Here is a 56,155-nt window from a genome sequence, read left to right as displayed (position 1 = left end):
GACCGCCACGCGAGGGTTGCCGCCGAGGGGCAAAATGCCGTTATTCTCAAGCAGCGTCAGCGAACGGGTCGCCACTTCCCTTGCAACCTGACGCGTTGCCTCGTTTTGCAAATCGATGCCCTGTTCATCGGCATACGGTTTTTCAAACAAGCCAAGACGGAATTTTTCGGTCAGGACGCGTGCCACTATTTCATCGACTTTCGCCATGGAAATCAGTCCGCGCTCAACGGCGTGTGCCAGATGACGCGCGCAGTCATCTTTTGGTAGTTCGACATCCAACCCGGCATTGAAGGCCAGCGCTGCAGATTCGGCGGCATCGTGCGAGATGCCATGATGCTGGTGCAGCAGGCTCACGCCGCCGTAGTCCGCAACGATGATCCCATCGAACCCCCACTGTTCACGCAGCACGGTTGTCATCAGGAAGTGGTCGCTGTGTCCGGGCTGGTTATCGATATCGTGATAGGCAGGCATCACCGAACCGGCATTGGCCAGCTTCACCGCCATCTCAAACGGCAGCAGGAAGGTGTCGTTCAGTTCGCTAAAGCCCAGATGCACCGGCGCGTGGTTGCGTGCCCCTTCGCTGAAGGAGTGGCCCACATAATGTTTGAGCGTTGCCAGAAGATCGCGCTTATCGCCCTGCAAACCCTTCACGTATGCTGTGGCCATCACCCCCACCAGCCACGGGTCTTCTCCGAAGGTCTCTTCGGTGCGTCCCCAGCGAACGTCGCGAGAGACATCCAGCACCGGGGCCAGCCCCTGCTGGCAGCCAACAGAGCGTGCTTCTTTGCCAATCTGTTCTGCCGCACGCTGCACCAGCTGCGGATCCCAGGTCGAACCGTAGTTCAGCGACGACGGGAACAGCGTGGCATCTTTGCACAACAGCCCCACCAGGCACTCTTCATGGAACAGCGCCGGAATACCGAGGCGCGTCTCTTCCATCATCATGCGCTGCAGGCGGTTAGCGGCACGCACGCCTGTTTTCGCATCAACAATATGGGTGCCCAGTGGACGCGTGATCTGTCCCACCCCCAGTTTCAGCCGTTCGCTAAGCGCAGCCTGTTCGCTCACGCCCGCGAATTCATCGCTCAGATCGCTGCGTTCGCGGTGGTTACCGTTTTCATCGAGGATCAACCAGTAGGCATGCATCTGGGCGAACTTCTCTTCCGGGGTCATGCGTGCCAGTAGGTCGGCGACGCGTTCATGCACGGGACGTCCCGCGTCCTTATAAATCGCAGTCATGTGTTACTCCTGTATTGCGGAATGGGTGGCCGGGGTGAGTTGTCCTGTCTCGTCTCGCACCTCGCGTTTGCTGGCCAGCTCGCGGGCGATGGAATTGACGAGCTTGCTGTTGAGTTTGTAAATGGTCAGCAGCGCGACCATACAGAGGAACAGCACGCAGGGGATGAGGGTGAAGAGCGCATTAATGGTAGAGAGCACGTGCGGTGCCTGGGTTGCCTGACCGGGCGCATAATCCACCATCCCGAGAACCCAACCGACCACCGCCCCGCCCAGCGCCAGACCAAATTTGATGGCAAACAGCGCGGTAGAAAAGACCAGACCATCCAGACGACGGCCGCTGCGATGCTCCTCATAATCGACCACATCAGAGAACATGGTCCACTGCAGCGGCGTGGTCAGGTTCTGAATAAAGCTAAAGATAATGTTGAGGCCAAAAATCAGCCAGATCTGCGAAGGCGGCAGGAAGAAAATCAGCGCGCCGAAAATCACGAAGGAAATAATGGTCCACTGATAGGCACGGACGCGGTCAAATTTCCCCAACAGACGTTCAGATAATAATGCCCCCGTTAAGGACGCCACCATCCCGGAAACAATAAAGGCAAATACCAGCTCCGGGCGCAGAAGCACATATTTCACGTAATACATGGTGGCAGAACCACGCGTCACCACTGCGGTTAACAGCAAAATATTAAACAAGAAAACAATTCGCCACTGGCTATTTCCGGCCAGCAGTTTTAAATCGCCGATCATCGAACCCGAGGTGTCATTGCGCGGGGAATAACGCTCGCGGGTCATCAGGAAACAGCAGAAGAAGAGAATAATACCCAGCAGGCCCATCATGCTCATGGCATAGAAATAGCCTTTTTGAACGTTGCCCTGGCCTAACAGCGAGACCAGCGGTAAGGCGATCACCGTCACAATCAACCCGCCGATGAACGACAGGCCGAAGCGCCAGGACTGCAGCGAGTGACGCTCACGCGGATCCAGCGTCAGCGCCCCGGGCATAGCGCAATACGGGACGTTAATCGCGGAATAAATAAGGCTTAAGATGGCGTAAGTGACGCAGGCATAGACGATTTTCGCCGTCGGCCCGACGTCCGGTACATAGAAGGTGATAAGGCAGCTTACGCCAAATGGGATGGCAAACCACAGCAGCCAGGGACGAAAGCGACCGTGCCGCGTCTGGGTGCGGTCGACCAGCGCGCCAATGCAGGGGTCGACAAAAGCATCCACCACGCGCACCACTAAAAACATGGTTCCCATGATGGCCGCCGGCAAACCGAAAACATCCGTATAGAAATAGGCGAGAAATAAGGTTGCCGTTTGCCAGACCAGCGCACTGGCCATATCACCTAAGCCATAACCTATTTTATCTTTGGTACGCAATACAGAGGAGATTGTCATTGTTATTTGCCTTTTTATCAGGTTAAAACGTATTTCAACCAGTTGCGCATCAGCGAGGGAAATGCGCGGTAAGGCTCAAGTATTAGCAACGCTTTGCGCGCTAACAATTGTCTAAATTAACAGACAAATTATGATATTTGGTTTTTTGCTTTATTTGTGATGGGGAGCAAATAAGGCATGAAATAAAAAAGGCGAGGAATATATCCTCGCCTTTTTCTGGTGCTGATGGCGTTACTTGTTGAGTTCGGCCAGGCTCAGCCAGGTTTGCACCACGGTGTCCGGGTTCAGGGACAGGCTGTCAATCCCCTCTTCCATCAGCCATGCGGCAAAGTCTTCATGGTCAGACGGACCCTGACCGCAAATCCCGACATATTTACCCTGTTTCTTCGCCGCGCGGATGGACATCGACAGCAGCGCTTTCACCGCCTCGTTACGCTCATCAAACAGTTCAGAGACCACGCCGGAGTCACGGTCAAGACCGAGCGTCAGCTGCGTCATGTCGTTCGAGCCGATAGAGAAGCCGTCAAAGTGCTCCAGGAACTGCTCAGCCAGCAGGGCGTTGGACGGAATTTCACACATCATGATAATCTTCAGCCCGTTTTCGCCGCGCTTCAGACCCTGACGTGCCAGCTCCTCCACCACCGCTTTCGCCTGATCCACGGTACGCACGAACGGGATCATGATCTCAACGTTGGTCAGTCCCATGTCGTTGCGAACGCGCTTCACGGCGTCACATTCCAGCGCGAAGCAGGCACGGAAGCTGTCAGAAACATAACGTCCGGCGCCACGGAAGCCGAGCATTGGGTTCTCTTCTTCTGGCTCGTAACGCTCACCCCCCACCAGATTCGCATATTCGTTTGACTTAAAGTCGGACAGACGCACGATCACGCGCTTCGGATAAAACGCCGCGCCCAGCGTGGCGATCCCCTCGGTCAGACGACCGACGTAGAACTCTTTTGGCGAGTCGTAACCTTTCATCATCTCGCGGATTTCGTTCTGCAGCTTCGCGTCCTGGTCGTCAAATTCCAGCAGCGCGCGCGGGTGAACGCCAATCATACGGTTGATGATAAATTCCAGACGCGCCAGGCCAACGCCTTCGTTCGGCAGGCAGGCAAAGTCAAACGCACGATCCGGGTTACCAACGTTCATCATGATCTTCAGCGGCAGATCCGGCATGGTATCGACGCTTGAACTCTTCACGCTGAAGTCGAGAATATCGGCATACACGTAACCGGTATCGCCTTCCGCACAGGAGACGGTCACTTTCTGATCGTCCTTCATGCGCTCGGTCGCGTCACCGCAACCGACAACGGCAGGGATCCCCAGCTCACGGGCGATGATTGCCGCGTGGCAGGTACGGCCACCGCGATTGGTGACGATGGCCGCCGCTTTCTTCATGATCGGTTCCCAGTCCGGGTCGGTCATGTCGGTCACCAGCACATCGCCTGGCTGAATGCGGTTCATCTCGCTGATGTCATGGATCACTTTGACAGGACCGGCACCGATGCGATGACCAATCGCGCGGCCTTCCGCCACGATTTTGCCCTGTGCGTGCAGGGTATAACGCTCCATCACCTGACCGCGGGAGCGGACAGTTTCCGGACGCGCCTGCACGATAAACAGCTTGCCGGTGTTGCCATCTTTGGCCCATTCGATATCCATCGGACGGCCATAGTGTTTTTCGATCTGTACCGCCTGTTTCGCCAGCTCCTGCACTTCTGCATCGGTCAGGGAGAAACGGTCACGCATTTCCTGCGGTACGTCTTCAATCTTAACCTGCTTGCCATGCTCCTGCGTCGGGGCATAGATCATGCGGATTTTTTTCGAGCCCATCGTGCGGCGAACGACCGCCGGACGGTTTGCGGCCAGCGTCGGCTTATGAACGTAGAATTCGTCAGGGTTCACTGCGCCCTGTACTACCATCTCACCCAGACCCCACGCCGAGGTGATGAACACCACCTGGTCGAAGCCGGATTCGGTGTCGATGGAGAACATCACGCCGGAAGAGCCCACGTCGGAGCGCACCATGCGCTGTACGCCAGCAGAAAGCGCCACGCCGCGATGGTCATAGCCCTGGTGCACGCGGTAAGAGATGGCGCGGTCATTGAACAGGGACGCGAAGACGTGCTTCACCGCCACCAGCACGGCGTCATAACCCTGGACGTTAAGGAAGGTTTCCTGCTGTCCGGCGAATGACGCATCGGGCATATCTTCCGCGGTGGCAGAAGAACGCACGGCAAACGACGCCTGGGCATCATCCGCTGAGAGCTGGTTGTAGGCTTCGTGAATGGCTTTTTCCAGTTCCGGCTGGAAAGGTGTGTCGATAATCCACTGGCGGATTTGGGCACCGGCTTTCGCAAGCTCGGTCACATCATCAATATCCGTTTTATCCAGCAGGTCATAAATGCGCTGGTTTACACCGCTCTGGTCTAAAAACAGGTTAAAGGCATCGGCGGTTGTGGCAAACCCGTTCGGTACGGAGACACCCATACCCGACAGATTTGTAATCATTTCACCCAGGGAGGCATTTTTGCCCCCAACTCTGTCTACATCATTCATGCCGAGTTGGTTATACCAAAGCACCAGCGGTGACGAGCCATTGTTGGACATCGAAACAATCCTTTTGTGATATTTGATCGGAGTAAGAAACACCTGACTACGTATTTATACTGGCATAATTATTTCCGCTAAAAAAACGGTGAATCGTGTAAGCAATTTAAATTTTCAACTTTTCGGATACTTTCCCACCATCCGCTAACCCGATGATTCCTATATATTCAGCCAAAAACCCTAAAAATAAAGTCGCTAATTGGAAAATGAAATCCACTTTTCAGGAAAATCAAAAACACCGTTTCATTTATAATTAGGATAAGTTCTTTGCTGTGTAATTTACTTTTTTAATTTATGCTTTCAGACAATTACGTACGATATTCAGGGTGGGTAAAATGGATAATGCTGTCGATCGCCACGTTTTTTATATTTCTGATGGTACGGCGATTACCGCCGAAGTGCTGGGACATGCGGTGATGTCGCAGTTCCCCGTTTCGATTAACAGCATCACGCTGCCGTTTGTGGAAAATGAGAGCCGTGCAAAGGCGGTGAAGGACCAGATTGACGCCATCTTCCAGCAGACGGGGGTCCGCCCGCTGGTCTTCTACTCCATCGTGATCCCTGAAATTCGCGCGATTATTTTGCAAAGTGAAGGGTTCTGTCAGGATATCGTCCAGGCGCTGGTGGCCCCGCTGCAGAGCGAACTGAAACTCGATCCGACGCCTATCGCCCACCGAACGCACGGGCTGAACCCCGGCAACCTCACCAAATACGATGCGCGTATCGCCGCCATTGATTACACCCTGGCGCACGACGACGGTATTTCGCTGCGTAACCTCGACCAGGCGCAGGTGATACTGCTGGGCGTCTCGCGTTGCGGGAAAACCCCGACCAGCCTTTACCTGGCGATGCAGTTCGGTATCCGCGCCGCCAACTACCCCTTTATTGCTGACGACATGGACAATCTGGTGCTGCCAGCCGCCCTTAAGCCGCTCCAGCACAAGCTGTTTGGCCTGACCATCAACCCGGAACGGCTGGCGGCAATACGTGAAGAACGGCGTGAGAACAGCCGCTACGCCTCAATGCGCCAGTGTCGAATGGAGGTTTCCGAGGTGGAAGCGCTGTACCGCAAAAACCAGATCCCGTGGCTAAACAGCACTAACTATTCGGTAGAAGAGATCGCCACCAAAATCCTCGATATCATGGGACTCAACCGCCGCATGTACTAACATGCTAGTACAATAACTCAGAATCGGGTATCATCACCACATCCTCGGCGCGCAGACGCGCCGAACTTGAATTCAGCAGGGATTGGTTTAAGGTGATGCCCATCACTTCCCGGTAGTCTGCCGATGAAGCAAAAATTTTTCTGAGACATTTCATGAATAAAACCGATGAACTCCGCACTGCGCGCATTGACAGCCTGGTCACACCGGCTGAACTGGCACAGCGGCATCCTGTTTCCGCGGGTGTAGCGGAACATGTCACGGCATCCCGCCGTCGCATTGAAAAAATCCTTAATGGCGAAGACAAACGTCTTCTGGTGGTGATTGGCCCTTGCTCCATCCACGATCTGGATGCCGCAATGGATTACGCAAAACGGCTTCAGGGACTGCGGGACAAGTACCAGCATCGCCTTGAAATTGTCATGCGCACCTACTTTGAAAAACCGCGCACCGTCGTGGGCTGGAAAGGGCTGATTTCCGACCCGGACCTGAACGGCAGCTACCGTGTTAATTATGGTATTGAGCTGGCGCGTAAACTGCTTTTGCAGGTCAATGAGCTGGGCGTACCGACGGCCACCGAGTTTCTCGATATGGTGACCGGACAGTTTATCGCCGATCTCATCAGCTGGGGCGCTATCGGTGCGCGCACCACGGAAAGCCAGATCCACCGTGAGATGGCCTCTGCCCTCTCCTGCCCGGTTGGATTTAAAAACGGTACCGATGGCAACACGCGAATTGCCGTTGACGCGATCCGTGCATCGCGTGCCAGCCATATGTTCCTGTCGCCGGATAAGCGCGGTCAGATGACCATTTATCAGACCAGCGGCAACCCATACGGGCATATCATCATGCGTGGCGGGAAAAAGCCTAATTACCACGCGCAAGATATTGCTGCGGCGTGTGAAACGCTGGCCGAGTTCGACCTGCCGGAACACCTGGTGGTGGATTTCAGCCACGGCAATTGCCAGAAACAGCATCGCCGCCAGTTGGATGTGTGTGATGAGATCTGCCAGCAGATCGTCAGCGGTTCAACCGCCATCGCGGGCATTATGGCCGAAAGTTTTATCCGGGAAGGCACGCAAAAAATCGTAGCCGGACAGCCAATGGTTTACGGCCAGTCGATCACCGACCCGTGCCTGAGCTGGGAAGACAGCGAACTGCTGCTGGAGAAACTGGCGGCAGCGGTCGATTCACGTTTTTAGTCCTCACCTTACCCTCTCCTGCGGGAGAGGGTCTACGTTCGCGCAAGGCCACATCCTCTTCTGTTTTGATCCCATCACAGTTTTTTCACAAAAACGCTTGCCGTGAATTTTCACTTTGTTGATAATGATTATCATTGTTACATTGATTGTTATTTATAAACATTATGTCACGTACGGATAACAACGCGGCAACGCCCGAAAACACACACACAGCACCTGCCCCAGCGCGCACCGATCGTCGGATCGACAGTAAAAGCCTGCTGGGGGACGAGGGACGCGTGATCATCGAGCATGACGGCCAGCTTTATCTGTTGCGCCAGACCCATGCCGGGAAGCTGATCCTCACCAAATAAATACCACAAAACCTTCGCCAGCCACCCAGGTGATCCCCAGGCAGCCAGCGCTTTCGATTCTTTATGGAGAGTTGCTATGCCACACCTGCATTCCGCATTTTTGCGCCCGTCCTGCCTTGCGCTATCCGTTGTCAGCACCCTGCCGGGCGTCGCGTTTGCGGCCACAGATGACATGACCGTTATCGCCACCGGCAACGCCCGCAGCGCCTTCGAAGCCCCGATGATGGTCAGCGTGATTGACACCGCGGCCCCGGAAAACCAGACCGCCAGCTCGGCCGCCGACCTGCTGCGCTACGTCCCAGGCCTGATGCTTGACGGCACCGGGCGCACCAACGGTCAGGACGTCAACCTGCGCGGTTACGACCGTCGCGGCGTACTGGTGCTGGTGGATGGCGTGCGCCAGGGGACCGACACTGGCCACCTGAACAGCACGTTCCTCGACCCGGCTCTGATTAAACGTATCGAAGTGGTTCGCGGCCCGTCAGCCTTACTGTACGGCAGCGGCGCGCTGGGGGGCGTGATCGCGTATGAAACCGCCGATGCAAATGACCTGCTGGAACCGGGCAAAAACAGCGGCTACCGCGTGTTTGGTACGGGCGCGACGGGCGATCACAGTCTGGGCATGGGGGCCAGCGCTTACGGGCGTACCGAAACCCTGGACGGACTGGTTGCCTGGTCGAGCCGCGATCGCGGCGATCTGCGCCAGAGCGACGGTGGAACAGCACCGAATGACGAATCCATCAACAACATGCTGGCAAAAGGCCGCTGGGCCATCGATCCGGCCCAGACGCTGAGCGGATCCCTGCGCTATTACAATAACGCGGCGCAGGAGCCCAAAAACCCGCAAACCCCCGCCGCGGACGCCAGCAGCAATCCCATGACCGATCGCTCCACCATTCAGCGAGACGCTCAGTTGGGCTATCACCTGGCTCCCCAGGGCAACGACTGGCTGAATGCCGATGCGAAACTCTACTGGTCTGAAGCGCGCATTAACGCCCAGAACATTGACGGCACCGGCGAGTTTCGCAAGCAGACCACCAAAGGTGGCAAAGTGGAAAACCGCACCCGTCTGTTCAGCGACACGTTTGCCTCACATCTTCTGACCTATGGCGGCGAATACTACCGTCAGGAGCAACATCCGGGGGGCACCACCACCGGCTTCCCGGAGGCTAAAATCGATTTCAGCTCCGGCTGGCTGCAGGACGAGATCACCCTGCGCGACCTGCCGGTCACGCTACTCGGCGGTACCCGTTACGATAATTACCGCGGGAGCAGCGAAGGATACGACGATGTGAACGCGGACAGATGGTCCTCCCGTGCCGGACTGACCGTCAGCCCGACCGACTGGCTGATGCTGTTCGGCTCTTACGCACAGGCCTTCCGTGCGCCGACCATGGGTGAAATGTATAACGACGCCAAACACTTCTCCATCGGCCGCTTTTACACTAACTACTGGGTACCGAACCCGAACCTGCGTCCGGAAACCAATGAAACGCAGGAGTTTGGCTTCGGACTGCGCTTTGACGACGTCATGCTTGCTAACGATGCGCTGGAATTCAAGGCCAGCTACTTCGACACCAAAGCCAAAGACTACATCTCCACCAGCGTCGATTTTGCGGCTGCGACCACCATGTCCATGAACGTTCCCCACGCCAAAATCTGGGGCTGGGACGTGCTGGCGAAATACACGGCCGACCTGTTCAACCTCGACGTCGCCTATAACCGCACCCGGGGAAAAGATACCGATACGGGCGAGTATATCTCCAGCATCAACCCGGATACCGTCACCAGCAAGCTGGATATCCCGGTGGCGCAAAGCGGTTTTTCCGTCGGCTGGATCGGCACCTTCGTCGATCGCTCAACCCATATCAGCAGTAGTTACAGCGAACAGCCTGGCTATGCGGTTAACGATTTCTACGTAAGCTATAAAGGCCAGGAGCAGCTCAAAGGGGTAACCACGACGCTGGTGCTGGGTAACGCGTTCGACAAGGCGTACTGGTCTCCTCAGGGCATTCCTCAGGACGGACGCAACGGTAAGATTTTTGTGAGTTACCAGTGGTAATCCCCACGCCCCGGCCTGCCGGGGCCCTTATTCGAAAGGAAGAGACAATGAATCACTACACACGCTGGCTTGCGCTGAAAGAAGAAAATCCAGGTCAATACGCACGTGACATCGCAGGCTTAATGAACATCAGCGAAGCAGAGCTGACCTTCGCCCGCGTGGGCCACGACGCCTGGCGCCTGCACGGCGACATCCGCGAAATCATCGGCGCGCTGGAAGCCGTGGGCGAGACCAAATGCATCTGTCGTAACGACTATGCAGTTCACGAGCAGGTGGGCGCGTTTACGCATCAACACCTTGGCGGCCACGCCGGGCTGGTACTGAATCCGCGGGCGCTGGATCTGCGCCTGTTTCTCAACCAGTGGGCGAGCGCGTTCCACATCAGTGAAACCACCGCCCGCGGTGAGCGTCAGAGCATTCAGTTCTTCGACCTTCAGGGCGATGCCCTGCTGAAAGTTTACACGACCGATAACACCGATATTTCTGCCTGGGGCGACCTGCTTACGCGCTTTATCTTTGCCGATAATCCGCCACTGGCGCTGAAGCATGCCGATGTCCCTGCCCATAACGAAAAGGCTGATGCCGCCCTCGTTGACCAGGAGTGGCGCGCCATGACCGACGTGCATCAGTTCTTCGGCCTGCTGAAGCGCCACAATCTGAGCCGCCAGCAGGCGTTTCGGCTGGTGGGTGACGATCTGGCCTGCAGGGTAGACAACACCGCTCTGGCACAGCTGCTGGAAACGGTCCGCCTGGAGGGGAATGAGATGATGATCTTCGTCGGCAACCGCGGCTGCGTGCAGATCTTTACCGGCGTGGTGGAAAACGTCGTCCCGATGAAAGGCTGGCTCAACATCTTCAACCCAACCTTTACCCTGCATCTGCGGGATACGTCCATCGCCGAAACATGGGTGACGCGTAAACCCACCGCTGACGGGCACGTCACCAGCCTGGAGCTCTTCGCCGCCGACGGGACGCAAATCGCTCAACTGTACGGTCAACGCAGCGAAGGTGAACCAGAGCAGCGTCAGTGGCGCAGCCAGGTCGACGCCCTGACCCGAAAAGGGCTGGCCGCATGAAAAAATGGCTCGCCCTGCTCTGCGCCCTGCCGCTGGTGACGTTCGCGGCCACACCGCAGAAAATTGTCGCCCTGGGGGGTGACGTGACTGAGATTGTTTATGCCCTTGGCGCGGGATCGTCACTGGTTGCCCGCGACAGCACCAGCCAGTGGCCGCAGGCGGCGAACGCCCTGCCCGACGTCGGCTATTTGCGCCAGCTTAACGCGGAGGGGATCTTATCCATGCGCCCGACGCTGGTGCTGGCCAGTGCTCAGGCGCAGCCCTCTCTGGCGTTAAAACAGGTCGAGGAAAGTCACGTCAGTGTCGTCACCGTTCCCGGCAGTCATGACCTGAGCGTGATTGACGACAAGGTGCGAGTCATTGCCGAAGCGACGCATCGCGAAGCACAGGGTGACGCACTGCGCGCCAGGCTGCGCCAGGCGCTGGCAGCCCTGCCCACCTCGCCACTCGACAAACGGGTGCTGTTTATCCTCAACCACGGCGGGATGACCGCGATGGCTGCCGGACAACAGACCGCCGCGGATGCAGCCATTCGCGCAGCGGGTTTGCAAAACGCGATGCAGGGCTTTACCCGTTATCAGCCGCTGTCCCAGGAAGGCGTGATTGCCAGCCAGCCTGACCTTGTCGTGATTTCACAGGATGGCGTAAAGGCATTGGGTGGCGAAGCGAATGTGTGGACACTTCCCGGCCTCGCGCAAACGCCGGCGGGACGGAACAGGCAGGTGCTGGCCATCGACGATATGGCGCTGCTGGGCTTTAGCGTGCGCACGCCGCAGGCCATACAGCAATTGCGCACCCGGGCGGAGCAACTGCCCTGATGTCCCGACGGATCGCGTTGTCGCTGTGGATGCTGGCCGCCATCCTGACGATCATGACGCTGGCGGCCTCCGGGGCTGGCGCACTGCATCTGCCGGTCAGTCTGCTGTGGCGCGGCAGTGATGAAACCCTGCGTCAGATCTGGCTGACCATTCGTCTCCCCCGGGTCCTGCTGGCGCTGGTCACCGGCGGCTCGCTGGCGCTGGCAGGCTGCGTAATGCAGGGGCTTTTTCGTAATCCGCTGGCGGATCCGGGGCTGCTTGGGATCAGCAGCGGCGCGGCGCTGGCCGTGGCTCTGTGGGTGGTTATTCCCCTCTCGCTCCCCGCGCTGATGATGCTTTACGCTCCCATGATCGCGGCATTTGGGGGTGCGCTGGCGGCCACTTTCGTCATTTTTGTCCTAAGCCAGCAGCGTAACAGCACACTTTCACGGCTGTTACTGGTAGGCATTGCCCTCAATGCCCTGTGCGGTGCGGCAGTCGGCGTGCTGTCATGGCTCAGCAATGATACCCAGCTTCGCCAGCTCTCCCTCTGGGGCATGGGCAGCCTGGGTCAGGCGCAGTGGTCTACGCTGCTGGCCGTCACCTCGCTGATGGTGCCAGGCGTTCTGATGATCTGGCGTCTTGCCTGCGCGCTCAATTTACTGCAGCTGGGTGAAGAAGAAGCGCACTACCTTGGCGTGGCGGTAGCAAAGGTACAGCGGATCCTGTTGCTGTGCAGCGCCTTACTGGTTGCCGCCGCGGTTGCCGTCAGCGGGGTGATTGGTTTTGTCGGTCTGGTGGTGCCGCACCTGATACGGATGTGGCTGGGCGCCGATCACCGGGCCGTGATCCCCGGCTCCGTACTGGCCGGGGCGTCGCTGCTGCTGGTTGCCGATACGGTGGCGCGCACGCTGGTCGCACCGGCTGAAATGCCGGTCGGTTTACTGACCAGTCTCTTCGGCGCGCCGTGGTTCCTGTGGCTCATTTTTCGTCGTGGAGGCGCACATGGCTGAACGCTACTGCGCGGAACGTCTTGTTTATCAGGTCGGGCAACGGACACTTATCAACGACGTGTCGCTGGCGTTATCTCCGGGGGAAATGGTGGCGTTGATTGGGCCTAACGGTGCCGGAAAATCGACGTTACTGCGCCTGCTCACGGGCTATCTCACGCCTTCAGGCGGGCAATGCAGCCTGGCGGGTACGCCGCTTGAGGCGTGGCATCCGCAAAAGCTCTCACGCCGCCGGGCAGTGATGCGTCAGAATACGCAGCTCGGGTTCGACTGGCCGGTCGACGCGGTGGTGGGTATGGGCCGCGCGCCCTGGACGCGCTACCCGGAAGCCCCGGTTGTCGAAGCCGTAATGGCGATAACGGGCTGCCTGCCCCTCGCAGACCGACACTTTTCGGCCCTCTCCGGTGGCGAGCAACAACGGATCCAGCTCGCCCGCGCCCTGGCGCAGCTCTGGCATGACGGCGGGCCGCGCGGCTGGCTGTTTCTCGATGAACCCACTTCCGCGCTGGATCTTTACCACCAGCAGCATCTGCTGCGGCTGTTGAAATCCCTGACCCGTCAGGGCGATTTTCACGTGTGCGTGGTGCTGCACGACCTCAATCTGGCAGCGCTGTGGGCGGACCGGATCCTGCTGCTGCATAACGGCACGCTGGTTTCTCAGGGCACGCCGGAAACGGTTTTACAGGCCGACGCGCTGGCCCGGTGGTATGGCGCGCAGGTATACGTTGGCCCACATCCGGTTCACGCCTCACCGCAGGTGTTTCTCGCGCCCTGACCGGGCTGATAAAAATCTTTCAGCGTCTCAAGCAGGGCATGCGCCGCTTTTGAAAGCTGCGTGTGCCCGGGGTGGATCACGCCGATGCATTTTTCAATCGGCGGGTTATCGAGTGGAATACAGACCGCGCCTAACGAGGTCATCTGCGCCTCGCACAGTGCCGGGACCGCACTGCCGCCCAGGCCGCTGGCGACCATTCTGCCCACCGTCACCAGCTGATGGCTCTCCAGCGCCACATCCAGTTTACGACCGCTGCGGGCCAGCTCCTCTTCCATCATCAGACGAACGGCCGAAGGGCGCTGCAGGGTAATGAAATCCAGCGTCAGTAGCGCCTCCCATGACAGGCGTTTTTTGGCTGCCAGAGCGGATGATTTCGGCACAATGGCGACAAATCGATCGAGACCCAACGGCGTAAAAAGCAGGTTATGGGTCGGCGCCGGTTCAAACGCGATCCCCATCTCGACCCGCCCTTCCCGCACCATTTCAATTACCTGCTCGTTGATAACATCGTGCACGGTGACGTTGATCCCGGCGTGGCGATCGCGAAATGCCTTGAGCACCTCCGGCAGGACATTCGCCGCAAATGACGGCATCGCCGCGACTGAGATTTTGCCGCGCTGCAGCGTAAAGCACTGATGCATGGCCTCTTCGGCGTTATCCCAGTCCGCCAGCAGCTGCCGCGCCATCGGTAAAAAGGTCTCCCCCTCCTGCGTCAGCGCCACCTTGCGGGTGCTGCGCTGCAACAGCGGTCCCCCCAGCGCCTCCTCCAGACCCTTGATCGTCAGGCTAAGCGCCGGCTGGGAAAGATTCAGCCGTTCACTGGCATGCGCGAAATTCAGAGTGTGAGCTACCGCTAAAAACGCGCGTAACTGTTTGACACTCATTCTCATTTTTCACCTTGTTAACTAATTGAAAAAATTTAGTTAACAGGAAATTAATAAAAAAACCAAATGAGTGGGTCACAAATTCAAAATTAACAAATGAGTCGCCGCCCCTAATGATACCGGCACGGATAACGGGAGGGATGATTATGGCGGGACTGGATAAGCGCGTCGGCAGCTATGCGCAGGCGCTGGACGGGCTGACGGACGGAATGACATTGCTGGCAGGCGGCTTCGGCCTGTGCGGCATTCCTGAGAACCTGATTGCCGAAGTCAGACGCCGTCAGGTGCAGGGGCTGACGGTGGTTTCAAACAACTGCGGCGTCGATGGTTTTGGTCTCGGGATACTCCTTGAGACGCGCCAGGTACGAAAAGTGGTGGCGTCGTACGTGGGCGAAAACGCGCTGTTCGAGCAACAGGTGTTGAGCGGCGAGCTTGAAGTGGAACTCACCCCACAGGGAACCCTGGCAGAAAAGGTTCGCGCTGGCGGAGCGGGTATTCCGGCGTTTTACACGGCCACCGGCTATGGCACACCCGTGGCTGCTGGCAAGGAAGTTCGCCAGTTTGCCGGCAAGCATTATGTCCTCGAAGAGGCCATCACCGGCGATTTTGCGCTGATCAAGGGCTGGAAAGCGGACTGGTATGGCAACGTTATCTATCGCCATACCGCGCAAAACTTTAACCCGCTGATGGCCACCGCGGGCCGGATAACGGTGGTGGAAGTGGAAGAGATCGTCGCCCCGGGCGAACTGCCCCCGTCGGCCATTCATACCCCGGGGATCTACGTCGACAGGCTGATTGTCGGCCAGTTCGAGAAACGCATTGAACAGCGCACGCTGCGCGCAGAGGGAGTCTGAAGATGTTAACCCGTGAACAGATGGCCATGCGCGTCGCCCGAGAATTGCGCGACGGTTACTACGTCAACCTGGGGATAGGGATCCCGACCCTTGTGGCGAACTATATTCCGGCGGGAATGGACGTGATGCTCCAGTCTGAAAACGGCCTGCTGGGGATGGGAGCCTTTCCGGATGAGCAGAGCCTTGACGCCGACATGATTAACGCCGGTAAACAGACCGTCACCGCGAGGATCGGTGCCGCCATTTTCGACTCGGCCCAGTCGTTCGCCATGATCCGGGGTGGCCATGTTGACCTGACCGTACTCGGGGCGTTCGAAGTGGATGTCGAAGGCAACATCGCCTCGTGGATGATCCCGGGCAAGATGGTGAAAGGGATGGGAGGCGCGATGGATCTGGTCGCCGGGGCGCAGAACATCATTGTGGTGATGACCCATGCCGCAAAAAACGGCGAGTCAAAACTGCTGCCGCGCTGCACGCTGCCGTTGACCGGCGCTGGCTGCATCCGTCGGGTGTTAACCGACCTTGCGTTGCTGGAGATTGAAGACGGCGCGTTCATTCTGCGGGAATACGCCCCCGGCGTCAGTATTGACGACATCGTCAGTAAAACAGCCGGGAAAATCATCGTGGCGGACGACGTGCGCGAGATGCGCTTCAACTGAGGAGTGAACATGAATGAGGTCATGATTGTCGGGGCCACGCGAACCCCTGTAGGCAGTTTTCGCGGATCGCTCTCCTCCTTTTCCGCGGTTGAACTGGGTGCCGTAGCGGTTCGTCGCCTGCTTGAGAACAGCCGGCTGTGTGCAAATCAGGTAGACGAACTGATTTTCGGTCAGGTGCTGACGGCAGGGTGCGGACAAAACCCCGCCCGTCAGACCGCTCTCACGGCCGGATTGCCCGTCAGTACGCCCGCAACAACCGTCAATCTGGTGTGCGGTGCTGGTTTAAAAGCGGTGCAGCTCGCCGCGCAGGCTATCCGCTGCGGCGATGCCGACGTGGTTATCGCTGGCGGCCAGGAGAGCATGAGCAATGCCCCTTACCTGTTGGACGGTGCGCGGTCAGGGTTGCGTTTTGGTCATACAGGGTTGCAGGACAGCATGATAACGGACGGCCTGTGGGACGCATTTAACGATTATCACATGGGCATCACCGCGGAAAACGTTGCCCGCCAGTATGGTATCTCCCGCGAGCAGCAGGACGCTTTTGCCGCCCGGTCGCAGCAAAAAGCGGCGTCGGCCATTGCGCGCGGTCTGTTTGACGCGGAGATGGCTCCGGTCACGGTAAGCGAGGGTAAAAAGCCGCCGAGCCTGGTCAGCAGTGATGAACAACCCCGGCCGGGAACCACCGCTGAGCAACTCGCTCAGTTGCGCCCTGCCTTTCGTCGTGAAGATGGAACGGTCACGGCGGGTAATGCCTCAACCCTGAACGATGGTGCCGCTGCGGTGCTGTTAATGAGCGGTGAAAAAGCGCGGGAAAGCGGATTACCGATCCTGGGACGGGTCGTGAGTTATGCCGTGACCGGCGTTGATCCATCGGTGATGGGCATCGGGCCGGTCAACGCCTGCCAGACGGCTCTGGCCCGGGCAGGCTGGGCGCTGGATGAAGTGGACGTCATTGAAGCAAATGAAGCCTTTGCCGCGCAGGCGCTGGCCGTTGGCAAACTGCTCGGCTGGGATGAACGTAAGGTGAACGTAAACGGTGGTGCGATTGCGATTGGCCACCCCATCGGCGCCTCTGGCTGTCGGATCCTCGTCACGCTGCTGCATGAGATGCAACGCCGCGACGCGAAAAAAGGGCTCGTCACCCTGTGTGTGGGAGGGGGGCAAGGCATTGCATTAACCCTTGCGCGCTAACCGCGCCCGGACATCTCGTTGGTACCCGAATATAACAATGATAGTGAGGAGTCATAATGAGTGTGTTGATTGCCCTGGCGGCGCTGGCATTGCTGATGCTCGCGGCCTATCGCGGATACAGCGTTATTCTGTTTGCCCCCATCGCGGCGCTGGGTGCCGTGCTGCTGACCGACCCGGGGGCCGTCGGCCCGACGTTTACCGGTCTGTTTATGGAAAAGATGGTCGGCTTCGTCAAGCTCTACTTCCCGGTGTTCCTGCTGGGTGCCGTGTTTGGCAAGCTGATTGAGCTTTCCGGTTTCTCACGCGCGATCGTCGCTGCAGCGATCCAGATCCTCGGGCGCCGCCATGCGATTCCGGTCATTGTGCTGGTGTGTGCATTGTTAACGTACGGCGGCGTTTCGCTCTTCGTGGTGGCCTTTGCCGTCTATCCTTTTGCGGCCGAACTGTTCCGCCAGAGCGGCATCCCCAAACGTCTTATCCCGGCGACCGTGGCTCTGGGTGCGTTCTCGTTTACCATGGACGCCCTGCCCGGTACGCCGCAGATCCAGAACATTATCCCCACCAGCTTCTTTGGCACGAACGCCTGGGCCGCCCCGTGGCTTGGGCTGATTGGCTCGCTGTTTATCCTCTGTTTTGGCCTGCTCTGGCTGGAGCGTCAGCGGCGAAAGGCGCTCAACAACAATGAGGGCTACGGTTTCGATCTGAAAAATGAACCTGAAACGCCGGACAACATTAATCTGCCCCATCCGCTGATCGCCATTTCCCCTCTGCTGCTGGTCGGGATCCTCAACCTGCTGTTTACCCGCTGGATCCCCGGCTGGTACGGGACGCAACATGAGCTTATCCTGCCCGGACTGGCGAAGCCGATTGTCACCGAGGTCAGCAAAATCACCGCCATCTGGGCCGTGGAAGCGGCGCTGATCGCGGGTATTGTCATGGTACTGCTTTTTGGATTTCGCAATATCCGGGGACGGCTGGCAGAAGGCAGCCGGACGGCGGTCAGCGGCGCCATTCTGGCGGCAATGAATACCGCATCTGAATACGGTTTCGGGGCGGTGATCGCTGCGCTGCCCGGTTTTCTGGTCTTATCCAAAGCGCTCGCCGCTATCCCGAACCCGTTGCTCAACGAAGCCATCAGCGTGACCGTGCTTGCCGGGATCACCGGTTCGGCGTCGGGCGGGATGAGCATCGCCCTTGCGGCCATGGCCGATACGTTTGTCGCGGCCGCCCACGCAGCCAATATCCCTCTGGAGGTTCTCCACCGCGTGGCCTCGATGGCCAGCGGCGGCATGGATACGCTTCCCCATAACGGGGCCGTGATAACGTTGCTTGCCATTACGGGTCTGAGCCATCGTCAGGCGTATGGCGGCATTTTCGCTATCACCCTCATCAAAAGTCTGGCGGTGCTTTTTGTCATTGCCGTGTTCTATCTCACCGGCATTGTGTAAGGAGAATAAAATGAATCTGAACGGTAAAACCGCACTGGTGACCGGCTCGACCAGCGGTATTGGACTTGGGATCGCTGGCGTGCTGGCGAAGGCCGGCGCACAGTTGATTCTTAACGGTTTCGGCGACAGTGAATCGGCAAGAGACGAAATCGCGAAACGGGGTAAAACGCCGGGCTATCACGATGCGGACCTGCGTGACGTCCAGCAGATTGAAGCCATGATGCACTACGCCGAAACCCGGTATGGCGGAGTCGATATTCTGATCAACAACGCCGGTATACAACACGTCGCACCTGTTGATGCGTTCCCGGTGGAGAAATGGAACGACATAATCGCCATCAATCTCTCTTCCGTCTTTCACACCAGCCGGCTGGCGCTGCCTGCGATGCAGGCGAAAAACTGGGGGCGCATCATTAATATCGCCTCCGTGCATGGGCTGGTCGCGTCGAAAGAGAAATCCGCCTATGTTGCCGCCAAGCATGGCGTGGTGGGCTTTACCAAATCCCTGGCGCTGGAGACCGCCCGCACCGGTATTACCGCCAATGCCATCTGCCCGGGCTGGGTGCTGACCCCGCTGGTGCAGCAGCAAATCGACAGACGTATTGCCGATGGCGTCGCACCGGATGTCGCACGTGAGCAACTGCTGGCAGAGAAACAGCCCGCCGGTGAGTTTGTTACGCCGGAACAGCTAGGCGAGCTGGCGTTGTTTTTGTGCAGTGACAGCGCCGTACAGGTCCGCGGCGCCGCCTGGAATATGGATGGCGGATGGGTCGCACAGTGACCGCGGTATCGGCATAAAAAAACCTGGCACCGCAAGGTGTCAGGTCTTGTCCGCCCGGGCTAGCTCGAACAGCTCACTTCCAGGCGTTTTCCCCAGTCCGCCGGACGGCTGACATAGTCGTCATCACGGTCAGCAAACGGCGTACGCAGAGCCACATGCAGGCGATGTAATTCGTCATACTCACCCTGTTCTGCCTGTTCAATGGCCCGCTGCGCCAGCCAGTTGCGCAACACCATCGCCGGGTTCGCCGCGTTCATTTGCGCCTGCCGGGTTGCGTCGTCGACCTGCTCTTGCTGCAACCGCGCACGGTAAAGCGCAAACCAGTCGTCAAAGCCCTGCCTGTCAATGAACTCGTCGCGCAGCGGTGAGGCACTACTGTGTTGCTCAGTCTGGCTCAGCATCCGGAAGGTGCGGGTGTAATCGCTGCCTTCACGTTCCATGAGTGCAAACAGAGCGTTCAGGATGTCGTTATCGCCCCTCTCCTGCGTCACCAGCCCCAGTTTGTTGCGCATCAACGCGCCGTATTCGCGCAGTAAAATGTCCTGATAGCTGTCGAGCGCATCATTCAGGGCATCAACGTTGATAAACGGCGACAGAGTTTGCGCAAGGCGCTGCAGGTTCCACAGGCCAACAGCCGGCTGATTGTCGAAACTGTAACGTCCCTGATAGTCAGAATGGTTGCAGATGTACCCCGGCTGATAGTCATCAAGGAAGCCAAACGGACCGTAATCAAAGGTCAACCCGAGAAGCGACATGTTGTCCGTGTTCATCACCCCATGGGCAAACCCGACCGTCTGCCAGCGGGCAATCATGGTTGCGGTACGGGCTACCACATCGCGGAACCAGAGAATGTACTTATCGGCCTCGTCCTGGAAATGAGACCAGTGATGACGAATGGCATAATCCGCAAGCTGGCGGACTTTTTCCGGCTCACGACGATAATAAAAGTGTTCAAAGTGGCCAAAACGCAAATGGCTTTGCGCAACGCGCATAAGCATCGCCCCTTTTTCCATCGTTTCACGCGCCACCGGGGTGTCACTGGTTACAATCGACAGTGCGCGGGTGGTGGGGATCCCCAGCGCATGCATCGCTTCGGATGCCAGACATTCGCGAATAGTCGAACGCAATACCGCGCGCCCGTCGCCCATTCGCGAGTAAGGGGTCAGGCCGGCACCCTTCAGGTGCCAGTCCACCGTCTCCCCGTTGGGCAGCCGTTGTTCGCCCATCAGGATCCCCCGGCCATCGCCCAGTTGTCCTGCCCAGACGCCAAACTGATGTCCGCTATAGACCTGAGCCAGAGGCTGCATACCGGCAAGCAGCGTTTCGCCTCCCCAGACGCCAGCGCCGTCGGAGGGCTGAAACATCTCAGGTGGAACAGCCAGCTCATCTGCCAGCCGATCGTTATGCCAGATAAGACGGGAATTTTGTAACGGTGTGGGTTTGAGTGCGGTATAAAAACCCGGCAACTCGTCATGCCAGTGAGCAGTAAAAGACAGGGTCATAGGTCCTCCTGCTTTTAGTGTAGAGGGTTTACCCGGACTTAAACACGGGCGAAAGAGAGGGTTATCACTGAACGAGCGTGGTGACGTGCTCTGCAGAGACGGCTGGCCAGAGCGCCCCCTGCATTGCGCCAAAGTTAAAGGGCAAGACGCGCTGCAATAAACCGTGGTCATCAATGCCGCCGACGAGCACGGACTGACAGTGAGGCGTTATTTGCCAGAGGATTGCGCGCATAAAAGGCTCAAAAGAGAGTTCAGAAGCACGCTGCTGGATAAATCCCTTGTCGAGAATGACCCGTTTAAACAATCCATCATAAACGGCTTTCAACGACGCTGCGCCTGCGCCAAAGTTTGCCAGCACCAGCGGAAAATGGATTGCCATTCTCGCCAGTTGCAGATCGTCCTTCCCGTTATTTAAACCTGGATAATTCTCATTAACAGTAAACTCAAGAAACGGATAACGCTCAAGTATTGAAACAGCGTTCCCATTACTTAATAAAAATTCAACAATTACAGGTGTAATATTGATCCATGCAATTAACTGATGCTGAATAAAAAACAGTTTACAGGTATCAAGCAATTGCAATTTCTCGTTAAACAACGCTAACTCTTCTTCAGCCGAAAGCCGCGGGATAACGAGTTCGGTGGGGATCCGAACGTGGGTACCGACGCCAGTAAAGTTAACCAGAACCTCTAAACCTTTAAGCTCGCCAGCGCTATTACGGGCAGGCAGAAGCATCAGTTCAGACTGGTAAGCATTATCTAGCGTAATAATCATTGCACTCGCCCCGCATTAAAGATGAGAGAGGACATCCTGGAGCAATTGCCGACACAATTCCACTGTCTTGATTTTAATAAGATTAATTTCATTAGTTCCGTATTATTTTTCAGATTTATCCCTGAATCTAAAATAATCTTATCCTGGTTGCTCAGTAATAGCCAGTTTTAGATAAAACAGACACCTGAGGAGATAAGTCATTTTTCGTAAATTTAACTTTAAAACTCTTATTTGAGGAAAAATGGCATGATTTATTAGTTATCATGCCATCATAAGAGACTGCTCTTTGACAGACTAAATACGTCGTGCCTGCCAGAAGTTTTTACGCCAGTAAACATTATCGAGCGACGAGCGCATCACCCCACGACTGGTCGAGGCGTGAATAAACTGATTATCGGTATCATAAATACCGACGTGAAGCCCACTATCACCAGAGCCGGTTTTGAAAAAAACCAGGTCGCCGGGCAGCAAATCATCTTTATCGATTTCCGTGCCAATTTCCGCCTGTTTGCGTGTTTCGCGCGGAAGCTGTAAATCAAACTTATCGCGAAACGTCATCAGAACAAAGCCAGAACAATCTACGCCCCCACGGCTCATGCCGCCATAACGATAGGGCGTGCCGCGCCAGTTGCTCAGCTGATCGTTAAGGCTGGCAATGACGGTAATAGAATCTGAAAGCCGCGGGTTAGGCGGCGGCGCACGATGGCTACTGCATCCCGCAAGAAATAACGCGGCCATCAGGAGAAACCAGAATCGCATTTTCAGACGAATCCTCTGCTTTTTTTGTTCTTTTCGTAATTTAGCGTGCAACGGCGTTAACAGGCAAGAAACGGTTACGCCTGCGCGGTAGAAATCAGCATCTTATGCCCTTCTATATCCAGCCTGCGGAAAGACATATTGTACGCGCGGGCAAGATTTGGCGGCGTCAATACCGCATCGCGCGTGCCGCTGGCAATCATCTTTCCTCGCGCCAACAGCCACACCCGGTGGGCGTGACGCAGCGTATGATTCAGGTCATGACTGCTCATGACCACGCCGATCCCTTTTCTGCTCAGGGAGCTTAACAGGGTATCCAGCGCAGCCTGCTGTGCCACATCCAGACCGCTCATCGGTTCATCCAGAAGCAGCAGTCTGCCGTGCGGATTGCCGGCCGGGTGAATCTGCAAAATGACGGCCGCCAGACGCACGCGCTGCCACTCGCCCCCCGAAAGCTGGCTGGCATGCCGGGACAGTTTATCTTCTAGCCCTAATCCCGCCGCCACCTCAGTGAGCAGCGACGTATGCTGTTTATCGTGCAGATGCAGCATCAGGTAGTGCCAGACGGGCATCGCAAAGGGCGGGACCTGCTGCTGCACCAGATAACTGCGCCTGTGCGCCAGCGAGACTGGCGACCAGTCAGCAAGGTTATGCTCCAGCAGGGTTATCTCCCCCGCGCCGGCGGTCAGCCCCGCCATGCGCGCCAGTAAGGTGCTTTTTCCTGCGCCGTTCGGCCCGACAAGATGCAGGATTTCGCCTGCATTGATGGCACCGGTTATCGGCTCCAGACGCCCCGTATCGGCGACGTCCGTGAGCTGCATCAGCAACGTCATTATTTCGCCAGCGCCAGCTTGATAGACTCCATCACAATCGGATCTTCAGGCGTCATGTCCGGTGAAAAACGCTGCACCACCTGTCCGTCACGACCAATAAGGAATTTTTCAAAATTCCACAAGATATCGTCCGGATAGAGCGGCGCGCGTCCTTTACTGGCCATGCGCTCATAAAAACCGCTGCCTTCCGGCGCAACGGCGGTCGGCGCGGCCGCCACCAGCTTCGCATACAGGGGATGGCGATGTTCACCGTTAACGTCGATTTTGCTGAACATCGGGAACGTCACACCGTAGGTGGTGCTGCAAAACGTTTTGATTTCGTCTTCGCTGCCCGGCTCCTGGCCCAGGAACTGGTTGCACGGGAAGCCCAGCACGGTGAAACCGTCTTTCTCCCAGGCTTTTTGAATGTTTTCCAGCTGCTCGTACTGTGGCGTCAGGCCACATTTGGAGGCCACATTCACGATGAGCAGCACGTTGCCTTTATAGCTTTCCAGCGTGGTTTTCTCACCCTCAATGGTGGTCACTTCGGTATTCAAAATATCAGACTGCATAGCATTCCCTCAGGTTATCTTACGGGTAGTGATTTAACGTCCGGATTTTAATAGTAGCCAGATAAATACCGGCGCGCCCAGCGTGGCGGTCACCACGCCTATTGGCAGCTCAGCGGCTGTCAGGGCGAGCCGGGCGATGATATCCGCCACCAGCAGCGTTACCGCCCCGGCAACCGCCGAGGCCGGCAGTAAGGTTCGATGGTCGGTTATCCCGCACAGACGCAGCATGTGCGGGATAACCAGCCCAATAAAGCCAATCGCCCCGGCCAGTGCCACGCTCACACCAACCAGCCAGCCAATGGCAATGACCAGCACGTTACGCCAGAAGCCTATTGGCATGCCAAGCTGGCGGGCCGAGGTTTCCCCCAGCGCGAGAATATTCAGCGGCTGTGCCTGCAGGCCTGCCCACAGCAAGACCGGTATCAGCAGGGCCATCAGCCAGCCCTGGCGCCAGTCTACGCCCCCGAAGCCGCCCATCATCCAGTACATCAACTGACGCAAGTCAAAGGACGTGGAGAAGTACACCGCCCAGGTCATCAGTGCGCTACAGATGATCCCCAGTGCCACCCCGGCAAGCAGCAGCCGGCTGGTTGATAAGTGCCGTCTGGCAAAGCGCAAAAGGATTACCGTTATCAGCAACGCGCCAATAATGGCGCTGAGGCTAATCCCCCATGAGGAGAGTTCCCCCCCGCCCAACATCACCGCCGCCACCAGCCCTACGCCCGCGCCATTCGATACGCCGAGCAGCCCGGGCTCCGCCAGCGGGTTATCAAATAATGCCTGCATAATGGTGCCGCACAGTGCCAGCGCGGCACCCACCAGGATCACCGCCAGCGTGCGCGGCAGACGGATTTGCCAGACGAAAAGCTGCCCCTCAGGCTCAAACCAGTGTTCAGGCCCTATCCACTGTTCCCCGGCGCACAGGCTAACGCCTGCGGTAACAATGAGCAGCAGCACGAGCAAAAGCAGGTGTCGTTGATCTAAACGGCGCTGGCGATGGGCATAATCAAGCATGGACATGGTTTTAGTAGCGTGTGATGTAATTGATTTTACGGCGGGTTTGCCAGAGAGCGCAAAGAAAAAAGGCCGCGTGAGCGGCCTTTTTAGTTAGTTCATATTACTCTGCTTTGGGCGTTGCGTTTTCGACACGGCTTTTTAACTTCTGGCCGGGTCTGAAGGTCACCACGCGGCGGGCTGTAATCGGAATATCTTCCCCCGTCTTCGGGTTACGGCCCGGACGTTGGTTTTTGTCACGCAAATCAAAATTGCCAAAACCGGAGAGTTTTACCTGCTCACCATTTTCCAGAGCACGACGGATCTCTTCGAAAAACAGCTCTACCAGCTCTTTGGCATCTCGTTTGCTAAGCCCAAGCTTATCAAACAGATATTCTGACATTTCAGCTTTTGTAAGCGCCATAGGTTCAATCCCTCAATGATGCCTGGAATCGCTCTTTTAATGCCTCTACACATTTGGCGACGGTAGCGGCAATCTCCTCTTCTTCGAGTGTACGGCTGGTATCCTGAAGGATAAGGCTAATAGCGAGGCTCTTGAAACCTTCTGCTACGCCCTTGCCGCGGTACACGTCAAATAAGTTTACGCCAACTACCTGATTTACGCCAACTTTCTTACATTCGGCCAAAATATCTGCTGCGGGCACATTTTCCGCGACCACAACCGCGATATCACGGCGGTTTGCCGGGAAGCGTGAGACGTCGCGGGCCTGAGGAATAACGCGGTCTGCAACCGGGCTCCATTCCAGCTCGAACACGATGGTACGGCCGTTCAGGTCCAGCTTGCGCTCCAGCTCAGGATGAACAACGCCAATGAAACCAATGCGTTTGCCGTCTAAATAGATAGCCGCGCTCTGGCCTGGATGCAGCGCAGGGATCGCTTCTGCACGGAATTCAATTTCAGATAATTTACCGGTCAGATCGAGAATTGCTTCCAGATCTCCCTTCATATCGTAGAAATCAACCGTGCCTTTTGCCAGGTCCCAGTGCTCTTCGTAACGGTTACCGCTGATGGCACCAGCCAGCATGAGATCCTGACGGATGCCTAAATTTGCCTGATTATCCGGTACAAAGCGTAAACCACTTTCGAAAATTCGCACGCGGTTTTGCTGACGATTCTGGTTGTAAACGATAGTCCCCAGCAGACCGGTCCACAGGGACAGGCGCATCGCAGACATTTCGCTGGAGATTGGGCTTGGCAGGATCAGCGCTTCCTGACCCGGATGGATCATCTGCTGCAGTTTTGGATCAACAAAGCTGTAGGTGATCACTTCCTGATAGCCTTTGTCGTTCAGCATGGTTTTCACACGCTTAAGAGACAAATCTGCTTCACGGTGGCTTCCCATCACCAGACCCGCCTGAACAGGCTCATCGGGGATGTTGTTGTAGCCGTATACGCGAGCCACTTCTTCCACCAGATCTTCTTCGATCTCCATGTCGAAACGCCAGGATGGCGCAACGGCTTTCCACTCGTCCTGCCCTTCGGTCACATCACAACCCAGGCGGCGAAGGATATCGCTGACCTGTGCGTCAGCAACATGGTGACCAATCAGACGATCCAGTTTGCTACGACGCAGGGTAATGGTCGCACGCTTCGGCAACGTCGCTTCGTGGGTGACGTCGATAACCGGGCCCGCTTCACCGCCGCAGATGTCGATCAGCAGACGCGTCGCACGCTCCATCGCTTTGTGCTGCAGTGACGGATCGACGCCACGCTCATAACGGTGAGAGGCATCGGTATGCAGGCCGTGACGACGTGCGCGACCGGTGATAGAGAGCGGGCTGAAAAACGCACATTCCAGCAGAACGTTTTGCGTTTCATCGTTTACACCGGAGTGTTCGCCACCGAAGATACCGCCCATCGCCAGCGCTTTAACGTGGTCCGCGATCACCAGCGTATCAGCATTCAGTTTTGCTTCGGTGCCGTCAAGCAGAACCAGGGTTTCGCCCTCTTTCGCCATACGCACCACAATACCGCCGTCGATACGATCTTTATCGAACGCGTGCATCGGCTGACCCAGCTCCAGCAGAACATAGTTGGTCACGTCAACGACGGCGTCGATAGAACGAATACCACAGCGACGCAGCTTCTCTTTCATCCACAGCGGGGTTGGTGCTTTTACGTTGATGCCTTTCACCACACGACCAAGGTAGCGTGGGCACGCCTCAGCGGCTTCAACCTGAATCGGCAGTGTGTCACTGATGGTAGCGTCAACCGGTACGATTTCCGGTACGTTCAGTTCAGTCTGGTTCAGCACGGCCACATCGCGGGCCACGCCGATAATGCCTAAGCAGTCCGCACGGTTTGGCGTCACGCTGATTTCAATGGTGTTGTCATCAAGTTTCAGGTATTCGCGGATGTCGGTACCAATAGGCGCATCAAGCGGCAGCTCAATGATGCCATTGTGATCGTCGGAAATACCCAGCTCAGAGAACGAACACAGCATGCCTTCAGACGGCTCACCGCGCAGTTTCGCTGCTTTAATTTTAAAATCGCCCGGCAGTACAGCCCCCACGGTCGCCACGGCCACTTTCAGGCCCTGACGGCAGTTTGGCGCGCCGCAGACGATATCCAGCAGGCGATCGCCGCCTACGTTAACTTTTGTCACACGCAGCTTGTCAGCGTTAGGGTGCTGACCGCACTCAACCACTTCGCCCACAACGACGCCATTGAAAGCGCCAGAAACCGGCTCAACACCGTCAACTTCCAGACCCGCCATGGTGATCTGGTTGGAAAGCGCTTCGCTATCAAGCGTGGTGTTCACCCATTCGCGTAACCACAGTTCACTGAATTTCATTGTTCTGTCCTGCCCTTATTTAAACTGTTTGAGGAAACGCAGATCGTTTTCGAAGAATGCACGCAAATCGGTCACGCCATAGCGCAGCATTGTCAGACGCTCCATGCCCATACCGAACGCAAAGCCGGAGTAGACTTCTGGATCGATACCCACGTTGCGCAGAACGTTTGGATGCACCATGCCGCAGCCCAGCACTTCCAGCCATTTGCCGTTTTTACCCATCACGTCAACTTCCGCAGACGGTTCAGTGAATGGGAAGTAGGACGGACGGAAACGAACCTGCAGGTCTTCCTCAAAGAAGTTGTTCAGGAAATCGTGCAGCGTACCTTTCAGGTTGGTAAAGCTGATGTTCTTATCAACAATCAGGCCTTCCATCTGATGGAACATCGGGGTATGGGTCTGATCGTAGTCGTTACGGTACACGCGGCCCGGTGCGATGATGCGGATCGGGGGCTCCTGCTCCTTCATGGTACGGATCTGAACGCCCGAGGTCTGAGTACGCAGCAGACGGGTGGCGTCGAACCAGAAAGTGTCGTGGTCAGCACGTGCCGGATGATGGCCTGGAATATTGAGGGCGTCGAAGTTGTGGTAATCATCTTCGATTTCCGGGCCAGTCGCCACGGTAAAGCCGAGCTCACCGAAGAAACTTTCAATGCGATCAATGGTGCGGGTAACCGGATGCAGGCCACCATTTTCAATACGGCGACCCGGCAGGGAGACATCGATAGTCTCTGCCGCCAGACGCGCATTCAGCACCGCGCTTTCCAGCTCAGCTTTGCGCGCGTTCAGTGCCTGTTGCACCTGCTCTTTGGCTTCGTTAATGACCGCACCCGCTGCCGGGCGTTCCTCTGGCGGCAGTTCACGCAGGGTTGTCATTTGAAGGGTCAAATGCCCTTTCTTACCGAGATATTCGACGCGGACATTGTCTAACGCGGCAACATCTGAGGCCTGATTAATGGCGGCTGTTGCACTGGCAACCAGCTCTGCGAGATGTGACATGATTTTCCTCATTATGTCGGTGCAGACACCGATTTGGTGGAGTTATTCTCTCGAATTTAGACACAAAAAAAGCCTCCATCAGGAGGCTTATCTGGCGCTGTTTTTCGTTTCATCTTTCACGCGCTAGCCTCCTGAATTCAGGTGCTAAAGTAAAAGAAGAAGCGGAAAATAGCAGCATTCATGCTTGCGTTACCTTGTGTGGTAAAAAACCGTTAAGGCCTTATTGAAAAGGTTGCACGGGTAAAAGTCAATGTTCTGATGGTGTTAAATGAAAAGAGGGAGCGAAGCCCCCTCTTTCAACTGGCTTATGCCAGTGCTGCTTTCGCTTTTTCGACCAGAGCGGTGAACGCTACTTTGTCGAATACTGCGATGTCAGCCAGGATCTTACGGTCGATTTCAACAGAGGCTTTTTTCAGGCCGTTGATGAATTTGCTGTAAGAAATACCGTTCTGACGTGCTGCTGCGTTGATACGCGCAATCCACAGTTGACGGAACTGACGCTTACGTTGACGACGGTCACGGTAAGCGTACTGACCTGCTTTGATAACAGCCTGGAAGGCAACGCGGTATACGCGTGAACGCGCACCGTAGTAGCCTTTAGCTTGTTTCAAAATTTTCTTGTGACGTGCACGTGCAATTACACCACGTTTTACGCGAGCCATATGTGCTCTCCTGTATCTATATTCTTAGTAAAAAATTAAACGTTAACGGCTTATGCGTACGGCAGGCACGCGATAACCAGACCCAGATCGCCTTTAGAAACAAGGCCTTTTGGACGCAGGTGACGTTTACGCTTAGTAGATTTTTTGGTCAGAATATGACGCAGGTTTGCGTGCTTACGCTTAAATCCACCACCACCGGTTTTTTTGAAGCGCTTAGCAGCACCGCGTACGGTCTTAATTTTTGGCATCTTAATTACTTCCACTTCGCATTGTTAAATAAACGAAACATAGGCGAACAAAACCTATGAGACCCGAAGGCTCCACAGGTTTTGCTGCTTGAAGGCCTTACTGTTTCTTCTTAGGAGCGAGCACCATGATCATCTGGCGGCCTTCGATCTTCGTAGGGAAGGATTCGACTACTGCCAGTTCACTCAGATCGTCACGGACGCGGTTAAGCACTTCCATACCAATCTGTTGGTGGGCCATCTCACGACCGCGGAAACGCAGTGTGATCTTGGCCTTATCGCCATCTTCCAGAAAGCGAATCAGGCTGCGGAGTTTTACCTGATAATCGCCATCGTCGGTACCAGGACGGAATTTAATTTCCTTAACCTGGATAACTTTTTGCTTTTTCTTCTGTTCCTTAGAAGACTTACTCTTTTCATAAAGGAACTTGCCGTAGTCCATGATACGACAAACTGGCGGTTCGGCGTTAGGGCTGATTTCAACTAAATCTACTCCAGCTTCTTCAGCCTTTTCGATCGCTTCTCTCAGACTCACAATCCCCAGCTGCTCGCCTTCCAGACCTGTTAAGCGAACTTCCTGGGCGCGAATCTCGCCATTGATACGATTCGGACGTGCCGTTTGAACTCGTTTTCCGCCTTTAATACCTTATTCCTCCAGTTGTTGAAGACTGCGGCTGCGAATCTCTTGTTGCAGCTTCTCAATCACTTCACTTACGTCCAGGCTCCCCAGGTCTTTACCACGGCGGGTGCGAACGGCAACTTTGCCTGCTTCCACCTCTTTATCACCACAGACCAACATATACGGGACACGACGTAAAGTGTGCTCGCGGATTTTAAAGCCAATCTTCTCATTTCTCAAGTCTGCTTTTACGCGAATGCCCGCATTTTGTAATTTCTGCGTCAATTCTTTAACGTATTCAGCCTGAGAATCGGTAATGTTCATCACCACGACCTGCACTGGCGCAAGCCAGGTTGGGAAGAAGCCGGCAAACTCTTCAGTCAGGATGCCGATGAAGCGCTCCAGAGAACCGAGGATTGCACGGTGAATCATAACCGGTACCTGACGTTCGTTATCTTCGCCAACATAAGAGGCGCTTAAACGCTGCGGCAGGGAGAAGTCCAGCTGTACAGTACCGCACTGCCATGCGCGATCGAGGCAGTCATACAGGGTAAATTCAATTTTCGGACCGTAGAATGCGCCCTCGCCCAGCTGGTATTCGAACGGAATACCGTTCTCTTCCAGCGCCACGGCGAGATCCGCTTCTGCGCGATCCCAGGTCTCATCGCTACCGATACGTTTTTCCGGACGCGTTGAGAGTTTGACAACGATCTTCTCGAAGCCAAAGGTGCTGTACATATCGTAGACCATACGAATACAGGCGTTAACTTCATCACGAACCTGATCTTCAGTACAGAAGATATGCGCATCATCCTGAGTAAAGCCACGAACACGCATCAGACCGTGCAATGCACCTGATGGCTCGTTACGGTGGCAGCTACCGAACTCTGCCATACGCAGCGGCAGATCGCGGTAGGATTTCAGACCCTGGTTGAAGATCTGAACGTGGCCAGGGCAGTTCATTGGCTTAATGCAGTATTCACGGTTCTCAGAAGAGGTGGTGAACATCGCATCTTTGTAGTTGTCCCAGTGGCCGGTTTTTTCCCACAGCACACGGTCCATCATGAACGGGCCTTTCACTTCCTGATACTGGTACTCTTTCAGCTTGGAGCGTACGAACGTTTCCAGTTCACGGAAGATAGTCCAGCCGTCATTGTGCCAGAACACCATACCCGGCGCTTCTTCCTGCATGTGGTACAGGTCAAGCTGCTTACCGATTTTACGGTGGTCACGTTTAGCCGCCTCTTCCAGGCGCTGCAGGTAGGCGTTAAGGGCTTTTTTATCGGCCCACGCGGTACCATAGATACGCTGCAACATCTTGTTGTTGCTATCGCCACGCCAGTAGGCGCCCGCGATTTTCATCAGCTTAAAGTGATGACAGAAGCGCATGTTCGGCACGTGCGGTCCACGGCACATGTCGACGTATTCTTCGTGATGGTACAAGCCAGGCTTGTCATCATGAGAGATGTTTTCATCAAGAATAGAGACTTTATAGCTCTCGCCACGCTTCACGAAGGTTTCACGCGCTTCGTGCCAGCTGACTTTCTTCTTAATGACGTCATAGTTAGTTTCGGCGAGCTCGTGCATACGTTTTTCGAGCGCGTCGATATCTTCCTGAGTCAGGGTATGGTCAAGATCAACGTCATAGTAGAAACCGTTGTCGATAACCGGACCGATCGCCATTTTGGTGTTCGGCCACAGCTGTTTGATCGCATGACCTAACAGGTGCGCGCAGGAGTGACGAATGATCTCCAGACCTTCTTCGTCTTTCGCTGTGATGATAGACAGCTGCGCATCGCTTTCAATCAGGTCAGATGCATCAACCAGCTCACCATTAACACGGCCAGCGATGGTTGCTTTCGCGAGTCCAGGACCAATGTCCAGGGCAACATCCATTGGGCTTACAGCGTGGTCGTAATGGCGTTGGCTGCCATCAGGAAGAGTAATTACAGGCATTTTATATCCTTATTTGCAGTGATGCCCCACACATAAGAGCATATACAAAGAAAATAATCGTGATTTGACAATAGATTACGACACCATCTGACCAACAATCGTCAAATTGGCTCGCGATCATTCACCCACCGAAAATCAGATAAATGCGGATTTACGGCAAGCCCTGCAATGGTAACACTAACAAAAGAGAGATTGCACCCTTTGCTGGCAGATTGCTGCGCTGGCACTTTCGCATGAATTTGCAGGGCGCATATCTCCGGTGCTCGCATTCCAGAGATGCTGGGCTACTCTTGAACAAGTCTTTAAACCCAAAGGTGCATACCATGAACGTATCAAGTAGAACGGTTGTGATATTGAACATCCTTTCAGCCACCGGTTTATTGTTGATTCTTGCAGAACGATTCCACTGGTTCTAACCGAACCGGAAGCAGGCATAACCTGATTCACCACTGGAGAAGGGGCATTTCCCCGCCCTGTTTGGTAGACTGTTCGCATCAACTTACAAGGATCAGGTTATGCCAACAAAACGCTTTGCCGTAAAACACTGGAAAATGGTACTGGTGCTGATTGCCATCTGCGGCGCGATGCTGCTTCTGCGTTGGGTGGCAATGATTTGGGGCTGAACGTGGATATAAATAACTGCGCAGGGAATAACATCGTTATCCGTAATACCCTTTTGCGGGTATTCACCGCCAGGACGAAATACGGACGATAGGTTTACGTCAAATAGGTTTACCGCGAAAAAACCGGTACCACAAAATCCGGTTTTTTTTGGCGCGTTGAATTAGCGTTTAAACGTCAATAACAACACGGCAAAACCCATCAGGACCATTCACCTGCAACCAGTTTATGGACGTCAAAAGCATCATTCATAGACTGACCGGTGGACTGAGAGGCTGGCGCGATGTTAGACCCGGCTTCAACGTCAGCGGCTTTCGCAATGCCGATTTGGCTGTGGGTGTCACTGGCTGTCGGGGTGGTTTCATCAGCAGCAAATACGCCAAAAGACAGTGCGGAAAGCACCATCGCTGCTGCGGCAGTTTTGATTTTTTTCATAATGTTTTTTCTCTTTCTACATTTAATGCTAATAATGCTAAATACCTTAAGGCCGAATTCTGCCCGTGCTAAGAGTGTAGATCCAGATCACACTTTTGCCTAGCCTGTCACGTTATCAATTCGTGTCAAATAAGCCGAAAATTAATGAAAATGCATTATGAAGAAATTATGGAGATATCAGCAGACCAGATATTTCAAAACAGCGTTTAATATAAAACAGCACAGTTTCAAAAAATAAAAAACGGGCCGATAGCGTAATCGGCCCGAGAATATTACATTTTATAACCCAGTGAAACCGTGGTTCTGCGGTCGGTATGATCCGGAGCAGAATCAGGAGGAGAAGAGTTCCAGGTGACGTTGTAGGCCACTTTCAGGCCGAAGTGTTCGTTGATGGCCACGTTCAGCGCTGTTTCTGAGTTCAGCGTCGTATCGTCGGCACCAAACACAGACACCCCCTGGGTAAATTTGGTGTTGTCAGTCATCTGCCAGGCATAGGTGCCGGAAGCGTAACCGAGCGGTTGAGTTTTGGTTTCGCCGTCGGTGTACTCGTCGTAGCGCACGCCTGGACCGAATTCAAAACGTAAACTGTGTACCGGACCGTTCAGGAACTGACGACCGTAACCGGCAGTGAACACATCACGCTGGCGATAGCCGTTGTAACGGTCAGTTAACCAGCTGGCCTGACCAAACAGGTAGTCAAAGTCGGTCATGTTGTAACGGCTACGTCCGCCAACCGCATATTTCTCGGAAGAGCGTTCGTCATTCGCGGAGGTGTTACTGGCATTTCCCCACAGAGACCAGGCGGTGGTATTACCGTACCAGGTCAGCGTACTGTCCGCCGTGAGAGAGGAGCTTTTCGTGTTACCGGATTGTGCAAGATAGCCAGCGTTCAGGTTACCTTCAAACGGTTTTTGCGCGGTGGCTGGATCGTCCATGACAGTAAAAACGGAATCATCTGCGGTCGCGTTCATTGCAGCAAACACGCCACCCGCCAGCATCAGTGCAGCGGGTACTGTCTTCAAAAGCTTCATTTTATTAAGGAGTCCGTACAACAAAAAAAGAGACCACACGGTCCCGGAAACTTTCTTGAGGATCAATGACAAGGCGTCCAGAGAAAGGTAACAAATTATAAAAAGCCGCAAATAACATAGCAATGATTTCTTATTTCATTTTTTGAATAAGAACGATCTCAAAAAGCGTTTTATTTTATATAAGCCGCAGCAGACTTTATGTCAGTATTCATATTTAAAATCATACTGTTATTTACATTGCCTTCCTGACAAATGGTGCCAGACTAAAAGGAACCCACGCTAAAAGGAGGTAATGATGGTTTCTATCTACACCCTGACGCTCTCCCCTTCCCTCGACTCCGCCACCCTGACGCCCCAGATTTACCCGGAAGGTAAATTGCGCTGCAGCGCCCCGGTGTTTGAGCCCGGCGGCGGCGGTATCAATGTGGCGCGAGCCATAACGCACCTGGGTGGAAAGGCGACAGCAATTTTCCCCGCAGGCGGCGCGACCGGTGAGCACCTGGTCTCTCTGCTGGCCGATGAACAGGTGGCCTCGCAGACCGTCGAGTCCAAAGACTGGACGCGGCAAAACCTGCATGTGCACGTGGAGTCCAGTGGCGAGCAATACCGTTTCGTCATGCCGGGTGCAAAACTCAGTGAAGATGAGTTTCGTCAGCTTGAAGAGAAGGTGCTGGCCATTGAGAGCGGTGCTCTGCTGGTGATAAGCGGCAGCCTGCCGCCCGGTGTCAGCACGGAAAAACTGACGGCGCTGATTCGGGCCGCGCAGCAACGCGGTATCCGCTGCATTGTCGACAGCAGCGGCGAGGCGCTGCAGGCAGCCCTGACGCCGGGCAATCTTGAGCTGGTTAAACCCAACCAGAAAGAGTTAAGCGCGCTGGTGAACCGCGAACTGAACCAGCCGGACGATGTTCTCACCGCCGCGCAGGAATTGGTTCACAGCGGCAAAGCGCGACGGGTCGTGGTCTCCCTTGGCCCGCAGGGTGCCCTGGCCGTGGACGAAACGGGGTCCGTTCAGGTTGTCCCGCCGCCGATGAAAAGCCAGAGTACCGTGGGCGCAGGTGATAGCATGGTTGGAGCGATGGCCCTGAAACTGGCCCAGGGTGCTTCATTACTGGAGATGACACGCTACGGCGTCGCAGCGGGTAGCGCTGCCACCATCAACCAGGGCACACGTCTCTGTTCGCTTAGCGACACGCAAAAAATCGTCGATTACCTGTCCCGAAATTAATCCCCCTTTTCCCCTTCTCTGTGAAGGGGAAATACGCGGCATAGTCGCCAAACGCAGCCTATCGACTATGCTAAGAAAACTTCCAAGATAACAATGAGGTGAATTATGAGCAGTGGTGACATCACCCGCTACGTCGTTACCATCAACATTCATCAAGCGTCGCTGACCGAGCTTAATGAGCTCAACAACGCCTTTACCCGGGCCAATTTCCTGCTCACACTCACGGATGACGAGGGCAATATCCATGATTTAGGCACCCTGACGTTTGGCCTGATCAGCGCCCTGAGTAAAGAAGAGGTTCACGCTCTGGCGGCCAGTCTGGTCGAAAGCGTGACCGACAAAGCGGCAGAAATTGATCTTGATACCTGGGAAAACTGGCAGAAAAAAGAACAATAAGTGCCCTGCATGAATTTAAACCGCTCAGGTGTGCGTTAGTTCGTATTTTTTTACCGCAATTATGCGCTAACTTTATGATCTGGCAGACAACATGGGAGAGACAACATGTGGCAGGCTATCAGTCATCTTTTAAGTGAGCAACTGGGTGAAGGTGAAATTGAACTGCGGAACGAACTGCCAGGCGGAGAAATCCACGCCGCATGGCACTTACGCTACGCCGGGCGCGATCTCTTTGTTAAATGCGATGAGCGAGAGCTGCTTCCGATTTTCACCGCCGAAGCCGACCAGCTGGAATTGTTGTCGCGCAGTAAAACGGTGACGGTCCCACAGGTCTGGGCCGTGGGCAGCGACCGCGACTACAGTTTTCTGGTCATGGAATTTCTTCCTGCCCGCCCGTTAGACGCCCATAACGCCTTCATTCTCGGCCAACAGTTAGCGCGACTGCATCAATGGAGCGACCAGCCGCAGTTTGGTCTCGATTTTGACAACGACCTCTCCACCACCCCACAACCCAATGCCTGGCAACGACGCTGGTCGACATTCTTTGCTGAGCAACGCATTGGCTGGCAGCTGGAACTGGCTGCGGAGAAAGGTCTGGAGTTTGGCAATATCGATGCCATCGTCGAACATATTCAGCAGCGTCTGGCATCCCACCAGCCTCAGCCGTCTCTGCTGCACGGCGATTTGTGGTCAGATAACTGCGCGCTGGGTCCTGACGGCCCCTATATCTTCGACCCGGCCTGTTACTGGGGCGACAGGGAGTGTGACCTGGCGATGCTGCCACTGCACCCTGAGCAACCGCCGCAAATATACGACGGTTATCAGTCCGTGCTGCCTCTGCCGCAGGGTTTTCTTGAGCGCCAGCCGGTGTATCAGCTCTACACACTGATGAACCGCGCTATTCTGTTTGGCGGAGAGCATCTGGTCAATGCCCAGAGGGCACTTGAACGTGTGCTTGCCGCGTAATGGCGGGACGGGTGGCTATGTCGCCACCCTTATCGGTTACAGGAATCCCAACAGCGAAAAGAAGAAGTAACCCGCCACGATGATAATGACTGGCAGGATATACAGCGGGAAAATTTGCAGGAAAATGGTGTGACGCGGCACAACAATGCGGGACTCAATCTGCTCGCGGCTCATCCCTTCCGGGCCTTTCGCCTGTTCGAGAATCATCTGGTCTTCCACACCTTCGCGTAAAAAGCGCGTCTGACGGCTCATGCGTGCGCCAGAGGCCTGCAACGCCATACCAATAAAGATCAGCGCGTAGATCACCCAAAACCCGAGATTCAACTGCTGATGAAAATTCGGCGTCGGCGAATTGAACCAAAAGACATTCAGAAACGGCGTGTTAAAACGCATCATTTCAATCATGACATGAGCAAAATCAAGCATTACCGCATTAATACCTGGCTGTTTTTCACTGTGATCGTACATAAATTTGAGCACAGAGATCAGCGTCGAAATGACGGCTGGAATAAAAATTACCCAGCCAGCAATACGTTTTAAGACAGCAATGCGTCCAGCTTGTTGATACGTCATCAGTTCCCCTTCATAAAGACGCGTTATTTCTGCCTAAGTCTACCTGCTGACCATCATTTTCGCCCGCTCTTTAAAGGCAATATGCTAAATTGCAGAGTGCACTTAGCATTTATCGTCTGTCGTACACCCTGGATAAGGAGACGTTGTGATGTCGACACCGCGCCAGATTCTTGCCGCAATTTTTGACATGGATGGATTACTGATCGATTCCGAACCGTTGTGGGATCGCGCCGAACTGGACGTTATCGCCAGCCTGGGCGTTGATATCAGCCGCCGTAATGAACTTCCTGATACGCTTGGTCTGCGCATCGATATGGTGGTGGATCTGTGGTATGCCCAGCAGCCGTGGGTGGGACCCGATCGCGACGAAGTGACCGCGCGCATTATCAGCCGCGCCATCTCACTGGTGGAAGAGAGCAAGCCCCTGCTGCCCGGCGTGCGTGAAGCCGTCGCGCTGTGTAAAGCGCAGGGGTTGAAAGTTGGCCTGGCGTCAGCTTCACCGCTGCATATGCTGGAAAAAGTACTGACCATGTTTGAGCTGCGCGACAGCTTCGACGCGCTGGCCTCAGCGGAAACGTTGCCATACAGCAAGCCGCACCCGCAGGTCTATCTCGACTGTGCCGCTAAGCTCGGTCTTGATCCCCTCTGCTGTGTCGCGCTGGAAGATTCCGTTAACGGAATGGTGGCCTCGAAGGCCGCGCGCATGCGCTCGATTGTTGTTCCCGCGGAGGAAGGCCGACACGATCCCCGTTTTGCCCTTGCCGACGTGAAGCTGAACTCACTGGTTGAGCTGACGGCGCAGCACCTGCGCGGCGAGTAACCCGCCCTTTTCAGGCAGCGTCAGGCTGCCTGCTTTAAAAACAAAACATCGTTTCATTTTGTTTGCTTTTCTTATCCCCCGCTTCTATCCTTAGCGTCAGAATGACAATAACCTTACTTCTGAGGCGCGTATGATACTGGATAACTTCACTCTGTCAGGAAAAGTGGCCATCGTCACCGGATGCGATACCGGTCTGGGACAAGCCATGGCCATTGCGCTGGCGCAGGCGGGATGCGACATCGTGGGTGTTAACCGCAAAGCGCCGGAGGAAACGGCTGCCTGCATTACCGCAATCGGAAGGCGGTTCAGGGCGATTCGGGCCGACCTCAGTCAGCAGGAGAGTCTTCAGAACGTTGTTGACAGCGCGGTTGCTGAGATGGGGCGAGTCGATATTCTGGTGAACAATGCCGGGACCATACGCCGTGAAGATGCTCTCGCGTTCAGCGAAAAGGACTGGGATGACGTCATCAACCTGAATCTGAAATCGCTTTTTTTCCTCTCCCAGGCCGTGGCTAAACAGTTTATTGCGCAGGGCCAGGGCGGGAAAATCATTAATATCGCCTCGATGCTCTCATTCCAGGGCGGCATCCGCGTGCCCTCTTACACCGCGTCCAAAAGCGGCGTGTTGGGGATCACGCGTCTGCTGGCGAATGAATGGGCGACGCACGGCATCAATGTTAACGCCATCGCGCCAGGCTACATGGCGACCAACAACACTCAGCAACTGCGGGATGATCAGCAGCGCAGCCAGGAGATCCTCGACCGGATACCTGCCGGGCGCTGGGGAGTTCCGGAAGACCTGCAGGGACCGGTGGTCTTTTTAGCCTCCGCCGCCTCGGATTACGTGAACGGTCATACGTTAGCCGTCGACGGGGGCTGGCTGGCGCGCTAGGCGCGTTTGTGACATACAGTTACACCGTCACCTCTTTCGTCTACTGTATAAAAACCCTATACTGTATGAATTGACAGTTTTGTGGGTTTTATCATGACGGCGGAAGGCCATCTGCTTTTTTCCATTGCGTGCGCAGTTTTTGCCAAAAACGCTGAACTTACCCCTGTGCTCGCACAGGGGGACTGGTGGCATATTGTCCCGTCCGCCGTGTTGACCTGTCTGCTGCCCGATATCGACCATCCAAAGTCATTCCTGGGACAGCGGCTAAAGTGGATATCAAAACCCATCGCCCGCGCGTTTGGTCACCGTGGGTTTACCCACAGCCTGCTGGCCGTATTCGGCCTGCTCACCCTGTTCTATTTAAAAGTCCCTGAGAGCTGGATAGTGCCCGCCGATGCTATCCAGGGAATGGTGCTGGGTTATTTAAGCCATATCCTTGCCGATATGCTGACGCCTGCGGGCGTGCCGCTGCTCTGGCCATGCCGCTGGCGTTTCCGTTTGCCCATTCTTGCGCCGCAGAAAGGTAATCAGCTTGAGCGTGTGTTGTGTATGGCGCTCTTTGCCTACGCCGTCTGGATGCCGCAAACCTTGCCCGAAAACAGTGCAGTGCGCTGGTCATCCCAGATGATCAATTCGCTGCAATTTCAGTTCAATCGTTTCATTAATCACCAGATTGAACATTAAGCACACAAATTATTTCCATTTGTCATAACCCATTCCATTTGGATATAAGCGCCACATCACACTTCTGATAACCTTGCGCCAACAGGATCGGTAAAAACCGACCGTATAATAAATCAGGAGAACGGGGATGAATTTTCCACTCATCGCGAACATTGTAGTGTTCGTTGTATTGCTATTGCTTCTCGCGCAAGCGCGCCACAAACAGTGGAGCCTCGCGAAGAAAGTGCTGGTTGGTCTGGCCATGGGTGTCGTGTTTGGTCTGGCGTTGCAGGCTATTTACGGCTCCGATAATCCAGTTCTGAAAGATTCTATTCAGTGGTTCAACATCGTCGGTAACGGCTATGTCCAGCTGCTGCAGATGATCGTTATGCCGCTGGTGTTTGCCTCTATTCTGAGCGCCGTTGCCCGTCTGCATAACGCCACCCAGTTGGGTAAAATCAGCTTCCTGACCATCGGTACGCTGCTATTTACCACGCTGATTGCAGCTCTGGTCGGTGTGCTGGTCACCAACCTGTTCGGGCTGACCGCTGAAGGTCTGGTCCAGGGTACGGCTGAAACGGCGCGTCTTACCGCGATTCAGACCAACTACGTGGGTAAAGTCGCTGACCTGACGGTGCCACAGATGGTGCTCTCTTTCGTGCCGAAGAACCCGTTTGCTGACCTGACCGGTGCCAGCCCAACCTCCATTATCAGCGTGGTGATCTTTGCGGCCTTCCTCGGTGTGGCGGCGCTGAAGCTGCTGAAAGACGACGCGCCGAAAGGCGAGCGCGTGCTGGTGGCTATCGATACCCTGCAAAGCTGGGTAATGAAGCTGGTCCGTCTGGTGATGCAGTTGACCCCTTACGGTGTTCTGGCGCTGATGACCAAAGTGGTTGCCGGCTCTAACCTGCAGGACATCATTAAGCTGGGTAGCTTCGTCGTCGCCTCTTATCTGGGCCTGGGCATTATGTTCGTGGTGCACGGTATCCTGCTGGGCGTCAATGGCGTTAGCCCGCTGAAATACTTCCGTAAAGTGTGGCCGGTACTGACCTTTGCGTTCACCAGCCGTTCCAGCGCCGCGTCTATTCCGCTGAACGTTGAAGCGCAGACCCGTCGTCTGGGCGTACCGGAATCTATTGCCAGCTTCTCTGCCTCCTTTGGTGCCACCATTGGTCAGAACGGTTGTGCAGGTCTCTACCCTGCAATGCTGGCGGTAATGGTTGCTCCGACCGTGGGTATTAACCCACTGGATCCCGTCTGGATTGCCACGCTGGTCGGGATTGTTACCATCAGCTCCGCAGGCGTTGCGGGTGTTGGCGGTGGCGCAACCTTCGCCGCGCTGATTGTCCTGCCGGCCCTGGGTCTGCCGGTGACGCTGGTTGCCCTGCTGATCTCCGTTGAGCCGCTGATCGACATGGGTCGTACTGCGCTGAATGTGAGCGGTTCCATGACCGCCGGTACGTTGACCAGCCAGTGGCTGAAGCAGACCGATAAAACCATTCTGGAAAGTGAAGACGACGCTGAACTGGCGCACCGTTAATCACGGATGAATAAAAAAAACCGCCTGATGGCGGTTTTTTTTTGGCTGTTATTCTTCAATCTCTTCATCCTGGCGGACCTGGTTCGCCCATCGCTGGGCCGACTCCGGCCCCGAAAACGCGGGCGAACGGCGGAAGTGTTCTCCCATCAGAACAAACGCTACGTATTTACCGCGCAGTTGCCAGACATCACGAAAACCATCCACCTTCAGGGCATGTTCGGGCGGCGCGGGTTCGACGCGGGGCACGTAGCTAATGACAGGGCGGTTTTGTTGACGAAAAGGTTTCATAAGCGACGGGTTCACTAAAGCACATTCTGGAAGCAGGAAAATTCTATGATAGCCGATCCTCCCCCCACGCGTCGCGCCCTGCATCGCTCTGATAGCGCATTCCTTAACCAGGTCATCTGAAAACTCTTAGTTCGCCCGCCCTTTCGCCACATTGTTCTATAGTTAACAAGGTTTTTAGCAATGGATAAAGGAGAAGCGTGCAATGTCGAACAAAGATAAAACACATCAATCACCCATTCATGGCACTGAAGAATCTCAACCAGGCATGGACTCTCTGGCCCCAGCGGACGGCTCTCACCGCCCGTCCCCCGGCCCTTCCGCACCTGGCGAACAGCCTACCGCGCCGGGAAGTATGAAATCCCCGGATACCGGAAACGAGAAGCTGAAATCCCTTGAGTCCCACCGTAAAGGCGGCGAAGGTTTTGCACTTACCACCAACCAGGGCGTGCGCATTGCTGACGATCAAAACTCGCTGCGTGCGGGAACGCGCGGACCAACCCTGCTGGAAGACTTTATTCTGCGGGAAAAAATCACCCATTTTGACCATGAACGTATACCTGAGCGTATCGTTCACGCGCGTGGCTCCGCGGCACACGGCTACTTCCAGCCCTACAAAAGCCTCAAAGAGATAACCAAAGCGGATTTCCTTTCCGATCCGGACAAAATCACACCGGTCTTTGTCCGCTTTTCAACCGTACAGGGCGGCGCGGGTTCGGCAGATACCGTGCGTGATATCCGCGGCTTCGCCACCAAATTTTATACAGAAGAGGGTATTTTCGATCTCGTCGGCAATAACACCCCGGTGTTCTTCATTCAGGATGCGCATAAATTTCCTGACTTTGTCCATGCGGTAAAACCGGAGCCCCACTGGGCCATACCGCAGGGACAAAGTGCGCATGACACCTTCTGGGATTATGTCTCACTGCAGCCAGAAACGTTACACAACGTGATGTGGGCGATGTCAGACCGGGGCATTCCGCGTAGCTACCGCACGATGGAAGGGTTTGGTATTCATACCTTCAGGATGATCAACGCGGACGGGAAAGCCACATTCGTACGCTTCCACTGGAAGCCTGTGGCGGGCAAAGCCTCGCTGGTGTGGGATGAAGCCCAGAAGCTGACCGGGCGCGATCCGGACTTCCACCGTCGTGAGCTGTGGGAGTCGATTGAAGCCGGTGACTTCCCGGAATATGAACTGGGGTTACAGCTGATCCCGGAAGAGGATGAGTTTAACTTCGATTTCGACCTTCTCGACCCGACTAAGCTGATCCCAGAGGAGCTGGTGCCGGTTCAGCTGGTGGGTAAAATGGTGCTCAACCGTAACCCGGACAATTTCTTTGCCGAAAATGAGCAGGTCGCGTTCCACCCGGGGCATATCGTTCCGGGGCTGGATTTCACGAACGATCCCCTCCTGCAGGGGCGATTGTTCTCCTATACCGATACGCAGATCAGTCGCCTTGGCGGGCCAAACTTCCACGAAATTCCGATTAACCGTCCAACCTGCCCGTACCACAATTTCCAGCGCGACGGGATGCATCGCCAGGATATCGATACCAATCCGGCTAACTATGAGCCGAACTCCATCAACGATAACTGGCCGCGCGAAACGCCGCCGGGACCGAAACGCGGTGGTTTTGAGTCGTACCAGGAGCGCATCGATGGCAATAAAATCCGCGAGCGCAGCCCGTCATTCGGCGAGTATTATGCCCAACCTCGCCTGTTCTGGAACAGCCAGACGCCGATCGAGCAACAGCACATTATCGGCGGCTTTAGCTTTGAACTGAGCAAAGTGGTGCGGACTTACATCCGCGAGCGCGTGGTCGATCAGCTCGCCCATATCGATATTCAGCTTGCCCAGAGCGTGGCGGATAACCTTGGCATTACGCTGACGGACGAGCAACGCAACGCGGCCCCACCGAAAGACGTTAACGGACTGAAGAAAGATCCGTCCCTGAGTCTGTATGCGGTGCCGGGTGGCTCGATAAAAGGCCGGGTAGTGGCCATTCTGCTGAATGACAAAACCCGTGCCAGCGACGTGCTGGGGATTATGCAGGCGCTGAAAACCAACGGCGTTCACGCCAAACTGCTCTATTCCCGTATGGGGGAAGTGACCGCCGACGACGGTTCAGTGCTGCCGGTTGCGGCCACCTTTGCCGGAGCACCATCGCTCACCGTTGATGCGGTGATTGTGCCGTGCGGCGACATCGACAGTCTGCTGAACAATGGCGATGCGATTTATTATCTGCTGGAAGCCTATAAACACCTGAAGCCGATCGCCCTGTCCGGCGATGCGCGACAGTTTAAAGCGCACCTGAAGGTGGCTGAGCAAGGTGAAGATGGCATTGTCGAAGGCGATAACGTCGATGATGCGTTTATGACGAAGCTGTTCGATCTGCTCGCAGCGCACCGTGTGTGGTCACGCAGCAGTAAGATTGATCGTATACCGGCATAAAAGAAAAGCCGGGTCTGGCTTTGCCCGACCCGGCGTTGATTGACATCGTTTACTCAGCCCGGCAGGCACCGCGCCTCCGGGCTATTTTCATACATCCTCAAAGGTGCCCAGACGGTACCCACGCTCGGCAATGGCGTATTTCAGCGATGCCGACGTCAGCACATCCAGTTCCGCCAGTCGCGGCCAGCAGTAGGCACTTTTACGCACAATGTTATCGACAAACGCAGGGTGTGCCATCACTTCCAGCGACCGTTCCCCGCGCGCGGCGGACTCATCCAGCACCTGCAGAAACAGCGCTTCGCTAATCTCGTCGCCGTAGAACGCGCTACTGAACCCGTCCGTTGTGGGCACAGAAGACAATGACAGCCCGTGCAGCGCCTGCACCTCACGATCCACGCGCATTGCCACGCCTTTGCGCTGTGCAAATTCCGCCACTGACGGGAAAAGTGCCGGGATCATATGCACGTGATGATGGCTGTCAATATGCGTGGGTTCACGGCCAAAGAGATCGACGAAACGGTTGAACTGACAATCCAGCTCGCGGGTAATCTCCTCGAGCGGCAGCGTGCCCTGCTCTGCCTGCTCCCAAATCCATTTGCCCAGCTGTCCGTCCCGCGTCAGTCCCGGCATCGGTGAAAGGGGCATCCCGAGCGTCAATACAAAGTGCATGCCGACGCCCAGCGCTGGCACCTCGCGGCTGAGCTGCGCCGCGTGTTCAACCGCGTCACCATTAACCAGTGCCGTTGTTGAGGTCACCACACCCCGGCGGCAGGCTTCAATAATGCCGTAGTTTTGACCTTTTGAGAGACCAAAATCATCAGCATTGACGATCAGCAGGTTTTCCATCACACATCCTCTCAGTGCTGTTTGAATTTCAGCTTCTCAATCGTGGCGGCAAAATTAGGCAACCATTTTTCATGCGCCAGAATCATTTCGCTGGCCAGTTGCTCGGCATCGCGATCGGAATGGACCAGCGGGCTGAGATTGAGTGCCAGAAGAACGTCATTGAGTTCACCGCTCAGCGCCGCGTTGCTGGCTGCCACTTCAAACCCTTTGATGGTGTGGATCAACCCCATCACTTTGTCGTCAAAGTGGGTAATCCGTGGATGCGGCCTGGCGCCATCACGTCCCAGAATGCAGGTCATCTCAACGGCCCAGTCAGCCGGGATGTTGTCGATATGGCCGTGATGCGGCACATTGACGTAGTGCTCGGCCTGCTTGTCGTTGTAAATGGCGTTGATCACTTCGCACGCCGCATCGGAATAATACGCTCCGCCGCGCAGCTCAAGCTCTTTCGGTTTCACGTTCAGGTTCGGATCTTTATACAAATCAAACAGCTGCTTTTCAACTTTCTGCACCACCTGAGCGCGTGCGCCACCCTTATAGTACTCACCCATCTCGATGGCCAGCATCTCTTTCTGTTTGAAGTAGTAAAGCAGGTATGAGCAAGGCAGCAGGTTAAGCGAGCGGATCAGCCCTTCGCTGAACGGCAGGTCAAAGATGTTTTTCACTGACGCAGCGGTCAGGCGTCCGGAGGCTACGCCGTCAAGCAGTTCGCTAAAGCGAGACTGACCATTCACGATGACATCTTTGATAAACACCATGTGGTTCAGGCCAAAGAGATCGATAGAAAGATCGTCGGTATCGGTCAACTCCAGCACATCGCTGATGAACATCTTCATGCCAATCGGAATATTACAGACGCCGATAAAGCGTTTGAAACCGGTGTGGCGATAGACCGCCTCGGTCACCATCCCGGCCGGGTTGGTGAAGTTAATCACCCACGCGTTGGGGCAGATCGCTTCCACATCGTTGATGATGTCAAAAATGACCGGAATGGTACGCAGCCCCTTGAACAGGCCGCCCGCGCCGTTGGTCTCCTGTCCCAGATAGCCGTGGCTCAGTGGAATACGTTCATCCATTTCACGCGCTTTGAGCTGGCCGACGCGCAGCTGAGTCGTCACGAAGTCGGCATCCTGCAGCGCCAGGCGACGGTCGAGGGTTTTATGCACGGTCAATGGCACACCGGCTTTCGCGACCATCCGCTTGCAGAGCTCAAAAATGATATTCAGTTTCTCCTGACCTTCCTCAACGTCCACCAGCCATAATTCGCTGACCGGTAATTCATGATAACGTTTCAGGAAACCTTCGAGTAATTCCGGGGTATAACTGCTGCCGCCGCCAATGGTTACGACTTTTAATTTCTTCTGCATAATATCTCCCTTAGCATATCAGGTTAATCGCCTGCAAGGTGTAGCGTACTCTTCCCGCTCTGTGGGCAAGCAATCAAGGCAATATTTGTGGCGGGTAAATCCGCCGAAATTTAATTAATTACCGTCAGGTTCTTCCGGTAACTGTTCGGTGTGAACGAAGTCAATTTCTTAAAGGTCTTAATAAACAAGCTGGGGCTACTGTAGCCTGACTCATAAGCAATATCGGTAACCGAGTAGTTGGTTATTTCCAGCTGTTTTTTAGCAAAATTAATGCGGATTTCATTAATAATTTGCATCGGGGTTTTACGATAATAACGCTGAGTTGCTCGGGTCAGATATTCCTGTGATTTACCGGACAAAGCGACCATATTTTCCAGCGCATTTTCGCTGAACTGCCCTTTATCGTGCATCAGTTCAACCGTACTGCGCAGCCACTGCGGAATATCATCGCTCACCTGCTGCTCTTCACGATGGTGGCGCAGACGGTTCATCACATAAAACGTCACCGTTTCAATAAACTCATCAAATTCATTCTCGCGAAAGTTAAGCGAGGCGATAACCGTTTCAATCCAGGTCATGAACTCGTTTTTGATGCGATAGACCTGCGAGGCCACAAAGCAGAACGGCACCAGCGGCAGATAGTGTTTCTCAAAGAAGCGTCTGCTGACACCTACGTTAAGAATGCGGGTTGCACCAAATTCATAAAAGCTCTGGTGATGGGACCCCATCGGCAGGAAGACGAAATCTCCCCGCTCAAGCAGGACGCGCTTGCCGTTGATTTCCTGGTAGTAGCGACCGGTCAGAACAATCGTGAACTCATAGTAGTCATGCTGATGCAGACCGCTCGCGCTCTCCGTCTTGTTGTAAATAATCACGTGAAAATTTTTGCCATTAAACAGTTGCTGTTCAAGTGCGGTTTTTATTTCCATCGCGCTGACCTCCTGCTGCAAAATCTGCCTTACTGCATCTTCTCGTGAAGCTCAATTAACTCGGCCACCAGTTCACGTGCCAGCATCGACGTCATCAGATGATCCTGCGCATGCACCAGCACCAGACTGACCTTCATCTTGCCTTCACCCTGGTCGCTTTCGATAAGCTTTGTCTGCACCAGGTGCGCTTCGTTCAGCGCCGTACGGGACTGTTCCATCATGGTTTTCGCGGCTGCGAAATCACCCTGCTTGGCCTGCTTGAGCGCGGCATACGCCAGGCTACGCGCCTGCCCGGAATTGATGATAAGCCCCATCACCACCTCTTCCAGATCGTTCTCTGCGGTTTCTTCTGCGACAATACTGTCCAAATCTAACATTTTTAAGCTCCTTTTGGCTGGCGCGGGTTGCCCCGCGCCGTGCAATTTTAGAATTTCAGTGCGAGGGCGATATCCTCTTCGCTCTCTTCTTCATCGATAACGGTTGCAGCTTTGTTTGCTATCGCCACGAATGGCATATAGAGCAGTGTTGCAATCCCGAGGTTGAATATCGCCAGCAGGAAGGCAGCCACGCTACCGTTGGTGTTGAAGAACGCCCCCAGACCCGCCGGCATGGTCCACGGCGCAATGTTGGTGACGGGCGGGATAATGCCCAGGTAATAGGCCGTCAGGGTAATGGCCGCCAGCAGCGGCTGAACCAGAATGAACGGAATGAACATCACCGGGTTCATGATGATTGGCAGACCAAACAGAATCGGCTCGTTAATCTGGAAGATGCCTGACGGCAGTGCCAGCTTCGCAACCTGACGATGGTCAGCGCGACGAGAAACAATAAAGACCGCGATGATCAGACCCAGCGTCGCCCCGGTACCCCCCAGGAAGATATAAGAGTCGAGCATCGGCTTCGCCCACACATGGAAGGTTTTACCGGCTGCCAGCGCCGCGTCAACAGAGCCGTACTGCTGGTAAAGTGCAACGTTTTCCAGTGCCCATGGGGTCATGATACCGCTGTCCAGCGCCGCCAGTGCCAGTGAACCATGCACGCCAAAGAACCACAGCAGGGAGGTGAAAATCACATACGCCCAACCGACCACGCTACCCATTGACGCCAGCGGCGTTGAGATAGAGTCCATAATGATCTGGTGGAAGTTAGTGCCCCAATGAGAGAGCGCCCAGGCGATAATCCCCATGATGGAGAGAATAATGAAGCCTGGAATCAACGCGGAAAATGAACGAGAAACGGACGCCGGCACGCTATCCGGTAAACGGATAACCCAGTTGCGACGAATAATAAAGGTGAACATCTCCGCAACCACCAGACCGATAACGATACCGGAGATGATATTAGCGCCCCCCAGCCAGTTGGCCCCTACGGCATAGGCCTCACCGACGCTGTATGGCGTCACGGTCATAAAGGCGGCAATGGATAATAAACCTGCGGCCAGCGGATCCACTTTCCGCTCTTCCGCCAGTGCCATGCCAATAAAGAAAGGTGCCATCAGCGACATAATACCTAACGTACCGTTATATACGTTGCCGCCGATGGCTTTTAAACCATTAAGGGTTTCAATTGTGGAAGCGTCTAATCGAATTCCTAATGAATAAAAAAAGGAACCTTCACCAAAGCTCAGAAAAACGTTGTTAATTAAAACGAACATTGCCCCAGCCAGCGTCAACGGCATTAATCTAATAAAACCGTTTTTGATGGCATTAACGTGAGGCTGCTTTCCTATTTTAACAGCAAAAGGAAGGAATACCTTTTCAAGTGAAGCGATGACTTTACTCATAGGAAAATACCCTTAAATGCCGCAACGCAGGTTACGGCGTATTGTGTGTGAAATAACTCTTTGACGGGAAAAATAAAAATTAATTAGCAGCTTTTTTAATGGCTGCAACAGCAGCTTTCAATACACCTAAACCATCAATCTTGCCGTACAATCCCGAATCGATCACTTCGACCGGTTTATTGGGTAACAGACGTTGAATTTCGGGTAACATATAGGCAATTTGCGGCCCCAGTAAAACGACGTCGGCTGTCTGGCCCTTTTCGCCCGCCAGCGTCTCCGGAAACGCTTCGATTACCACCGGGACTTCATACTTCTCAGCCTGAGCACGCATCTTTGACACCAGAAGCGAGGTTGACATGCCTGCTGAGCAGAACAGATAGATATGTTTCTTTTCCATAGTAACTTCCCTCTCGTATGACTACCTGCCATCGCGCTATCACTCGACTCGCTATCCTGGCAGACAGGTAGTTTGCTTACTGTTGTTTGTCGTTGGAGTGAGTATACGCAATGGTACAGACAGGAGATAATTCTGCACAGGGGCAAATTGTCTCTCATTGACCTGGCGTGTTGACTACCTTCACATTTCAGGCAAATAATTCGCGAGAAGAAATAAGATTTACGTATGTATAAAAAAACCGGCCCAACGGCCGGTTTGTTAACATACTCAGGCAAGAAGGGTTACTGCGCCTTAGGTGCCTGCGGATCGGTATCGTATTCAGTACAGGTCTGGTAACCGGAGTTGATCACATGACCGGTCTCATCCAACGCAACGAAGTAGGTCTCTGCCTTACCATCACGTTGACCCAGGATATAGGTCTGGCAGGTACCGCGTGCATGAATCATTGTCACTTCAGAAGAAGGCTTGCCGGCAATCGCAGCCACCTGCGAACGGGTCATGCCTTTTTTGACATCTTTCACTACGGGCTGTGTAAACTGATCTTTGGTGCGGTCGTAGGCCGTACACCCTGCCAGCATAGTCAGTACCGCCGCTGCGCTAAGAATTCCTGCTACGTTCTTGTTCATATTCCGTCCTCTTGTTTATCAGCGTGTTATCTAAGCATGGAATAAAAAGTACTATTGTTCAACTTTGTGAATTCCGCCAGACGAATTTCGGAAAATTCTAATAAAACAACGATAACCTGCTAAATCGCCGCAATTTAGCGCACTCGAAACTGTGATCCTTGTCGTTTCTCGTTCAAAGGGTTAGTTTTAACAGTTAACACAATCTGTTTATGTTCTGCATATGGAGGGCATGATGGCTCTGCAACAAGAGATTATTCAGGCGCTGGGCGCAAAGCCCACGGTAGACGCACAAGAAGAGATCCGCCGCAGCGTGGATTTTTTAAAGTCTTATTTAAAAACTCACTCGTTCCTGAAATCCCTGGTGCTGGGCATCAGCGGCGGTCAGGACTCTACCCTGGCCGGTAAACTCTGCCAGATGGCAATTTCAGAGCTCCGCGAAGAGACGGGTGATGACGCGCTGCAGTTTATTGCCGTGCGTCTTCCCTATGGCGTGCAGGCCGATGAACAGGATTGCCAGGATGCCATCGCCTTCATCCAGCCCGATCGCGTACTCACCGTCAATATCAAAGGATCGGTGCTGGCCAGCGAGCAGGCGCTTCGCGAAGCAGGCATTGAGTTGAGCGATTTTGTCCGCGGCAATGAAAAAGCCCGTGAACGTATGAAAGCGCAATACAGCATTGCCGGGATGACCAAAGGCGTTGTGGTCGGTACCGATCATGCGGCAGAAGCCATCACGGGTTTCTTCACCAAGTATGGCGACGGCGGTACCGATATTAACCCGCTCTTCCGTCTGAACAAACGTCAGGGTAAGCAGCTGCTTGCCGCGCTGGGTTGCCCGGAGCACCTTTACAAGAAAGCGCCAACGGCAGATCTGGAAGACGATCGCCCCTCCCTGCCGGATGAAGCGGCCCTGGGTGTCACCTATGACAATATTGATGATTATCTGGAAGGCAAAAAACTGGATGAAGGTACCGCGAAGATCATTGAAAGCTGGTATCTGAAAACCGAGCACAAGCGTCGCCCACCGATCACCGTGTTCGATGATTTCTGGAAAAAGTGACACTCTGGCACCCTCTCTCTGGGGAGAGGGTGTTCGCCCGCACCGTCCGTTGCGCCATCCGGCTCTTTTTTAACCAAACCGGCTCTGCTACACTGTATGCCTGAACAGTATATGGAGTAGTATGTGAGCAGGCGTCAATCCGCCCCGCGTCTTGAGTTTGAAGCGGCGGCTATCTACGAATATCCCGAACATCTTCGCCCCTGGCTTGAGGAACTGCCTAAACAGCCGGGCGTGTATATCTTTCACGGTGAGAGTGACACCCTTCCGCTCTACATTGGCAAAAGCGTAAATATTCGCAGCCGGGTCATGTCTCATCTGCGCACGCCAGACGAGGCGGCAATGCTGCGCCAGTCGCGACGCATCACCTGGTTTCGTACCGCCGGAGAGATGGGCGCGCTCTTACTGGAAGCCCGTCTGATCAAAGAGCAACAGCCGCTGTTCAATAAGCGCCTGCGCCGCAACCGGCAGCTCTGCTCCCTGCAGATAAACGCCGGTAAGCCGCAGGTTGTCTACGCACGCGAAGTCGATTTTTCTCACGCCCCCAATCTCTACGGGCTGTTCGCTAACAAACGGGCGGCTCTGCAGGCTCTGCAAACGCTGGCCGATGAATTACAGCTGTGCTACAGCCTGCTAGGCCTCGAAGCAACCACCCGCGGGCGTGCCTGTTTCCGCTCAGCGTTAAAGCGCTGCGCAGGGGCCTGCTGCGGGAAAGAAAGCATTGAGGAACACCACGCCCGGCTCCTCGCAGGGCTGGCGGCGCTTAGCGTTAACTGCTGGCCGTGGGAGGGTGCCGTTGCGCTAAAAGAAGTCGGTGACGCGATGACCCAGTATCACATCATCAACAACTGGCTCTGGCTGGGTGCTGTTGACGATGTAAACGATGCGGCAACCTTGCTGCGCACACCCGCCGGTTTCGACCACGATGGCTACAAAATTCTCTGCAAGCCCGTGTTAACCGGCAAGTATGAGGTCATTGAGCTTAGTGCCCCGGCAGCCAGTTAATTTCGCTGAATAATAAGGTGCCCTGAGCCTCCAGCAGGCGGAGAGTATGGACGCCCTCCTCCCAGCTGGCGCCCTGATCGGCCGTCAGCAACTTATCGCCAAGCTGCCACGCCCCGCTTAACACGAACGCGACGCCCCCGCGGGAGCCGAACGTGGTAAAGGTGCGGTCAGCGACACGCACTTTCGCCTGACAACGGTCACGCCGGGTCATGATGTTGAAATCCATCGACATCCGTCCTTCGGAAAGCAGCGCTTTCACCGGCTGATCGCCGGAAAAATGGTATGGCTGATGATGTTTCAGGGTATGGCAGAACGCCTGACCGGCATCCAGCGTTACCTCACCCCCTTCAAGCAAGGTAATCACCCGATCGACACCGGGAAAAGAGGAGAATTCGCCATTGCTGGCGATGGTCGCGATACTGGCACGCCAGTAAAAATCGCGCGTTGCGGGCGGAAAACAACAAATTTCCCGCGTCTCGCCTGCGCCATTGCGCCAGAGGCTGACCGGCATCTTACGGATATCAAAGAACTCCATCACCACTCCTGAAAGGCACAACCTGTGCCAGGGCAAGGATATCGCTATCGTTGCTGTCTTGTTTGTTATCGTTGGGTTTTCACAGACACAGTATCGGCAGCAGAGCGGGCAGGCCTTAGCGGAACGTTAATAAAAATTATAACGCCATGACTCTGCAAACATTCTCTGAAGCGACTACAGGAGAATACCGCTCTGGCGGCGGCAGACAAGAGGGCAGGAAAGAAAAACCGCCGGTCCTGTCCACAGCGTTAGCGCTTTTGTGGACAGGATCCCGGCGGTCTTAAGATGTTGAACCGATTATTCGGTTGGTGCTGGCATTTTACCTTCCATTGCTGGACGTTCTGTCAGACGCTTCTCAAAATTGGCATTAAATTGTTTTTTCTGTTCCGGCGTCAGAATGTTGTAGATCTTGTTCTGGGTTTCCATATGCGCCAGCATGCGGGCTTTATGCTGCTCAGCCATTTTGTCGATCTGCGCTTCGGCTTTTGCTTTATCGAAGCTGTCGCTGGCGATGATGTCATGCATCGCGCGGCGTTCGTCCAGTGACGGACGTTTCATCTGGTCGCGCTGGCTTTTCATGATGTCGCGGATCTGCTGTTTCTGTGCATCCGTCAGGTTCAGATCTTTAAACATCATCATCTCGTGGTGCATACCCGGCTTGCCTTTATGATGCATCATCATTTTGCCTTCGACAGGCGCGGCAGTGGTGGTGGTCGCGGTATCTGCAGCGAACGCCATGCTGGTAGCGCCCAGAGCCAGGGTAGAAGCAACAAACAGTGCAGTAAACTTACGCATAATTTATTTCCTTACTTTCAGTTATTCTTCGGCGCTATGCCGTGTTGACGAGATTAACTTTACGGGGTTTATCGTCAATTAATCAGAGCAACAGTAAAACAATGAAAGTGTAAAAAACAAATTATCGCCAAATGTGGAGGAATTAAGGATAAAGGATGGAGAGTTGCAACGAAAATATTCAAGATGATGATTTTCAAAGCAATTTAAAAAAGTATAGCGAAGTGAAGACCAATAATAAAGCAATTCACCAGGAATATTCTGCAATAGTTGTCATTGCGCTTTAATCGCTAAGAAAAATATTTTGACGTTCCCCTCTCAGGCAATGAGAGGGGAGATGTTCAGGACACTTTTTCCAGCATCAGTCCGGCGCGCAGGCCAAACGCTACCGATGGATTAGGGAACAGAACATATTCAGTGGTTTTCTGCACCTCGTAGCGCTCGTCGCCATCTTCCGCCAGCAGAACGCCTTTGCGAAAGGGGGTGAAGTTCAGCGTGTGGGCGGCCATATGCAGCCGGAAGGCCTCGCTGCGGCGAGTGATCTGCTGTACGACCCGATAGCGCACGACAGTCTGTTGCGTTGGCTCGGGTGCCAATCCTCCAAGCAGCGCGCGAAGCGCAAGATGCGTTGGCGCGAAGCGCGTGAGATCGTTCTGGCCAAACGGTAGCGCTTTTCCCAGCTCCAGCGTGCAGGCCAGCGCGCCGAAATGCTCACAGGTGAAATGGGTAAATGTGCCCCCCGGCGACTGATGAAACACCAGAGCCTCCAGCCCGGCGTCGCCCAGCCAGCTCAGAAACGCCTCATCCCACGGCTGGTTACGCTGGGGCAGAACACCAAAGCGCACATGATAAGAGGCGCGAATTGCCGTATGCAGGTCGAGATGCCAGCGCACGGGACCGGCCGCGGCGAAAAATGTGGCAACCACGTGCTCAAGCCACTGCGCCCGCGACGTTTCATCGCCCGGCACAAACTGTGACCAGCGGCCGCCAAACATGCGGTTAAGGTCGCTCTCAAGATAACGTTTGTTTTGCGCCAGCGCAGGCGGGTTGCCAAACACCACCAGCAGACGGCACTGCAGGGTGATATCTCCCCGATACAACGCGCGAAGCAGCAGGTCGACAATTTCAACCGGCGCGGTTTCATTGCCATGGATACCGGTTGAAAGCAGCAGCGATAACTCACTCTTCGCGGCCGGTGTCAGTTCAAGGACGCCGCGACCCAGCCACCGCCAGTGAAATGAGGGGCCCTCCCCCTCACGCTGTTCGGGGGGTTCATCGGCCAGTGTCAACGCCAGTAAATTTTCCATAGCCACTCCTTTAGCGCTGGAACGGATAAACCGATCCCAACTGCAGGATTGTTGTTAACGCGTCCAGTGCCTCACGCCCTTCACGCAGTAGCTGAGGGTCGACCAGATCGGCCTGCGTTAATCTGTCGCGATAGTAACGATCCACCCAGTCATTCAGGGAGTTAAACAGCGTCTCATTCATCATCACGGCCGGATTAACAGCCTGCATTTCGTTCTGCGTCAGCACTACGCGCAGGCGTAAACAGGCCGGACCGCCGCCGTTGGCCATGCTTTCGCGCAGGTCAAAGACGCGCAGTTCATCGATCGGGTTATCGGCTTTCACCAGTTCAGACAGATAACGCCACACCCCTTTATGGTCCTGCGACTCTTGCGGCAGCACCAGCATCATGCTGCCGTCCTCACGGCTCAACAGCTGGCTATTAAAGAGGTAAGTTTCAACCGCGTCCTGTACGCTGACCGCCTGGGTCGGCACCTGAATCGGCATAAATCCCGGCACCCGCTCATGCAGCGTAGCGAGCAGCTTCTCCTGATGGGCAAACGCCTGCTCATGGCAGAACAGCACCTGGCGGTTAGAGACGGCAATGACGTCATTGTGGAAAACCCCCTGGTCAATCACCTGCGGGTTCTGCTGAGCAAAAATCACCTGTGAGGGATTCACCTGATTCAGCCGCGCGACGGCCTGGCTTGCCGCCAGCGTCTGGCGGGCGGGATAACGGACAGGTGCCGAATGGCCGCCCTCTTCTCGCCCGTAAATGAACAGTTGCACGCCGGGATCGCCATAATCCCCCCCAAGACGGTTATGGTTTGCCGCTCCTTCATCCCCGAACATGGCCACCTGTGGCAACGCCTGATGGACCTCAAAGTGAGCCTCATGACGGAAAATCGCACGCAGAACGCGCTCGGTCGTCTCCGCTTCAGTGGCACGGTGGAATTTGTTATTCAGGTTCGCCACCGTTAAATGCACTTTGCCATCCAGCGTATCGGCCGACGGTGCAACGGTAGCAGCGTTTGCCACCCACATCGACGAGGCAGAGCTCGCCGCTGAAAGCAGGTGAGGCGTCTGCGTACCCGCTTTTTCGATAACCTGCTCATCGCTGCCGTTAAAGCCGAGCTGACGTAACACCGCCACGTTCGGGCGCTCCTGCGGCGGGATCACCGCCTGCGGGAAACCGGCATCCGACAGGGCTTTCATTTTCAGCAGCCCCTGCTTCGCCGCCTGTTTCGGGTTAGAGACCTGAAAACGGTGCTTCGTCGAGGCTTCATTACCAAACGAGAGGCCGGCATAGTGGTGCGTCAGCCCCACCAGCCCGTCAAAGTTAACTTCACGCGCTTTCATGACGATCCCCCTGAGTAAAATCCAGCCCCGGACTCAGCGTTTCCGGCAGCGT

At 55.0% G+C, this 56,155-nt stretch carries 59 protein-coding genes and 1 other annotated feature (2 of these 60 only partly in view); of the genes, 25 read left to right on the top strand and 34 right to left on the bottom strand.

The window, feature by feature from the left end; genetic code table 11:
• From HV242_RS09220 to ppsA, 3 genes are all read right to left on the bottom strand, one after another.
• On the bottom strand, positions 1-1,239 hold the 5' portion of the coding sequence (locus HV242_RS09220) for a glycoside hydrolase family 3 N-terminal domain-containing protein (RefSeq protein ID WP_050736670.1). Its footprint begins 1,137 nt before the window's first position; only the first 1,239 of its 2,376 coding nucleotides appear in the window; it begins with the start codon at positions 1,237-1,239; its stop codon lies off the left edge, out of view.
• 3 nt (positions 1,240-1,242) lie between these two features.
• Positions 1,243-2,643, bottom strand: coding sequence for an MFS transporter (locus HV242_RS09215; protein ID WP_020884385.1), 1,401 nt, complete (start codon positions 2,641-2,643; stop codon positions 1,243-1,245).
• A gap of 231 nt (positions 2,644-2,874) precedes the next feature.
• Positions 2,875-5,253: a phosphoenolpyruvate synthase gene (ppsA, locus tag HV242_RS09210; protein WP_047357318.1), complete on the bottom strand. Its 2,379-nt coding sequence runs from the start codon at positions 5,251-5,253 to the stop codon at positions 2,875-2,877.
• Positions 5,254-5,588: 335 nt separating this feature from the next.
• Between ppsA and ppsR the strand changes: the two genes are divergently transcribed.
• The 8 genes from ppsR (at position 5,589) to HV242_RS09170 (ending at position 13,694) form a co-directional block, all read left to right on the top strand.
• Positions 5,589-6,422, top strand: coding sequence for a posphoenolpyruvate synthetase regulatory kinase/phosphorylase PpsR (ppsR, locus tag HV242_RS09205; protein ID WP_020884387.1), 834 nt, complete (start codon positions 5,589-5,591; stop codon positions 6,420-6,422).
• A gap of 152 nt (positions 6,423-6,574) precedes the next feature.
• A complete protein-coding gene (gene aroH / locus HV242_RS09200) occupies positions 6,575-7,621 on the top strand; it encodes a 3-deoxy-7-phosphoheptulonate synthase AroH (protein ID WP_025204385.1) in 1,047 nt (348 codons plus the stop codon).
• A 164-nt stretch (positions 7,622-7,785) separates the two neighbouring features.
• A complete protein-coding gene (hemP, locus tag HV242_RS09195) occupies positions 7,786-7,974 on the top strand; it encodes a hemin uptake protein HemP (RefSeq protein WP_020884389.1) in 189 nt (62 codons plus the stop codon).
• Between the two features lie 76 nt (positions 7,975-8,050).
• Positions 8,051-10,036, top strand: coding sequence for a TonB-dependent hemoglobin/transferrin/lactoferrin family receptor (locus HV242_RS09190; protein ID WP_050736669.1), 1,986 nt, complete (start codon positions 8,051-8,053; stop codon positions 10,034-10,036).
• A 47-nt stretch (positions 10,037-10,083) separates the two neighbouring features.
• On the top strand, positions 10,084-11,112 hold the full coding sequence (locus HV242_RS09185) for a hemin-degrading factor (protein WP_044867859.1): 1,029 nt from the start codon (positions 10,084-10,086) through the stop codon (positions 11,110-11,112).
• Entirely contained in the window at positions 11,109-11,930 is an 822-nt protein-coding gene (locus tag HV242_RS09180) for a heme/hemin ABC transporter substrate-binding protein (protein ID WP_050736668.1), read from the top strand. The genes HV242_RS09185 and HV242_RS09180 overlap by 4 nt, the downstream gene beginning before the upstream one ends.
• The gene (locus HV242_RS09175; protein ID WP_050736667.1) at positions 11,930-12,922 is read left to right on the top strand and encodes a FecCD family ABC transporter permease; all 993 of its coding nucleotides are present in this window, start codon (positions 11,930-11,932) and stop codon (positions 12,920-12,922) included. The genes HV242_RS09180 and HV242_RS09175 overlap by 1 nt, the downstream gene beginning before the upstream one ends.
• Positions 12,915-13,694 carry a heme ABC transporter ATP-binding protein gene (locus HV242_RS09170; RefSeq protein WP_020884394.1) on the top strand — a complete coding sequence of 260 codons (780 nt, stop codon included), beginning with the start codon at positions 12,915-12,917 and terminating at the stop codon, positions 13,692-13,694. Before HV242_RS09175 ends, HV242_RS09170 begins: the two co-directional genes overlap by 8 nt.
• Here the strand turns inward: HV242_RS09170 and HV242_RS09165 are convergent.
• Complete coding sequence (locus HV242_RS09165) at positions 13,661-14,584, bottom strand: LysR family transcriptional regulator (RefSeq protein WP_020884395.1); 924 nt, start codon at positions 14,582-14,584, stop codon at positions 13,661-13,663. The two genes, HV242_RS09170 and HV242_RS09165, sit on opposite strands and share 34 nt — an antisense overlap.
• A gap of 140 nt (positions 14,585-14,724) precedes the next feature.
• Here HV242_RS09165 and HV242_RS09160 point away from each other — a divergent pair, with 140 nt between their 5' ends.
• Genes HV242_RS09160 through HV242_RS09140 form a run of 5 tightly spaced genes read left to right on the top strand, consistent with a single transcriptional unit; the run spans position 14,725 to position 19,511 of the window.
• Positions 14,725-15,432, top strand: coding sequence for a CoA transferase subunit A (locus tag HV242_RS09160; protein ID WP_032677981.1), 708 nt, complete (start codon positions 14,725-14,727; stop codon positions 15,430-15,432).
• A gap of 2 nt (positions 15,433-15,434) precedes the next feature.
• The gene (locus tag HV242_RS09155) at positions 15,435-16,091 is read left to right on the top strand and encodes a CoA transferase subunit B (protein WP_014169704.1); all 657 of its coding nucleotides are present in this window, start codon (positions 15,435-15,437) and stop codon (positions 16,089-16,091) included.
• A 9-nt stretch (positions 16,092-16,100) separates the two neighbouring features.
• On the top strand, positions 16,101-17,282 hold the full coding sequence (locus tag HV242_RS09150; protein ID WP_050736666.1) for an acetyl-CoA C-acetyltransferase: 1,182 nt from the start codon (positions 16,101-16,103) through the stop codon (positions 17,280-17,282).
• A gap of 53 nt (positions 17,283-17,335) precedes the next feature.
• Complete coding sequence (locus tag HV242_RS09145) at positions 17,336-18,730, top strand: GntP family permease (RefSeq protein WP_176399550.1); 1,395 nt, start codon at positions 17,336-17,338, stop codon at positions 18,728-18,730.
• Positions 18,731-18,740: 10 nt separating this feature from the next.
• Positions 18,741-19,511, top strand: a complete 771-nt coding sequence (locus HV242_RS09140; protein WP_032681201.1) for a 3-hydroxybutyrate dehydrogenase — start codon at positions 18,741-18,743, stop codon at positions 19,509-19,511.
• Positions 19,512-19,570: 59 nt separating this feature from the next.
• Here the strand turns inward: HV242_RS09140 and selO are convergent, their stop codons facing one another.
• From selO to thrS, 14 genes are all read right to left on the bottom strand, one after another.
• Complete coding sequence (gene selO / locus HV242_RS09135) at positions 19,571-21,013, bottom strand: protein adenylyltransferase SelO (RefSeq protein WP_050736665.1); 1,443 nt, start codon at positions 21,011-21,013, stop codon at positions 19,571-19,573.
• Between the two features lie 64 nt (positions 21,014-21,077).
• Entirely contained in the window at positions 21,078-21,788 is a 711-nt protein-coding gene (locus HV242_RS09130; protein WP_050736664.1) for an EAL domain-containing protein, read from the bottom strand.
• Positions 21,789-22,082: 294 nt separating this feature from the next.
• Positions 22,083-22,547, bottom strand: a complete 465-nt coding sequence (locus HV242_RS09125; protein ID WP_020884403.1) for an NlpC/P60 family protein — start codon at positions 22,545-22,547, stop codon at positions 22,083-22,085.
• Positions 22,548-22,621: 74 nt separating this feature from the next.
• A complete protein-coding gene (btuD, locus tag HV242_RS09120; protein ID WP_020884404.1) occupies positions 22,622-23,377 on the bottom strand; it encodes a vitamin B12 ABC transporter ATP-binding protein BtuD in 756 nt (251 codons plus the stop codon).
• Positions 23,377-23,928 (bottom strand): glutathione peroxidase, encoded by a 552-nt coding sequence (locus HV242_RS09115; RefSeq protein ID WP_014169696.1) that lies wholly within the window; start codon positions 23,926-23,928, stop codon positions 23,377-23,379. Before HV242_RS09115 ends, btuD begins: the two co-directional genes overlap by 1 nt.
• Before the next feature lie 33 nt (positions 23,929-23,961).
• A complete protein-coding gene (btuC, locus tag HV242_RS09110; RefSeq protein WP_044857121.1) occupies positions 23,962-24,942 on the bottom strand; it encodes a vitamin B12 ABC transporter permease BtuC in 981 nt (326 codons plus the stop codon).
• A 103-nt stretch (positions 24,943-25,045) separates the two neighbouring features.
• A complete protein-coding gene (gene ihfA / locus HV242_RS09105; RefSeq protein WP_003857805.1) occupies positions 25,046-25,345 on the bottom strand; it encodes an integration host factor subunit alpha in 300 nt (99 codons plus the stop codon).
• Between the two features lie 4 nt (positions 25,346-25,349).
• On the bottom strand, positions 25,350-27,737 hold the full coding sequence (gene pheT / locus HV242_RS09100) for a phenylalanine--tRNA ligase subunit beta (RefSeq protein WP_050736663.1): 2,388 nt from the start codon (positions 27,735-27,737) through the stop codon (positions 25,350-25,352).
• A 15-nt stretch (positions 27,738-27,752) separates the two neighbouring features.
• On the bottom strand, positions 27,753-28,736 hold the full coding sequence (gene pheS / locus HV242_RS09095; protein ID WP_020884406.1) for a phenylalanine--tRNA ligase subunit alpha: 984 nt from the start codon (positions 28,734-28,736) through the stop codon (positions 27,753-27,755).
• Between the two features lie 62 nt (positions 28,737-28,798).
• Positions 28,799-28,923: a sequence feature (Phe leader region), on the bottom strand.
• Entirely contained in the window at positions 28,874-28,918 is a 45-nt protein-coding gene (gene pheM, locus HV242_RS09090) for a pheST operon leader peptide PheM (protein ID WP_001386830.1), read from the bottom strand. It overlaps the preceding feature by 45 nt.
• A 118-nt stretch (positions 28,924-29,041) precedes the next feature.
• Complete coding sequence (gene rplT / locus HV242_RS09085) at positions 29,042-29,398, bottom strand: 50S ribosomal protein L20 (protein ID WP_000124850.1); 357 nt, start codon at positions 29,396-29,398, stop codon at positions 29,042-29,044.
• A gap of 50 nt (positions 29,399-29,448) precedes the next feature.
• Positions 29,449-29,646, bottom strand: a complete 198-nt coding sequence (rpmI, locus tag HV242_RS09080) for a 50S ribosomal protein L35 (RefSeq protein ID WP_003030583.1) — start codon at positions 29,644-29,646, stop codon at positions 29,449-29,451.
• A gap of 97 nt (positions 29,647-29,743) precedes the next feature.
• The gene (gene infC, locus HV242_RS09075) at positions 29,744-30,286 is read right to left on the bottom strand and encodes a translation initiation factor IF-3 (protein ID WP_023616141.1); all 543 of its coding nucleotides are present in this window, start codon (positions 30,284-30,286) and stop codon (positions 29,744-29,746) included.
• Between the two features lie 3 nt (positions 30,287-30,289).
• Positions 30,290-32,218 (bottom strand): threonine--tRNA ligase, encoded by a 1,929-nt coding sequence (gene thrS, locus HV242_RS09070; RefSeq protein WP_014169692.1) that lies wholly within the window; start codon positions 32,216-32,218, stop codon positions 30,290-30,292.
• A gap of 143 nt (positions 32,219-32,361) precedes the next feature.
• Here thrS and yncL point away from each other — a divergent pair, with 143 nt between their 5' ends.
• Together yncL and yniD are read left to right on the top strand one after the other, a co-directional pair.
• Positions 32,362-32,634, top strand: a complete 273-nt coding sequence (gene yncL / locus HV242_RS24405; protein ID WP_071605471.1) for a stress response membrane protein YncL — start codon at positions 32,362-32,364, stop codon at positions 32,632-32,634.
• A 99-nt stretch (positions 32,635-32,733) separates the two neighbouring features.
• On the top strand, positions 32,734-32,841 hold the full coding sequence (gene yniD, locus HV242_RS09060; protein ID WP_154816605.1) for a small membrane protein YniD: 108 nt from the start codon (positions 32,734-32,736) through the stop codon (positions 32,839-32,841).
• 199 nt (positions 32,842-33,040) lie between these two features.
• On the opposite strand, the gene HV242_RS09055 is transcribed toward yniD, so the two are convergent.
• Positions 33,041-33,274 carry a YdgH/BhsA/McbA family protein gene (locus HV242_RS09055; protein ID WP_020884407.1) on the bottom strand — a complete coding sequence of 78 codons (234 nt, stop codon included), beginning with the start codon at positions 33,272-33,274 and terminating at the stop codon, positions 33,041-33,043.
• Between the two features lie 272 nt (positions 33,275-33,546).
• The gene (locus HV242_RS09050) at positions 33,547-34,305 is read right to left on the bottom strand and encodes a DUF481 domain-containing protein (RefSeq protein ID WP_025204400.1); all 759 of its coding nucleotides are present in this window, start codon (positions 34,303-34,305) and stop codon (positions 33,547-33,549) included.
• Positions 34,306-34,600: 295 nt separating this feature from the next.
• On the opposite strand from HV242_RS09050, the gene pfkB reads away from it, so the two are divergent.
• The 3 genes from pfkB to HV242_RS09035 all read left to right on the top strand — a co-directional run bounded on the left by pfkB (position 34,601) and on the right by HV242_RS09035 (position 36,895).
• Positions 34,601-35,533 (top strand): 6-phosphofructokinase II, encoded by a 933-nt coding sequence (gene pfkB, locus HV242_RS09045; protein WP_050736662.1) that lies wholly within the window; start codon positions 34,601-34,603, stop codon positions 35,531-35,533.
• Positions 35,534-35,638: 105 nt separating this feature from the next.
• Positions 35,639-35,929 carry a type V toxin-antitoxin system endoribonuclease antitoxin GhoS gene (gene ghoS, locus HV242_RS09040; protein WP_050736661.1) on the top strand — a complete coding sequence of 97 codons (291 nt, stop codon included), beginning with the start codon at positions 35,639-35,641 and terminating at the stop codon, positions 35,927-35,929.
• Between the two features lie 105 nt (positions 35,930-36,034).
• Entirely contained in the window at positions 36,035-36,895 is an 861-nt protein-coding gene (locus HV242_RS09035; protein ID WP_014169687.1) for a fructosamine kinase family protein, read from the top strand.
• Between the two features lie 36 nt (positions 36,896-36,931).
• Here HV242_RS09035 and HV242_RS09030 read toward each other — a convergent pair whose 3' ends face one another.
• The gene (locus tag HV242_RS09030; RefSeq protein ID WP_014169686.1) at positions 36,932-37,468 is read right to left on the bottom strand and encodes a YniB family protein; all 537 of its coding nucleotides are present in this window, start codon (positions 37,466-37,468) and stop codon (positions 36,932-36,934) included.
• 148 nt (positions 37,469-37,616) lie between these two features.
• Between HV242_RS09030 and hxpB the strand changes: the two genes are divergently transcribed.
• From hxpB to HV242_RS09010, 4 genes are all read left to right on the top strand, one after another.
• The gene (gene hxpB / locus HV242_RS09025) at positions 37,617-38,288 is read left to right on the top strand and encodes a hexitol phosphatase HxpB (RefSeq protein ID WP_025204401.1); all 672 of its coding nucleotides are present in this window, start codon (positions 37,617-37,619) and stop codon (positions 38,286-38,288) included.
• 130 nt (positions 38,289-38,418) lie between these two features.
• Positions 38,419-39,180, top strand: a complete 762-nt coding sequence (kduD, locus tag HV242_RS09020; protein WP_050736660.1) for a 2-dehydro-3-deoxy-D-gluconate 5-dehydrogenase KduD — start codon at positions 38,419-38,421, stop codon at positions 39,178-39,180.
• Between the two features lie 93 nt (positions 39,181-39,273).
• Positions 39,274-39,864, top strand: a complete 591-nt coding sequence (locus tag HV242_RS09015) for a metal-dependent hydrolase (RefSeq protein WP_020884412.1) — start codon at positions 39,274-39,276, stop codon at positions 39,862-39,864.
• A gap of 127 nt (positions 39,865-39,991) precedes the next feature.
• On the top strand, positions 39,992-41,383 hold the full coding sequence (locus tag HV242_RS09010; RefSeq protein ID WP_014169681.1) for an L-cystine transporter: 1,392 nt from the start codon (positions 39,992-39,994) through the stop codon (positions 41,381-41,383).
• A 48-nt stretch (positions 41,384-41,431) separates the two neighbouring features.
• Here HV242_RS09010 and cedA read toward each other — a convergent pair whose 3' ends face one another.
• On the bottom strand, positions 41,432-41,671 hold the full coding sequence (cedA, locus tag HV242_RS09005; protein ID WP_025204404.1) for a cell division activator CedA: 240 nt from the start codon (positions 41,669-41,671) through the stop codon (positions 41,432-41,434).
• A 202-nt stretch (positions 41,672-41,873) separates the two neighbouring features.
• Between cedA and katE the strand changes: the two genes are divergently transcribed.
• A complete protein-coding gene (katE, locus tag HV242_RS09000) occupies positions 41,874-44,123 on the top strand; it encodes a catalase HPII (RefSeq protein ID WP_063858561.1) in 2,250 nt (749 codons plus the stop codon).
• Between the two features lie 87 nt (positions 44,124-44,210).
• On the opposite strand, the gene chbG is transcribed toward katE, so the two are convergent.
• The 7 genes from chbG to osmE form a co-directional block, all read right to left on the bottom strand.
• Positions 44,211-44,969 carry a chitin disaccharide deacetylase gene (gene chbG / locus HV242_RS08995; protein WP_032677967.1) on the bottom strand — a complete coding sequence of 253 codons (759 nt, stop codon included), beginning with the start codon at positions 44,967-44,969 and terminating at the stop codon, positions 44,211-44,213.
• Positions 44,970-44,980: 11 nt separating this feature from the next.
• Positions 44,981-46,336, bottom strand: coding sequence for a 6-phospho-beta-glucosidase (locus HV242_RS08990; protein WP_025204406.1), 1,356 nt, complete (start codon positions 46,334-46,336; stop codon positions 44,981-44,983).
• A 110-nt stretch (positions 46,337-46,446) separates the two neighbouring features.
• Positions 46,447-47,286 carry a transcriptional regulator ChbR gene (gene chbR / locus HV242_RS08985; protein ID WP_072126375.1) on the bottom strand — a complete coding sequence of 280 codons (840 nt, stop codon included), beginning with the start codon at positions 47,284-47,286 and terminating at the stop codon, positions 46,447-46,449.
• Between the two features lie 8 nt (positions 47,287-47,294).
• Positions 47,295-47,642 (bottom strand): PTS N,N'-diacetylchitobiose transporter subunit IIA, encoded by a 348-nt coding sequence (chbA, locus tag HV242_RS08980; protein ID WP_020884417.1) that lies wholly within the window; start codon positions 47,640-47,642, stop codon positions 47,295-47,297.
• 47 nt (positions 47,643-47,689) lie between these two features.
• Positions 47,690-49,048, bottom strand: coding sequence for a PTS N,N'-diacetylchitobiose transporter subunit IIC (chbC, locus tag HV242_RS08975; RefSeq protein ID WP_063858560.1), 1,359 nt, complete (start codon positions 49,046-49,048; stop codon positions 47,690-47,692).
• A gap of 79 nt (positions 49,049-49,127) precedes the next feature.
• Positions 49,128-49,445 carry a PTS N,N'-diacetylchitobiose transporter subunit IIB gene (gene chbB, locus HV242_RS08970; RefSeq protein ID WP_008500676.1) on the bottom strand — a complete coding sequence of 106 codons (318 nt, stop codon included), beginning with the start codon at positions 49,443-49,445 and terminating at the stop codon, positions 49,128-49,130.
• 281 nt (positions 49,446-49,726) lie between these two features.
• Positions 49,727-50,071 (bottom strand): osmotically-inducible lipoprotein OsmE, encoded by a 345-nt coding sequence (gene osmE, locus HV242_RS08965; RefSeq protein WP_014169673.1) that lies wholly within the window; start codon positions 50,069-50,071, stop codon positions 49,727-49,729.
• A 232-nt stretch (positions 50,072-50,303) separates the two neighbouring features.
• Here osmE and nadE point away from each other — a divergent pair, with 232 nt between their 5' ends.
• Both nadE and cho read left to right on the top strand, forming a co-directional pair.
• Positions 50,304-51,131: an ammonia-dependent NAD(+) synthetase gene (nadE, locus tag HV242_RS08960; RefSeq protein ID WP_025204407.1), complete on the top strand. Its 828-nt coding sequence runs from the start codon at positions 50,304-50,306 to the stop codon at positions 51,129-51,131.
• 123 nt (positions 51,132-51,254) lie between these two features.
• On the top strand, positions 51,255-52,133 hold the full coding sequence (gene cho / locus HV242_RS08955) for an excinuclease Cho (protein WP_014169671.1): 879 nt from the start codon (positions 51,255-51,257) through the stop codon (positions 52,131-52,133).
• On the opposite strand, the gene ves is transcribed toward cho, so the two are convergent.
• From ves to astD, 5 genes are all read right to left on the bottom strand, one after another.
• Positions 52,111-52,668, bottom strand: coding sequence for an environmental stress-induced protein Ves (ves, locus tag HV242_RS08950; protein ID WP_020884419.1), 558 nt, complete (start codon positions 52,666-52,668; stop codon positions 52,111-52,113). The two genes, cho and ves, sit on opposite strands and share 23 nt — an antisense overlap.
• Positions 52,669-52,965: 297 nt before the next feature.
• The gene (gene spy, locus HV242_RS08945; protein WP_050736658.1) at positions 52,966-53,463 is read right to left on the bottom strand and encodes an ATP-independent periplasmic protein-refolding chaperone Spy; all 498 of its coding nucleotides are present in this window, start codon (positions 53,461-53,463) and stop codon (positions 52,966-52,968) included.
• Between the two features lie 338 nt (positions 53,464-53,801).
• The gene (astE, locus tag HV242_RS08940; RefSeq protein ID WP_050736657.1) at positions 53,802-54,767 is read right to left on the bottom strand and encodes a succinylglutamate desuccinylase; all 966 of its coding nucleotides are present in this window, start codon (positions 54,765-54,767) and stop codon (positions 53,802-53,804) included.
• Positions 54,768-54,777: 10 nt separating this feature from the next.
• The gene (astB, locus tag HV242_RS08935; RefSeq protein WP_050736656.1) at positions 54,778-56,103 is read right to left on the bottom strand and encodes an N-succinylarginine dihydrolase; all 1,326 of its coding nucleotides are present in this window, start codon (positions 56,101-56,103) and stop codon (positions 54,778-54,780) included.
• Positions 56,090-56,155, bottom strand: partial view of a succinylglutamate-semialdehyde dehydrogenase gene (gene astD, locus HV242_RS08930; RefSeq protein ID WP_020884423.1) — the 3' portion only. The gene runs 1,422 nt beyond the window's last position; the window shows 66 of its 1,488 coding nt (coding positions 1,423-1,488); its start codon lies beyond the right edge, outside the window; it ends in the stop codon at positions 56,090-56,092. Before astD ends, astB begins: the two co-directional genes overlap by 14 nt.

The sequence above is a fragment of the Enterobacter sp. RHBSTW-00593 genome (assembly GCF_013784105.1).
GTDB lineage: Bacteria > Pseudomonadota > Gammaproteobacteria > Enterobacterales > Enterobacteriaceae > Enterobacter > Enterobacter ludwigii.
This window is presented reverse-complemented; position numbering and strand designations above follow the sequence as displayed.

Bases quoted from the DNA above. Each gene is read 5' to 3' on its own strand.
- HV242_RS09215 (WP_020884385.1), bottom strand. From the start codon at position 2,643: ATGACAATCTCCTCTGTATTGCGTACCAAAGATAAAATAGGTTATGGC.
- ppsA (WP_047357318.1), bottom strand. From the start codon at position 5,253: ATGTCCAACAATGGCTCGTCACCGCTGGTGCTTTGGTATAACCAACTC.
- ppsR (WP_020884387.1), top strand. From the start codon at position 5,589: ATGGATAATGCTGTCGATCGCCACGTTTTTTATATTTCTGATGGTACG.
- aroH (WP_025204385.1), top strand. From the start codon at position 6,575: ATGAATAAAACCGATGAACTCCGCACTGCGCGCATTGACAGCCTGGTC.
- hemP (WP_020884389.1), top strand. From the start codon at position 7,786: ATGTCACGTACGGATAACAACGCGGCAACGCCCGAAAACACACACACA.
- HV242_RS09190 (WP_050736669.1), top strand. From the start codon at position 8,051: ATGCCACACCTGCATTCCGCATTTTTGCGCCCGTCCTGCCTTGCGCTA.
- HV242_RS09185 (WP_044867859.1), top strand. From the start codon at position 10,084: ATGAATCACTACACACGCTGGCTTGCGCTGAAAGAAGAAAATCCAGGT.
- HV242_RS09180 (WP_050736668.1), top strand. From the start codon at position 11,109: ATGAAAAAATGGCTCGCCCTGCTCTGCGCCCTGCCGCTGGTGACGTTC.
- HV242_RS09175 (WP_050736667.1), top strand. From the start codon at position 11,930: ATGTCCCGACGGATCGCGTTGTCGCTGTGGATGCTGGCCGCCATCCTG.
- HV242_RS09170 (WP_020884394.1), top strand. From the start codon at position 12,915: ATGGCTGAACGCTACTGCGCGGAACGTCTTGTTTATCAGGTCGGGCAA.
- HV242_RS09165 (WP_020884395.1), bottom strand. From the start codon at position 14,584: ATGAGAATGAGTGTCAAACAGTTACGCGCGTTTTTAGCGGTAGCTCAC.
- HV242_RS09160 (WP_032677981.1), top strand. From the start codon at position 14,725: ATGGCGGGACTGGATAAGCGCGTCGGCAGCTATGCGCAGGCGCTGGAC.
- HV242_RS09155 (WP_014169704.1), top strand. From the start codon at position 15,435: ATGTTAACCCGTGAACAGATGGCCATGCGCGTCGCCCGAGAATTGCGC.
- HV242_RS09150 (WP_050736666.1), top strand. From the start codon at position 16,101: ATGAATGAGGTCATGATTGTCGGGGCCACGCGAACCCCTGTAGGCAGT.
- HV242_RS09140 (WP_032681201.1), top strand. From the start codon at position 18,741: ATGAATCTGAACGGTAAAACCGCACTGGTGACCGGCTCGACCAGCGGT.
- selO (WP_050736665.1), bottom strand. From the start codon at position 21,013: ATGACCCTGTCTTTTACTGCTCACTGGCATGACGAGTTGCCGGGTTTT.
- HV242_RS09130 (WP_050736664.1), bottom strand. From the start codon at position 21,788: ATGATTATTACGCTAGATAATGCTTACCAGTCTGAACTGATGCTTCTG.
- HV242_RS09125 (WP_020884403.1), bottom strand. From the start codon at position 22,547: ATGCGATTCTGGTTTCTCCTGATGGCCGCGTTATTTCTTGCGGGATGC.
- btuD (WP_020884404.1), bottom strand. From the start codon at position 23,377: ATGACGTTGCTGATGCAGCTCACGGACGTCGCCGATACGGGGCGTCTG.
- HV242_RS09115 (WP_014169696.1), bottom strand. From the start codon at position 23,928: ATGCAGTCTGATATTTTGAATACCGAAGTGACCACCATTGAGGGTGAG.
- btuC (WP_044857121.1), bottom strand. From the start codon at position 24,942: ATGCTTGATTATGCCCATCGCCAGCGCCGTTTAGATCAACGACACCTG.
- ihfA (WP_003857805.1), bottom strand. From the start codon at position 25,345: ATGGCGCTTACAAAAGCTGAAATGTCAGAATATCTGTTTGATAAGCTT.
- pheT (WP_050736663.1), bottom strand. From the start codon at position 27,737: ATGAAATTCAGTGAACTGTGGTTACGCGAATGGGTGAACACCACGCTT.
- pheS (WP_020884406.1), bottom strand. From the start codon at position 28,736: ATGTCACATCTCGCAGAGCTGGTTGCCAGTGCAACAGCCGCCATTAAT.
- rplT (WP_000124850.1), bottom strand. From the start codon at position 29,398: ATGGCTCGCGTAAAACGTGGTGTAATTGCACGTGCACGTCACAAGAAA.
- rpmI (WP_003030583.1), bottom strand. From the start codon at position 29,646: ATGCCAAAAATTAAGACCGTACGCGGTGCTGCTAAGCGCTTCAAAAAA.
- thrS (WP_014169692.1), bottom strand. From the start codon at position 32,218: ATGCCTGTAATTACTCTTCCTGATGGCAGCCAACGCCATTACGACCAC.
- yncL (WP_071605471.1), top strand. From the start codon at position 32,362: ATGCGGATTTACGGCAAGCCCTGCAATGGTAACACTAACAAAAGAGAG.
- yniD (WP_154816605.1), top strand. From the start codon at position 32,734: ATGCCAACAAAACGCTTTGCCGTAAAACACTGGAAAATGGTACTGGTG.
- HV242_RS09055 (WP_020884407.1), bottom strand. From the start codon at position 33,274: ATGAAAAAAATCAAAACTGCCGCAGCAGCGATGGTGCTTTCCGCACTG.
- HV242_RS09050 (WP_025204400.1), bottom strand. From the start codon at position 34,305: ATGAAGCTTTTGAAGACAGTACCCGCTGCACTGATGCTGGCGGGTGGC.
- pfkB (WP_050736662.1), top strand. From the start codon at position 34,601: ATGGTTTCTATCTACACCCTGACGCTCTCCCCTTCCCTCGACTCCGCC.
- ghoS (WP_050736661.1), top strand. From the start codon at position 35,639: ATGAGCAGTGGTGACATCACCCGCTACGTCGTTACCATCAACATTCAT.
- HV242_RS09035 (WP_014169687.1), top strand. From the start codon at position 36,035: ATGTGGCAGGCTATCAGTCATCTTTTAAGTGAGCAACTGGGTGAAGGT.
- HV242_RS09030 (WP_014169686.1), bottom strand. From the start codon at position 37,468: ATGACGTATCAACAAGCTGGACGCATTGCTGTCTTAAAACGTATTGCT.
- hxpB (WP_025204401.1), top strand. From the start codon at position 37,617: ATGTCGACACCGCGCCAGATTCTTGCCGCAATTTTTGACATGGATGGA.
- kduD (WP_050736660.1), top strand. From the start codon at position 38,419: ATGATACTGGATAACTTCACTCTGTCAGGAAAAGTGGCCATCGTCACC.
- HV242_RS09015 (WP_020884412.1), top strand. From the start codon at position 39,274: ATGACGGCGGAAGGCCATCTGCTTTTTTCCATTGCGTGCGCAGTTTTT.
- HV242_RS09010 (WP_014169681.1), top strand. From the start codon at position 39,992: ATGAATTTTCCACTCATCGCGAACATTGTAGTGTTCGTTGTATTGCTA.
- cedA (WP_025204404.1), bottom strand. From the start codon at position 41,671: ATGAAACCTTTTCGTCAACAAAACCGCCCTGTCATTAGCTACGTGCCC.
- katE (WP_063858561.1), top strand. From the start codon at position 41,874: ATGTCGAACAAAGATAAAACACATCAATCACCCATTCATGGCACTGAA.
- chbG (WP_032677967.1), bottom strand. From the start codon at position 44,969: ATGGAAAACCTGCTGATCGTCAATGCTGATGATTTTGGTCTCTCAAAA.
- HV242_RS08990 (WP_025204406.1), bottom strand. From the start codon at position 46,336: ATGCAGAAGAAATTAAAAGTCGTAACCATTGGCGGCGGCAGCAGTTAT.
- chbA (WP_020884417.1), bottom strand. From the start codon at position 47,642: ATGTTAGATTTGGACAGTATTGTCGCAGAAGAAACCGCAGAGAACGAT.
- chbC (WP_063858560.1), bottom strand. From the start codon at position 49,048: ATGAGTAAAGTCATCGCTTCACTTGAAAAGGTATTCCTTCCTTTTGCT.
- chbB (WP_008500676.1), bottom strand. From the start codon at position 49,445: ATGGAAAAGAAACATATCTATCTGTTCTGCTCAGCAGGCATGTCAACC.
- osmE (WP_014169673.1), bottom strand. From the start codon at position 50,071: ATGAACAAGAACGTAGCAGGAATTCTTAGCGCAGCGGCGGTACTGACT.
- nadE (WP_025204407.1), top strand. From the start codon at position 50,304: ATGGCTCTGCAACAAGAGATTATTCAGGCGCTGGGCGCAAAGCCCACG.
- ves (WP_020884419.1), bottom strand. From the start codon at position 52,668: ATGGAGTTCTTTGATATCCGTAAGATGCCGGTCAGCCTCTGGCGCAAT.
- spy (WP_050736658.1), bottom strand. From the start codon at position 53,463: ATGCGTAAGTTTACTGCACTGTTTGTTGCTTCTACCCTGGCTCTGGGC.
- astE (WP_050736657.1), bottom strand. From the start codon at position 54,767: ATGGAAAATTTACTGGCGTTGACACTGGCCGATGAACCCCCCGAACAG.
- astB (WP_050736656.1), bottom strand. From the start codon at position 56,103: ATGAAAGCGCGTGAAGTTAACTTTGACGGGCTGGTGGGGCTGACGCAC.